Source organism: Arthrobacter sp. Alg241-R88, from assembly GCF_900537115.1.
In the GTDB taxonomy this organism is placed as follows: Bacteria; Actinomycetota; Actinomycetes; order Actinomycetales; family Micrococcaceae; genus Arthrobacter.
This window is the reverse complement of sequence record NZ_UNRG01000013.1, coordinates 1-57349: the sequence shown is the minus strand read 5'-3', so window position 1 is coordinate 57349 and position 57349 is coordinate 1. Positions and strand designations below refer to the sequence as shown.

Here is a 57349-nt window from a genome sequence, read left to right as displayed (position 1 = left end):
TCTACACCTCAGGCACGGTGGGCATCCTGTTCGGCACGCTCCTGGGCGCCGTGCTGAACATGGTGCTCAGCACGGAGGCCATGAACGCCTGGGGCTGGCGCATCCCCTTCCTGATCGGGGCGGTGCTGGGGCTGTACGCACTGATCATGCGGTCCCGGCTGCACGAGACCGAGGCCTTCGAAAGCGAGTCCGTGCGCGAAAAGCGGGCCCCGATCTGGCCGCAGATTGTCCGCCACCGCAAGCAGGCCATGCAGGTCATCGGCCTGACCGTGGGCCTCACGGTGATCTACTACATCTGGGGTGTGGTGGCACCGAGCTACGCCACCACCGCACTGAAGATCGACCGCGGCGAGGCCCTGTGGGCCGGCGTCATCGGCAACATCGTGTTCATCGCGGCGCTGCCCTTCTGGGGCAAACTCTCGGACCGCATTGGCCGCAAGAAGGTGCTGTGGTCCGGTGCCATTGGCTCTGCCGTGATGCACTTCCCCATGACCTGGCTGCTGAAGGACTCTGCGTGGCAGCTGGCCGTTGGCATGTCCGTGATGCTGATCTTCATCGCCGCGAGCGCCGCGATTGTGCCGGCCGTGTATGCCGAGCTCTTCCCCACCAGCATCCGCACCGTGGGCGTGGGTGTTCCGTACTCCATCTGCGTAGCGCTCTTCGGCGGCACCGCCCCCTACCTGCAGCAGTGGCTGGGCACCACCCTGCAGCTGCCGGACCTCTTCAACGTCTACGCCGTGCTGCTCCTGGCGGTCAGCGCCTTGTTCGTCTTCACCATCCCGGAGACGAAGGGCAAGGACCTGACGCACTAGCTCCCCCAAGTAAGTAGCAGTAAGTGTCGTTATGAACGCTCATAACGACACTTACTGCTACCCAGTTGGGTCACCGACGAAGCGGTTCCGTCCGGCCCGGTAGCCGAACACCGCCGCGAGCAGCCCCACGGCCAGGAAGAGGACGCCGGCGGCTGTGAAGGACCCGGTGGCCTGGTGAAGTTGGCCCACCATCAGGGTCCCCGTTGAACCGAGGCCGTAGCCCACGCCCTGCATCATCCCGGACAGGTGCGCTGCAGTGTGCCCGTCCCGGGTCCGCAGCATGATCATGGTCAGCGCCACCGCGGTGAGGCTCCCCTGGCCCAGCCCCAGCAGTCCTGCCCATACCCAGATCAGCCCGAGTGGCCCGAAAATGCTCAGCGCGAAGCCACCGCCGGTCATCAGGGCCACCACGGTGTTGATTGCCCGCTGGTCCCGGAACCTCGCCGCAAGCGCCGGGGCGAAGAGCGAGCCGAGCATTTGCAGCACTATGCACGCCGACACGATCAACCCGGCCGTTGCCCCGTCCACTCCCCGTTCCCGCAGGATGGGTGCCAGCCAGGCGAAGACGCTGAAGGACATCATGGCTTGGAGCACCATAAAAATGGTGACCTGCCACGCGACCGCCGAGCGCCAGACGTTCACCCCTTCCTTTACCGCCTGGTGCCGGACGGGGTGCTGCCGTACCGCCAGCGGCAGGAACAGGAAAAGGACGACGGCGGCGGGCAGCGCCCAGAACCACAGCGCCAGGGTCCACTCCCCCGTCGCCGCGTAGACGGGGTAGGTAAAGCCTGCTCCCAAAGCGGCCGACGCGCAGATGGCCGTGGTGTAGAGCCCGCCCATGAGGCCCAGGCGGTGCGGGAAGTCCCGCTTGACCAGCCCTGGGAGCAGCACATTGCACAGGGCGATGGCGGCACCGCAGGCGGCTGTCCCGGCAAGGAGGGCGGGCAGGTGCACTGGTCCCGGCAGGTCCCCGGTTGGAGGCCACGGCAGCGCGGCCGGGCGCAGCAGAAGCCCGGACGTCAGCACCGCCATGGCGCCGAGGAGCACGCGCTCGGCACCGAACCGGCGGGCCAGCACCGGGGCCAGGGGCGCAAACAGGCCCAGCAGCGTCACGGGGACAGTGGTCAGCACAACAACCGCCCACCCGGGCAGTGCGGCCTGCGACGTCACCTCGGGAAGCACCGCCGAGAAACTGGAGAAAACCGTTCTCAGGTTCAGGCCGATCAGAACCAGGCACAGGCCCAGGTAGACCAGGCCCCTCCGGCTTCCCACCAGGGTGGGTTCCGCCGCCGGCAACTCATCAATCTCGGCGTCCACCAGGTTGTCGGGTTTCATCGGGGGCTTGGCGGGCCGGTCCTTCTTCGCCGCAGCACTCGTCGCTTCCGTCACCTGCCCATTCTTACAGGAGGGCTGGGTCCGAGTTATCCACATAAGGCGGGGGACGCCTACTGCCGCCGCAGGTGTGAACCATAGGTTTGGAAGCATGAACAGCGCCCAACCGCCCGGCTCCGGAGGAGACTAATGGGCACTCCGCCGCCAAATGAGCCTCAAGCGGCAAATGAGCCAACCCAACCCGAAACACCCGTTGCAGCGGAAGCCCAGGAAGCCCGGATAGACCGTTATAAGCACAAAGCAACAGCCAGCGTGTTATTGGCCGTCCTGGCCCTTGTCAGCATGATCGTTACTGCTCCGTTGGCGATGTTTGCCATGCTTGCCACTTACCCTTCCACCGGGCCATCCGAGATGCCCTGGGTGGCACCTTTGGTGTTCTTCAGCCTTCCCCTCGTGTTTGCTTTGCCCTCCCTGGTGTTGGCAATTTCCGTCCTCAGGAACTCCCCGGATACTTCGCCAAACCGGTCATCGGCGGCACTCGCCCTATGCCTCGCGGGACTGGTCTTCGTCCTGGCTATGGGGCCTGCACTGGATCAATTGGGGAATTCATAATGGGGGCTGTCCGGCCGCCGGTATTCTGGAAGGGATGAGTGAATCCCCAGAAACCCCCCAGCCGGAGCATGTCCCGCGGACGGTGACCCCAGGAACCCAAGCCTCCTACGGCACGTACGGCGGCCGGCCCGTCAGCTTTGTTCGCCGCGGCACACGCCTGCAGGGACGCCGGCAGGCAGCCTGGGAACTCCATGCCGAGCGGTGGGCCGTGAACGTCCCCCGGCACGTAGCCAACACGTCGGTCCACCCGGACTACACCTTCGACGCGGAGGCGGAATTCGGCCGTAAAGCACCCCTCATCGTCGAGATCGGCTCGGGCCTGGGCGACGCTATCTGCCACGCCGCTGAGCAGAACCCGGACACCGATTTCCTCGCTGTGGAGGTCTACACTCCCGGGCTGGCCAACACCATCATCAAGATCAACAGCCGGGGACTGAGCAATGTCCGGGTTGTCGAGGCCAACGCGCCCGAGGTGCTGGCCACCATGCTCCCGGAGGGTTCCGTCAGTGAATTGTGGGTCTTCTTTCCCGATCCCTGGCACAAATCCCGCCACCACAAACGGCGCCTGATCCAACCCGAATTCGCGGACCTTGCTGCCCGTGCCCTGAAGAAGGGCGGGCTGTGGCGCATTGCCACTGACTGGTCCAACTATGCGGTCCATGTCCGCGATGTCCTGGCGGACTCGAAGGACTTTGAGAACCTGCACACAGGCGAGCGCCGCGGACCGGAAAGTCCGCTGACCCAGGTGTGGCAGTCCGGCGTGGAATCAGTGGTGGGCGGTGCCCCCGTCCGTGAAGGCCGTGCCCCGGTCAGCACGGAACACACCGGCCCCAACGAAGGTGTGGACGAAACGGGCGGCTGGGCCCCCAGGTTTGAGGGAAGGATCCGGACCAGCTTTGAAGGCAAGGCCCACGAGGCCGGGCGGCTCATTTTTGATCTCTGCTACCGCCGCCGTTAGTTCCAGCGAGGGCACACCCGGCCGCCGACCTCCGGTCCTCATCAGCCCACGCTGATGGAGGCCACAATCTCCGTGAGCATGCTGAGCCTCGGCTCCAGGTCAGGGCTGACGTAGGGCCAAATGACTACCAGGCCGATGAACCGGCCGCGTTCCCACACGCCCACGGTCGCTGCCACTTTCCCCTCCCCCTCGGCGTCGTCGTAGCCCACTACCACGGCGTAGGCGGACTTGTCTGGCAGGTTCAATTCACCTTCGGTGAGAAGGGTGCCTCCCTTCTCCTCCAGGTAGAAGCCGGACATCAGGTGCGCCCAGCCGTTGGCCTGCGCGGCGCCCTGCACGGAGGTGTCGTCCTTGATGACGGTGACAAGGACCCCACCGAGCAGTCCGTACTGTTCAGTGTTGGGGCCGGCCGTGGAGTCTTCCAGGACCTGGGTGTGCTCGGGGAAGTCGGCTGTGAACCCCAGCGCGGATTCGATGTGGACTGACATTCTCTTGCTCCTTCAGCGGGTGTGTCGTAGCTGGGCTGGGTGCGGGGGCCGGACGTTGGCCGGCGCGATTACAGCCGCTCGAGCCTGGTGTCGTTGGGGACCTTGTAGTACGTGGAGACGTTCGTGGTGGCCTGGCTCTCGGTTTTGACCTCCACCTCGCCCACCTTCACGTCAACCCCGGCCTCATTGGACGCGGTCACCACATTGTTGACCTGGACAGTGGCAGAACCGGCTTCGTACAGCCTGGCGGCATCGCGTGCTGCGCCGTATTCGTTTCCGAGCGCGACATGCCGCAAGTAGCTGTCGATCAGCGGCTTGTTCTCCGCTGAGTAATCCACGTCGATCTTGACAGTACCTTGGGTTCCCACCGTCACTGTGGACTCGAGCTTCGCGGCCTTCACGTCCGTACCCGCCGTGACTCCCTGCGCCACCGTTCCATCCATGGACACTGACACGGATTCGATGTTGCTGTCTTTGTCCATGTTCAGCTGCAGTCCGCCGTTGCCGGAAGCCTCGAAAACGCGGCCGTCCAGGTTGAGCTTGCCTTGGGCGGAAACCTCGCCGCTGGCTGTTGAGGTGCCGTCCGTCAGGTTCCGCTCGTAGGCCAGGTCCAGCCTGGCCGAACCTGTTGCGGCTCCAGTTTCCCCGTCGGCCTCCAGCGACAACGTTCCCTTGGCCTTGTCCGTCTGCCCGGTGGAGCCGTTGGCACCGGCGGCTTCGTTGATGGTTTCCAGGATGTAACCGGGCGGATTGCCTGCCACATCCTTGATCTCACCCACGCTGTCCGGCGGCAGGTCCCGGTACATCTGCTCGCGGGCTGCCATGGCTTCTTCCACGCTGCCGAAGGTGTATTCGCGGGACACCTGCCCATTGAGGGTCACGCCGGCGGTTCCGGTGGTGTCGTTGACGCCCAGCCCCATGTTTCCGTACACCTTCATGGTGGCGGTGCCATCGGCATTCTCCACCACTTCGGTGCCCACTTCGGCACCGCCATGCACCCAGGCCACCCGGGCCTCGATCGATGCCTTGCCTGTTTCGGAGTAGACGGGGATGTCCGCCCTTGCCAGGTCCTGGAGATGTTCCTTGGCCTGCTCCTGCGCGGATTTGGGGATGCCGCCGTCCATGCGCATGAGGTCCTCGGCGAACGGACCGTCGCCGTCTTCGCCCTCGATCAGGTATTTCCGGTCGGCTGCAGAGAGGCTGTCCCACCACGTGGCCTGTTCTTCCGGGCTGGCGTCGAGCATCCGTTCCAGGCCGGCTTCCAACTCCCGGCGGTGCCCGGCCGCGGCCACGGCGGCAGTGGCCTGTTCCGTCAGCCAGTCCTGGGCCTGCTCAGCAAACGATTCAACCCGGTCCCAGACGCCGGTGCCGGCACCGGCCGATGACGAGGAGGAGGACTTCTCCTGCTCCTCCGCGTGCTGCAGCAGGATCCTGGAGTTCTCACGCAGGCTGGACACAACCTTCTCCAGCCCGGGGCGGTGGCTTCCGCTCCACTCCTGACGGAAACGTTCGCCGTCCGTGCCTTTCCAGGGAGCCGCCTGGATCTGGTTATGCAGCGAACTCGCCCGGGTGCTCAACAACAATGCAGCCTGGTCAGCCGCCTTCGCCAGAGCCCGCAACTGGCTGACATCAGCGCCGTAAAAAGTCATGGTTCGTCCCCCGGAGAAGTTCGCGCCGATGTTCGGTCGCTGACCATATAGTTCCACGGCGGCGGGAACTTCGGCGATGGGCATCCCTCCCCATCCGGCAGCGGCGGCACTGGCACCGCATTCCTGAAAGCCCGCACAATCCACCTCCTAATCCACATAGTCCTGGGGGATCACTGGCCCGGACCATCAGCGCGTGGCACGATTGCCCTTACGCGGGGGTACGCACCATCCGCTCCTGTGCAAAGGGAACAGCCATCAAAAAAGAATTGCGACAGGCCGCAGATGCGGCAGAGAACGTCACCAACTCGCACACCCTGGAGATGATGGCGAGGGCGGGGTTTGCGGCGAGCGGCATCCTGCATCTCTTAGTAGGTGCAATCGCAATCCGGCTGGCCATGGGCGGTACGGGCAACGCCGACTTCAGCGGTGCCGTGGCCGAACTCGCCACCCAGCCTGCCGGACCTTTCCTGTTGTGGGCGAGCTTCGCCGCCTGCGCTGCCCTTGCACTGTGGCAGACCAGCGATGCCATCTTCGACTACAACCAGTTGCCCACAAAGGAAAAGGCCGGAAAGAAGGCAAAGGCAGCGGCGCAGGCAGTCGTTTTCGCCGGGCTTGCCCTGACACTGATGTCCTTCGCCATGGGAACCGGTTCGGGCGGGGACAACCAGCAGGCGGCAAGCGACCTTACCGCTTCCGTGATGAAGGCACCGGGCGGCGTAGCGCTGTTGGTCCTGCTGGGCGTGGGCATTGCCGTGACCGGCGTGGTGTACGGCATCCGCGGCCTTCGGAAATCGTTCGAAAAGCATCTGACAATGCCCTCGTCCCCCACCGCACGGACGGCGGTCACGGTGCTGGGCGTAACAGGATACGTGGCGAAGGGCATTGTGCTGTTGCTGGCCGGGCTGCTCATCGCCATAGCCACCCTGCAGGCGCACCCTGAGGAGTCCACCGGCCTGGATGGAGGGCTTCGTGCACTCCGCGACCAGCCCTTCGGGGTGTACCTCCTGGCAGCTGTGGGTGCCGGGCTCATCTGCTACGGCGCCTACATGATCGTCCGGGCACGCCTCGCGAAGATGACCCGATAGTGGGCGGCCGCAGCTGATGAAGTTGCCAGCTGGGATTGGAGCGCCCGGGCATATACCAGACGCTATGGCACGGTAATTACCGCGACGGCCTGCTGGGTACCGTCCCGCAGTTCCACACTCGAAATGCTGGCCAGCTGGATGGGCGTTGCTCCGGTGACCCTGACCCTGCCGCTCGGCGTCGCCGTCCAAGCGCACGCGCGGTCCTCGCCGCCCGCCCGGTCCCGGACCCACAGGGACAATGTCCCGTCGGCAGGGAGACTGCTGCCGTTCACAGCCAACTCGGTTCCCCAGGTCTTCCGGGCCAGGTCGATGCTGAACTGCAGGCCATCTCCGGACTGCACGGAGTAGCTCGCGTCCGGTTGCGCCGGCCGGTTCAGGACCGGACCCACCCCCAGTCCCACGGCGAGGCATGCTGCGGCGACCGCCCCCACCAGGGCCGCCCACCGCCGTCGTACCTTCCGACGGCGGCGCGACAGTTCCGAAAGGAGGGGCACCGGGGCCCCGGCTGCCCGGGCGGGTGGCGCGCCCGGTCCTGCCGGCACCATGGTGAGCGCAACGGCGTCCGGCACCGGGAGGGCGTCCAGTAACGCAGGCACTTTCTCCAGCCGGCCGAGCTCGTCCCTACATCTCGCGCAGCCCTGAAGGTGCGACGCAAAAATCTTCAGGTCCTCGGCGTCCAGCCCGCCCAACAGGTAGGCTCCCAGCAAGTGGTGCTGCTCGGAAGCGCTCACCGTTCCACCCCCATTTCGTCCAGGATGGTCCGCAACGCCCGCACTGCGTAGTACGCACGGGACTTCACCGTTCCGGTCGGCACGTTCAACTGCACCGCTGCCTCATTCACGGTGAAACGGCGGTAGTGCAATGCCACCAGCACGTCCCGGTGTTCCGAGCTGAGGCGGAGCAGCGCTTCCTCGATCAGCACCCTGTTCAGCAGCTCGTCCACGCGTTCCACTGCCTCGGCAGAATTGGCAAGGCCGTCGTCCAGCGTCTCGGCCGGGCGGCGCTGCGCCCGCCGGTAGTTGTCGATCATGATGTTCCTGGCCGTCCGGAAAAGATAGCTGCGAAGGCTCCCGGTGACCTCCGGTGCGTGCTGCCATACACGGAGCACGGTTTCCTGGACCACGTCCTCAGCCAGTTGCGGGTCACGGGAGGCGCTGAGCACAAAGCGGCGGAGGGCCTGGCCGTGCTCACGGTAGATGGACTCAACAACATCCTCGTCCAGCGGCATATCAGGACCTCCCGGCCTTCAGCATGGTTCGCCACCGTGTGCTTCCGGCTGATACGACGTCCGCAGCCGGAATTTGGTTCAGTTGAACCATTCTTCACCCGGAGGCGTCTTAGTCGTTAGCGTCCGGCATCGACGCCGGGCACGAACCAAGGAGCAAACCTATGAAAAAGCAACTGGGAACAGGCCTCACTATCCTCGCCCTGACGGCGGCCCTCGCAGGGTGCGCCGGCGGCGGCGGTACCACCCCTGCAGCCAGCAGCCCGGCTGTCACGGCGGGCTCACCCAACGCCTCTGCAACGGCCCCCGCTGCCTCTGTTTCTCCGCCCGCCGCAACGTCCACAGCAACGGCCGCCGGTGTCGACCTCAAGATTGCGTCTTCCAGCCTGGGCGACATTGTGGTCGATGGCAAGGGGATGAGCGTCTACTACTACACCAAGGATGTCAAAGACTCCGGTACCAGCACCTGCACCGGGGGATGCCTGACCGCGTGGCCGCCGCTCCTCACCACTTCGGACGAGCCCAAAGTCGAAGGGGTAACCGGGGCCGTGGGCACCATTACTACGCCGGAAGGTGCCAAGCAAGTGACCCTAAACGGCCTGCCGTTGTACTACTTCGCCAAGGACACGAAGGCCGGTGACATCCTCGGCCAGGGCGTCAACGACGTCTGGTACCTGGCCGATCCGGCCGGCGAAATGATCAAAACCGCGGCCAAATAATGACCCTACGGGGGCGGTGAGCCGGGTGCCGGTTCGTCACGGGAGCGGAACTGCCGGCAGGGTGGCGGGCAGTGGAACCTGTGGCGGCACCGGCACTTCCGGCGACCCGCCCAGCCCGTCGGCAATGTGCTCCGGTACAGCCGCGGGCAGGGTCTCTGAAGCGGGGACTTCCCCGGGTTTTCCCGGGGAAGTTGGCTGGCTTACAGCGGTCTCCGGCGCAACTGGACCGTCCGACGGCGGGGCGGTCGGTTGCGTCGCTGCGGCCGGGTCTGCCGGTATCGATGTTGGGCCACCGGGTGCGGTGCCGGCAGGTGCGGTACCCGCCGGGGACTCTGGCACAGGCGCCGCGGGCTGATCGGCCTGGTGGCGTGCAGGTGCGCCGCCGGAACCGGTGATGAAGGAAGTGACAGCCTGGTTGAGCTGGGCGAACGACTCCCGGATGGACTGGTCTGATGCCGCGGCAACTGCGCCGCCGGCGCTCAGGGACACCGCCACGGACAGGGCCGTCAAGGTGACCCGGCGCTTAGCCCTGCGGCGGGCAGCGAGTTCGTCAGCGGGGGCTGCAGCAATCGCGTCGTCGGCGACTTCCGGGTCAGCACCAAGCCCTGCGTTGGCTCCGGCCATCAGGGCCAGCAGCTCGGCAGAAGGCTCCGGCGCATCAGAGGCCAGGGCCTGAAGCTCGAGAAGGACGGGGCGGAGCTGGGTGTCGCCGTCCAGGTCTGCCTCCAACAGCAGCTGGTCGACGGACCCGCCGCGGGATCCTGCAGTGTCACTCATGGTTTGCCTGGTTTCTTTTGAGCGTCTGTGCCTTGAGATTTTGAAGGGCCCGGCGCTGGAGCTGCTTGATTGCCCCTTCGCTCTTGCCCATGATGCCGGCCACCTGTTCGATGGACAGGTCAGCCACCACGCGAAGGGCAAGCACTTCCTGGTGTTCGTCGCTGAGCCCGTCCAGCAGGGCGGCAGCCGCGCCGTTCAGCTCCACCGCACAGTGCTCTGCGGAGGGGGTGCTCCGGCTGTCCTCCAGCGGATCGTAAGGAGTCAGCTGGGGCCTGCGTTCCAGCCGCCGGTAGTGGTCCACCATGCGGGCGTGGGCAATGGAGAAGATGAGCGACTTGGCCCCCTGCAGCCCGCCGGTGAGGCCGCTGATCTGCGGGAAGAATGCCAGGAACACGTCCTGGGTTACCGCTTCGGGATCGTCCACGCCGCGTGCCTTGAGGTATCCCAGCACCGGTCCCGCGAAGGACCGGTAGGCAACGCCGAACACCGCAGCCGGGTCGGTTCCGGCTGCGTCGTCGAATATGTCGATCTCTTCTTGGGCCAAAGTGTCTAGCACCGGCGGCTCCTCCATCCCGGAGCAAGGCAACGCCCATCCCGGTTTTACGGTGCGGTCTGCGGGTCCTGCGCTTACTTTCCCGCTGCCTTTCGGCAGGTTATTCCGGGTTTCATTCCGGACCGGCCTCCCCAAGGGCCGTCAGTGTTCCTGAAACGGCAGTTCCTGAAATCGAGTACCGCCGTACTGCGGGAGACGGACCGTGCGCCGTTTCCCGCAGTACACACTAGCCAACGCCGCTTAGCGGACCGAAACTGAGGGTGCGTCCACAGCTGCGCTGCCGCCGTCGACGGAGGCAGCAGGAACCTCGGGAACTGCAGGCACGGCCGGAACTGCCGGCGCGCCGTCGACACCCGGAACAGCCGGGACCGCCGGAACAGCCGGAACCTCGGGACGCTCAACCTCAACAGCGGCGGAACCATCGGTTGCGGCGCCCGCCTCTGTGGCAGCGTCAGCCTGCGCTGCGACGTCGGTGCAGAAGCTTTCGATGTTCGCTTCACCCTGTGCTGCGATGGCCAGCGAGGAGAAGCCTTCGGAAGAGGCGTTCAGGCCACCGTTGGTGAACGCGGTGCACAGGCCAAGGGCCGCGGCGCCGGCTGCGTCAACTGCAGTGCCGGCTGCGGCGGACACGGAAGCCTGGGCTGCGACGTTATCGGCGGAAACCGCGGCATCTCCTGTGGCTTCTGCTTCTGCGTCAGCGGAAGCGTTGGCAGTGGCATCGGCGGCGGCGTCAGCGGTTGCCTGCGCGTCAGAGGCGGCTTCTGCTGCCAGCTGGGGAGCCGGGGCGCCGAAGAGATTGTGGGCGGTCTGCTGTGATTCGGCCGGAAGGACGCCGGAAACGGCAGCGGCGCCGGTTCCGCCGACGGCAATGGTGCCGGCTGCCAGTACTCCGGCGGCAACTTTGCTGGTGGCGAGAACGGTGAACAACGACATAAGACACTCCAAAACCTAGACAACTTATTCGATTCAGGTCCGCCGGGCGGACCCATCACCTGCTACATCGCAGGGACAGGCGGAAAGGTTACGGGCGTCCGGAATCTTTTTTCGGGGCGGTGTCAGCAGCCAGCAGGGCAGCAGCCGGCGGGCAGCAGCCGGCGAGGTCTAGGGACGGCGCTACGATCGATGCATGCCCACGATCCCGGAGTCCCAGAAGAAGGCCAGCACCTGGCAGTCGATGGTGGACAGCAACAAAGCCCTTCTTAAGCGGAAGACCGGCGAAGACACCGCGTACTGGGCTGGGAAGGCCCGCGCCGCCGGTATCCGGAACGACGGCGAACTCCGCACCTGGATGCGCGACAGCTTTGGGGTGACCGGGTACGCCCAATATGCGGTGTCCTGGGAGATGTTCGGTTACCCCGAATTTATGCTGCGTGACGCCGATGAACTGATCAACGGGCAGTATGCCAACCACCCGCACCTGAGGCCCATCGCGGACGCCCTCCTGGCATGGGCGTCCGCAACCGACGGTGTGGAGATCCAGATGCGGAAGGGGTACGTGTCCCTCCACAGTGCTCGGCGGAAGTTCGCGCAGGTCACCCGGACCACCAACACTGCCGTGGACGTAACCCTCCGGCTCGACGCCCCTGCGGAGAGCCGGATCGAAACCGTCAAGATCCGGGCCGATGACCCTTTCACCCGCAGGGTGCGCCTCACCTCAGTCGACCAGGTGGACGATGAACTTTTGGGCATCCTGGCCGTGGCCCTGAAGCAGAACAGCTGACCGAGCAGAACAGCTAACCGTGCAGAACAGGTAACCAGGACGCAGAACAGCCGACGGGGCTGCCCTGCGTCTGCTTAGCAACCCGCCAACCAGACCAGCGTGAGCTACGGGACCACGACGGCGGACACGCCACCGTCCTGGACTGTCACCTCGAAGACAGTGGTGGACCCGCCCGGTGACGGCACAGCGACCCGGCGCGTGCCGTCCTGGGCTGCGAAGGCCTGGAACTGCATGTCCTGCGCCCAGTCATAGTCCGGCCGGTCGGACACCGTACCGATGGGCAGCACCGCGCCTTCCCGGACCCAGGTTGCCGCTTCCATGACCGAGTACTCCTTGCGATGCCACCGGGGGCCCGCCAGCTGCTCGCCGGTTTCCAGATGGGTCCACGTCCCTTCGGGCAGGTAGAAGGACACTGTGCCGGAGGGGTCCATCACAGGTGCCACCAGGAGGTCGGGGCCCAGCATGTACTGCCGGTCAAGATGTGCGCAGCCCGGGTCCTCCGGGAATTCCATAAACAACGGCCGCATCAGGGGAATGCCCTCTGCATACGCTTCTTCGGCCGCCATCTGCAGGTAAGGCATCAGCCGCATCTTCTGCTCGGTGAAGTGCCGAAGGACGTCCACTGACTCTTCGTCCACGAGCCACGGGACGCGGTAGGAGTTGGAGCCGTGCAGCCGTGAGTGCGAGGACAGCAGCCCGAACGCGATCCAGCGCTTGAAGATTTCCGGTTCAGGCGTACCTTCAAAACCGCCGATGTCATGGCTCCAGAACGAGAAGCCCGACGCCGCCAGTGACAACCCGCCGCGCAGCGATTCAGCCATCGCCGCGAAGGTGGACTCGCAGTCTCCGCCCCAGTGCACCGGCATGGTTTGGCCGCCTGCTGTGGCTGAACGGGCAAAGACCACGGCTTCGCCCTCACCCAGCTCCTTCGAGAGCAGGTCAAAGACCGTCCTGTTGTACAGCTGCGCGTAGTAGTTGTGCATCCTTGCCGGATCGGAGCCATCATGCCACACCACATCAGTGGGGATGCGCTCGCCGAAATCGGTCTTGAATGAATCGACGCCCTGCCCCAGCAGGCCGCGGAGTTTTTCCTGGTACCAGAGCACGGCGTCGGGGTTGGTGAAGTCCACCAGCCCCATCCCTGCCTGCCACATGTCCCACTGCCAGACAGAACCGTCCGGACGCTTGACCAGGAAGCCGCGTTCCAGGCCTTCCCGGAACAGGTGCGAGCGCTGGGCGATGTACGGGTTGATCCAGACGCAGACCTTGAGCCCGCGGTCGTGCAGGCGGGCGAGCATGCCCTCCGGGTCCGGGAACGTGGCGGGGTCCCACACAAAATCGCTCCAATGGAAGGACCGCATCCAGTGGCAGTCGAAGTGGAAGACGGAGAGCGGAAGGTTCCGCTCTTCCATGCCGTCGATGAAGGAGTTGACGGTCTTCTCGTCGTAGTCGGTGGTGAACGATGTGGACAGCCAGAGCCCGTAGGACCATGCCGGGATCCGGGCGGGCCGGCCGGTCAGCTCCGTGTACCGGCGGATGATTTCCTTGGGTGTGGGCCCGTGGATGATGAAGTACTGCAGCTTCTGGCCTTCCACGCTGAACTGCGTACGGGAAACCACTTCCGAGCCCACCTCGAAGGAAACCTTCTCCGGGTGGTTGACGAACACGCCGTACCCGTCATTCGTAAGGAAGAACGGAACGTTCTTGTACGCGAGGTCGCTGGAGGTGCCGCCGTCCTCGTTCCAGATGTCCACCGCCTGGCCGTTCTTCACGAAGGCGCCGAAGCGCTCGCCGAGGCCGTAGACGTTGGTGCCCACCCCGAGGCTGAGCTGTTCGTGCACAAAGGTCCGCCCGCCGTCGTCCGTGATGACGCCGACGCTGCGCGGAGTGGAGCTGGTCAGCAGCCTGCCGTTCCCGAGGAAGTCGACTCCCCAGTCGCCGGAAGTGCTGATCCGGGCCGTCAGCCCCCCGGAGGTGATGCTTGCGGTACGGCCGCCGTCCTGGCTGAACTCCGCGGCGGATCCTGCCCGGTTCACGTCAAAATGCGGGCCGTTGTCCAGGCCGCCCTGGAAGTGTTCGATGGTTACCCCAATGACGTCCGGCATCGGGGCGTCGAAGGTGACCGTCAGCTGGGGAAGGTTAAGTGCGTCGCCGCGGGAGGTGATGCGTTTGGTAGGCGCGTAGACGGTCATCGTCCCGCCGTCCACCACTACCTCCGATACGTCGCGGGGGTGCAGCGCGGAAAAGCCCTTGCGGTACAGCCAGTATCCGTCGGTGAATTTCATGGGGTCTCAGTTTCCATTCTCAGTGTGGTCAAAGCTGTTCTTGAGGACCAGGGCGCCGTACGGCTCCAGGGTTATGTCAGGTCCGTGGCTGTCCCCGGAGAGCAAGTCCACCGACTGCTCTTTGAGGCGTACCGTCCGCGGTTCCGGGCTGTGGTTCAGCAGGAAGTGGTAGCCGCCGCGGGTGGCGAGTTCGACGTCGTCGGGCAGGTCCGCGGCGACGGGCACGGTCAGTCCCGCTTCCGCCACCGCCGCCCCAACGATGTTTCCCAGCGCTGCAGCGGGCAGGTCGCAGCCGATGTACCAGGCGGTCCCTTGGCCGTGGCTGTTGCGGACTGCTGCCGGCTTCCCGGCAAGCGGGCCTGACGCGAAGGTGGCCACCGCGGCAGCGCTGGAACTGTGGAGGCGCAGGTCCTCCGACCAGACGGCGGCTTCGAGGTTGTCCGGCAGTCCTGCGTTGGCCTCCGGGCCCATGGGTCCGGGCTGCGCAAATTCAAGTCCCACGCTGCCGGCCAGCGGGCGCCATTCTTCCCCCGTGACCCCCAGCATGCCGGCCAGCACTGCAGGGAACCGTCCCTGGCGGAGGTGTCCGTTGGTGTCGGCCAATCCGCTGAAGGGGCCCACCACTGCAGTTCCTCCCCCGTGCACCCAGCCGGTCAGTGCAGCAGCATGTTCTTCGGTGAGGAGGAAGAGGCTGGGGACAAGCACCAGGTCGAAGCGGTCCAGGGCGGCAGCGGGATGCACCACTTCCACCGACAATCCGCGCCTTAGCAACGGCCGGTAGTAGGCCTGGAGCTGGTCCAGCACGCCCAGCCTGTCGCTGGGGCAGTCCGGGGACTCGGCAGCCCACCAGCTGTTCCAGTCGAACAACACGGCAATGCGGGAGGGTGAGGGGGTTCCGGCGAGGAGCCGGAGATCCTGAAGCTCGGACCCGAGAGCCGAGACTTCCCGGAACACGCGGGTGTCCTCCCCCGCCAGGGGTACCACTGCGGAATGGAAGCGCTCGGCACCAAAGGCGGACTGGCGGAACTGGAAGAAACAGATTCCGTCCGAGCCGCGGGCCAGCGCAGACAGGGAGTCCACCCGCAGCGCGCCGGGTTCCTTGGCGCTGTTGTGCGGGCGCCAGTTTACGGCCGACGCCGCTGATTCCATCAGGAGCCATGGCTTGCCACCGGCCAGTCCCCGGCAGAGATCGTGGGTGAGCGCGCCCAGTTCCCAGGTTTGAGGTTGGGCCGGGTCCGTGTACCAGTTGTTGCCGATCAGGTCCGTCTCGCCTGCGAAGCTGAAGTAGTCCGCGCCGCGGAAGAAGCCCATGAGGTTCGTGGTGACCGGGACGTCGGGAGAGTGCTGGCGGATGATATCGCGCTCAGCGGTGAACAGCTTGAGTAGCGAATCCGAGGTGAAACGCTTGAAGTCCAGGACTTGGGTGGGGTTATGCAGGTAGGGCGCTGTGCGGGGCGGCAGGATCTCCTCCCAGCTGCTGTACCCCTGGCTCCAGAACGTTGTGCCCCAGGCGGAATTGAGGTTGTCCAGGGAACCATGGCGGCGCAGCAGCCAGCCCCGGAACGCACCGGCCGTTTCGTCGTCGTAGCTGACCTGCCCGAGCTCGTTGCCCACGTGCCACATCACGACGGCGGGATGCTTGCCGTAGCGCTCCGCCAGCGCGGCCGTAACCTGCAGCGCAGCGCTGCGGTACACCGCTGACGACGGCGAGAACTGGTTGCGTGAGCCGTACCAGAGAGTAGTTCCCGAGGCGTCGGTGGGGAGCGTGCTGGGGAAGCGGTGTCCCAGCCACGGCGGGGGCGATGCGGTGGGCGTTGCGAGGCAAACATTGATGTTGCCTTCGTGCAGGAGCGCCAGGATCCGGTCCAGCCAGCCGAAGTCCCACCTGCCTTCGGATGGCTGCAGCCTTGCCCAGCTGAACACGCCCAGGGTGACGAGGTTAATCCCCGCTTGCTGCATCAGGCGGATGTCCTCCGGCCAGCTTTCTTCCGGCCATTGTTCGGGGTTGTAGTCGGCGCCGAACAACAACCCTGCCTGCTGGGTCACGGAGTTCAGCCCGTGGCTGCGAAGATGCATTGAATTCCTTGGTTAAATGGGGGTATGGGTAATCGAAAGGCTTCAACTGCGGCGACGATCAGCGATGTGGCCAAAGAAGCCGGAGTTTCAACAAGTACGGTGTCCTACGTGATGAGCGGGAACCGTCCCATATCGAAAGAAACCCGCGATATCGTCGAAGCGGCAATGCGCCGACTGAAGTACAGCCCGCGGTCCAGTGCCCGTGCACTGGCCTCCAGCCGGTCCAATGTGCTGGGCCTTGTGGTGCCGCTCCGGGCTGACGTGAACGTCGGAGTGGTCATGCAGTTCGTCACGGCCGTGGTGACCACTGCCCGTTCCTTCAACCAGGACGTCCTGCTGCTGACCCAGGATGACGCCGGCAGCATAGAGCGGGTGACGTCCCAGTCCATGGTGGACGGCCTGCTCATGATGGACATCGAAGCCCGCGATCCCCGCATTCCGGTATTGGCCAGGCTGCAGAAACCGGCGGTGCTGATCGGCATGCCGGATGATCCGCGCGGCCTTAGTTGCGTGGACTTCGATTTTTCCGGGGCGTCCCGCACTGCCGTACGCCACCTGGCTGAGCTGGGGCACCGGGGCATTGCGTTCATCGGGTCTCCGCCGGCTTCGCTGCGCCGCCACGCTACCTATGCCGACCGCGCCCTGCGTGGATTCGAGGAGGCCTGCCGCGCGCTGGAGGTTCATCATGTAGCCGTAGCGTGCGAGGCCAACTCGCCTGACCTGGCAAGGGCCCTGGACAAGGTCTTCGCCGGCCCCGGGCCCATTACTGCTCTTCTGGTGCACAACGAGGGATTGCTGCCGATCCTGCGTGAGAACCTGGCCGTCCACGGCTTTTCCGTCCCCGAGGACATCTCCGTGGCGGTGATTGCGCCGGCAGATGTGGCAAAGGCTGCCGTCCGCCCCTGGACCTTTGTGCCCATCCCCGCGATGGACATCGGCCGTGCCGCGGTGGAGATGGTGATGGACCGGCTGAGCCTGGAAAAACCAGCCGAACTCCGGCTCATCGCCCCCACACTGACGGCTGGAGAAACCACCGCCGCGGCTCGATGACGTGAGTTGAAGGGCCGGCGCGGACTGGCCCCTCATCCCTTGACCGCCCCGATCATCACGCCCTTGGTGAAGTGCTTTTGCACGAAGGGGTACACGATCAGGATGGGCACCATGGCCAGCACGATGACGGCCATCTGCAGGGCAGGGCCAGCAGCGGCCCCCGTGCCCACGTCCACCTGGCCCGGAACCGAGACGCCCTGGAGCACGTAGGACCGGAGCACCACCTGCAGCGGGTTCATGGCGCTGTCGTTGATGTAGAGGACGGCGTTGAAGAAGGCGTTCCAGTAGCCAACGCCGTAGAAGAGTGCGATCACGGCGGTAACCGCCTTGGACATGGGCAGCACAATCTGGGTCAGGGTGCGCCATTCACTGGCACCGTCGATCCTTGCGCTGTCCAGGATTCCCCTGTCGATACCCATAAAGAAGCCGCGCAGGATGATGATGTTGAACACCGAGATGCAGCTGGGCAGGATCAGCGCCCAATACGTATTGATCAGCCCCAGCCCCGAGACCAGCAGATAGGAGGGGATGATCCCTGCGCTGAAGAACATGGTGATCAGCAGCGTGAACAGGATGGGTGTGTGCGCAAAGGACCCCGGCCGGGACAACCCGTAGGCGCAAAGGATGGAAACCACCATGCTCAGGGCGGTTCCGGTGGCCGTGACTCCCACACTGACCAGCACCGCGCGGGTGACCACACCTCCACTGAGGATCTGCTGGTACGCGGCGAAAGAGATTTCTCCCGGGACCAGGACCAGTCCCCCGGCCTGGGTGATGGTGGCCTGGGAGGAGATGCTCGTCAGGACGATTGTGTACAGCGGCCCCAGGACAGCCAGAACGACGACGGCCAGGACAATAAACTTCCCTGCCTTCGCCGCTGCCCCCGGTTCTTCGTCCCAGACGGGGCGTTCTGGTTTCAGCCGCGGCGGCTTGGATTGTTTGGAGGGTTTGGAGGTGCTGGTGGAGGGTTTGGAGGTGCTGGTGGAGGGCCCGGCCTTGCTGATTATTGTGCTCATTTGGAATAGACACCGCTCTCACCGAAGATATGGGCAACTTTGTTGGCTGTCAGGATCAGGGCCAGGCTCACCAGGCCTTTGATCAGGCCGGCCGCAGCGGCGTAGCTCCAGTCGCCGTTTTGGACGCCGGTGTAGTACACAAAGGTGTCCAGGACCTCGGAGGCTTCCGCGCCTACTGCATCGCGCTGGAGGATCATTTGCTCAAAACCCACGGTCAGGGAATCCCCCAGCCGCAGGATCAGCAGCAGCACGATGACGCTGCGCAGGCCGGGCAGGGTGACGTGCCACATGCGCTTCCAGCGGCCCGCTCCGTCCACCGCCGCAGCTTCGTACTGGGCGGGATCGATGGCGCTCAGGGCAGCGAGGAAGACGATAATGCCCCAGCCTGCGTCCTTCCAGACTGCCTGGGAGGTGAGCAGGAACAGGAAGGTGTCCGGGTTGGTCATGATGTCCATCGCTTGCCAGCCGTTGGCCCGCAATGACTGGTTGAGCAGTCCGGCGCCGCCGAAGATCTGCTGGAAGACGGACACCACCAGCACCCAGGAAAAGAAGTGCGGGAGGTACACCACGGCCTGTACCGCCGCCCTCAACCGGGGATTCACCAGGGAGTTCAACAGCATGGCCAGGGCGATGGGGATCGGAAAGAAGAACACCAGCTGGAACGCTGTGATCACCAGGGTGTTCTTCACGGCATGCCAGAAGTCGGCGTCCGCCAGCACCCTGGCGAAGTTGTCCGTGCCCACCCACGGGCTGTCGGGAATGCCGACGTAGGGCGAGTAATCCTGGAACGCCACCACATTGCCCAGCATGGGGAGGTAGGCAAAAACGCCCAGCAGGATGACCGCAGGCAATGCCATCAATACCAGCGAGCGGTCCCGCTTGAAACGCAACCGAAGGTTGCCCTTTGCGCGCGGCGGCACGGCGGCGGCACCTCCAACAGCCCGCCTGGCAACACGGGAGCTACGCCCCGTCGTCGTGCCCGGTGGCAGGGCCTCAGCGGTACGTGTCCCACCCCCATCCTGCGATGGCGCGGAAGCCTTGTGCTCTATTCCGGTGATCATGCGTGCCACGTCCTAGGCCAGGAACCCGGCGTAGAAGTCCCGGAGTTCGTCTCCGCCCTTGCTCTTCCAGGACGCGAGCTCGCTGTCGAGGTCCTTCAGGCTCTTGCGTCCGCGGATGATGTCCTTGGCCAGGTCATCAAACGGCTTGGACAGGGAGCCGAACTTGGCCGGCTCCTGGATCTGCATGCCGAAGAACACGTCCTCCACCACGTTGGGTGCCTGCCGCGCCTCCCAATCAGACTGCGACTTCACCAGCCCGGGGTACTGGACCATGGAGTTGACGATCGGAGGGCTGACGAGGAACGCGTAGGTGCTGGTGACCTCCTCGGTCCCCTTGGTGGTGGCCTTCGGAATGCCCTGGGCATCACGGGTGAAGTGCACTCCTTCAACGCCGTTGTTGATCAGGACGTTCTCCTCTGTGCCAAACGGGGCGGCCATGAAGTTGGCCAGTGCCAGCATTTCCTCCACCTTCGCCGGGTCTGCCTTCTTGATGAAACTGAAAATGGCGGCAGGCTGGGCGCGGAAGAGGGTGGGCTTGCCGCCGTCGGGAGCGAAATAGTCCATGGGCTGCATATTGAACTTCGGGTTGGAGGGCAGGACCCGGGCCAGGGCTTCATGCCAGGATCCCGTTCCGTCAGACGCCATAAGGGAGGCGCCGGACTCGAAACGCTGCTTGGACTGCTGGGAGTTGCCTGCCACGGCGTCGGGGTGGACGGAACCGTCGGCGAACAGCTTGGCCGTCCACTCAAGGGCGGCCCGGTATTCGTCCGTTTCGACTTTGTTCTGGAGCTTGCCGTCCACCATCTTCCACTTGGGCACCACGCCGTGCATGATCTGGGCGCCGTTCCAGACGTCTTCGGATCCCCAGCGGTTCTTGGACTCGTCCGTCAGCTCCTTGGCGAGCTTGCGGTATTCGTCCGCGGACTTCGGCGGTTCCACGCCCAGTTCCCCGAAGAGGTCCGCCCGGTAGAAGATGGCGTCCGAGATCAACGCGCCGGGATACGGGAGCCCGTAGAGGCCGCCTTCGAAGCAGCCCATCTTCCAGGCGGCAGTAGGGATGTTAGCCAGGTTGGGATATTTGTTGACCTTATCCCCGGCGATGAACTCCGAAAGATCCTGGAACACACCCGCGGCGGCCTGCCCAAAGCGCGGGGGGAGGTTCCAGCTGGGGATAACCATCCAGTCCGGCACGTCCTTGGGCGAGGCCAGCACTGTCTGGACCTTATCCGCGTAGGCGTTGCCGTCGTTGGCCTGGAAGTTAATGGTGGCGCCCAGCTTTTCGTTGACAGCCTGGTAGTAGCTGTTCTGCGGCAGGGCAGGCGGAACAGCCCACCAGGCCGGCGTCATGGCCGTGTAGGTTCCACCGCTTCCCGGTGTGCCGGTGACCGACTTGACCAGGGAGGAAGGGATGCTGGTGAAACCGGGGGTGGAGCCGTTGATCGGAGGGATATCGGGCTTCACCAGCTCGAGCGGCTTGTAGGCAGGAACCAGCTTGGCCACCGCTTCCGCCAGTCCTCCCGAGTTGGTGGCCTGTGGTGCTGCAGTACCTGGCGAGCAAGCAGTCAACCCCGCCGGCGCCGCGGCCAGGAACACGGCGCCGCTGAGGATTCCGAGGAAGGACCGGCGGTTCACCGCTGCGGATGATGCTTCATCCAGCAGTCCGGCGGCGGTTTTACGGGGTTTGCCCCTCCCGGGGCCTACGTGGGAAATGAGCATGACAGCACTCCTTCGTGTTAAGTCAATGACGGCGGGATTCAACGAATTCATCGAATCGGTTCGACTTCGATTAGCGTAGGGCACTCGCAGTAAATCCCGCAAGGCCGAAATGTGTTGCGCCTCACATCCTGGGGTGCAACACTGGGTCTCGCCTGCTTTGTATAAGCGATTCGATAAGCCAGCCGATTGGACTCCAGTGCCGCATTCCGCTCAGCCTGCCACCCTCAACGTTGATGCCTTAGGGCCCGGCCAGGAGCAGGACGCCGGCCTGCCCGCCCGGATCCTGGCCAGCTTGTCCCTGGAGCAGAAGGTGGCCATGCTGCACCAGCACGCGCCGGCTGTCCCGGAGCTGGGACTGGCGTCTTTCCATACCGGTGCAGAGGCTGCGCACGGAGTTGCGTGGCTGGGCCCGGCCACGGTCTTTCCCCAGCCGGTGGGCATGGCCGCCACCTGGGATGCTGACCTGATTGAACGGCTCGGCGAGGCAACAGGCCGCGAACTTCGCGGCAAGAAGGCGGAAGATTCCTCCGTGGGCCTGAACGTGTGGGCGCCGGTGGTGAATCCGCTCCGGCATCCGTTGTGGGGGCGGAACGAGGAGGGCTTTTCGGAGGACCCGCACCTGACGGCGGAGCTGGCCGGCGCCTATTGCCGCGGGTTGAAGGGCAAGGACCCGCACACGTGGCTGACGGTTCCCACGCTCAAGCACTTCCTCGGTTACAACAATGAGTTCGACAGGAACGTCACCTCCAGCAACCTCAGCCCGCGGGTGCTTCATGAATATGAGCTCCCCGCTTACCGCTCCCCCATCGAAGAGGGGGTGGCCGGGGCGGTGATGCTGTCCTACAACCTGGTCAACGGCAGGCCGGCCCACGTTTCGGACCTGGTGCAGTCGCAGCTTCGGCAGTGGCGTAACGGGGACTCCCTGGCCATCGTTACGGACGCCGGCGCTCCCGGCTCGCTCTTCCGCGCCGAGAAGTACTTCGACGGCGGCCCGGCAGCTTACGCGGCCGCGCTGAAGGCAGGGGTGGACAGCTTCACGGACGACGGCGATAACCCCGCACCGTCCATCGCCTACCTTACTGAGGCGCTCGAGCAGGGCCTGATCAGCGAGGCTGACGTGGACCGGGCTGTCCTGCGGCTCCTCACCCTCAGGGCCAGGACTGGTGAATTTGCGTCCCACCCCTACGCCTCGATCGGGCCCGAAGAAATCGGCGCGGCGGCGCACGTTCAGTTGGCACGGGAAGCGGCTGCAAAGTCCGTGGTGCTGCTGCGCAACGATGCCGGCGCCGGCATCCTGCCGCTGGGCGACGCCCCCGGCACCATCGCCGTCATCGGAAGCCTCGGATCGCGCGTCCTCAGTGACTGGTACAGCGGAACCCTGCAGGACGCCGTCAGCATCGCTGAAGGACTCACCCGCCGCTACGGCGGGACGGACGGGGCCGGCGTCGTTGCTGAAGAAGGTGCCGACATCGTTGCCTTGCGAAGCGTCAGGACGGGCGGGTACCTGGGTGGCGGCCCGGGCGAGGTGCTCACCGCCGCCGCCACCGCACCCGGCCTGGCGGAATCGTTTACCTTGAAGGACTGGGGAGCCGGCGAGGTAACCCTCCAGTCAATGCTGACCGGCAAATTCGTGACGGACACGGGCGACGGTTACCTTCGGGCGGTGGCAGACCGGGTTGGCGGCTGGGTGGTGCAGGAGACCTTCCGGCTGGACCGCGCTGCTGACGGCACCGCCGCCCTGCAGCATGTTGGGACCGGAAAGTGGCTTCGGGTTGAGTCAGGGACCACCAGCGCCGCCCTGGTTCCGGACGCCGCCACGGCTGAACGGTTTGTGCTCCGGACGCTCAAGTCCGGACACGAGGCCGCCCGGCAAGCCGCCGCCGAAGCGCATACCGCCGTGGTGGTTGTTGGCAATGATCCGCACCTCGGCGGCAGGGAAACGCTGGACCGCAGCACGCTGGACCTGCCGCTGGCCGAACAGGAACTTGTCCGTGTTGTGCGTGAGGCGAACCCGCGAACAGTGCTCCTGATGGTGTCCTCCTACCCCTACGCCCTGGGCCCATTGGCTGACACCCCCGGCATCGTCTGGAGCAGCCATGGCGGGCAGGAGCTGGGCGGCGGTGTGGCCGACGTCCTCAGTGGCGACGCCGAACCGACCGGGCGCCTGGCGCAGACCTGGTTTGCGCGGGATGCAGACCAGCCGGACATCCTGGACTACGACATCATCACCTCACGCTCCACCTACCTGTACAGCCGTGCCGAACCCCTGTTCCCGCTGGGCCACGGCCTGACGTACGGCGATGTGCGGTACGGGTCCGTTGCCCTCCGCGAGATGCCTGGCGGAGGAACCACCGGCGCAGACCTGGCCGAACTAACGGTGGAATTGCGCAACGAGGGAAGCCGGCCGGCGTTCGAGCTGGTACAGGTCTACGCATCCGCCCCCGGCCACCGCTTCGAATTCCCGCGCCGCCTGCTGGTGGGCCATCAGCGGGTGGAGGTGCCCCCCGGCGGAACAGCAACGGCCACAATCGCTGTTCCCCTGGACCGCCTGGCAACCTACAGCCCGGTGGAGGAGCGGATGCTGGTGGAGCCCGGCGCCTACCAGCTGCTGGTGGGTTCCTCGGCAGAGAACCTTCCCCTGGCAGTGGCGCTGGCAGTGCCCGGAACACCAGGCCGCGGCCGCAGCACCGGCCGTTGGTTCCGTTCGGAAAACTTCGACTCCTGCGGCAATGTTGCCTTGGTTCCCGAGACCCGGCTGGCGGGCACTGCCGTTAGCCCCGCAGACGCCGCCCGCCCCGCCTGGGTGACCTACCGCTTCTGGAGTGCAGCGGAGCCGCTAAGGGAGAACGTTGTGCTGGCCGACGTCGTCTCCTGCAGCCCGGCCACACCGGGCGCCGGCTGCGTGCTCCGGGTCCAGGTGCCGGGACCCGCCGACACCTGGAACACGATCGGCACCGCCCGTGTTTCGCCCGGTTTCAGCGGCGAGCTTCAGGTCCCGCTGACTTCCGGTACTTCACCGTTTTATGAAACACGCACGTTCCGGCTGGTTCTGGAAGGCGCCGTCACGGTCAGCCGGCTACAGCTGCGATAGCGCCTTTAAGCCCCGACCATCTCGGCGTCGGCTTCCTCAAGGTCCGCGTCCTCGAACTCCACGGCTGCGACGATTTCCTGCGTATCGGGGTTGATCATAAAGGCCTCATCGTCCTCCTCGACCATCAGGAAGTCGCCGTGGTCGGTGGAGAAGTGCCAGGCCAGGGTCTTCTCGCCGCCATGGACATAGTTGGGGTCGCCCATGGTGATCTTGACCAGCTCATACCCTGCGATGCTGCAGAGCTCGCGGATGATGATCTCGAAGTCCGGGGCGTCTTCCAGGGCCTCGGCGTCAGCCTGCGCCTGGCGCTCCGGCAGGTCCGGGATCTGCGCCACAAGCCGCTCAATGTGAGCGCCGACTTCCTCGTCGTCCAGCACCAGGAGATCGGCCTGGCCCCGCAGCCAGGCGGCGTTGAGGGAAGTGATGTTCTCCCGCTCGAGCAGCTCCTCAAACTCGCCGTCGAGCTCCTCCATCCGGAGGACGCCGTCGGGCCTTTCCCCTGACCCATCCAGGCCGCCGTCGAGGTAGTGCTCTTCGTCTTCCTCGGACAGGTTGTCGTACGCCGCCACCGTACGGTTGAACAGGTCAAGGTGGGCGGCGGCACCCATCCCTGCCATGGCCTCGCGGATCAGTGTGTCCGTTGCGGCCCGGTCGACGGCGGTGAAGACGTACTGCGCGAAGCCGCCCTCCAGCGCCTGCGTGAGGTAGAAGTCCACATAGTAGCCGCGGACAGCTACGGGTGACATCTCTTCGGCGCGGAGCAGGGCGGCGTGCATGGCGTCCACAATGCTGACGTTGGCCTCCACGACATCCTCGTCGCTGGATTCGATGCTGCTGCTGGTCAGGACGACGGGCTGCTGGCTGGTGATCATGGCAATCCTCACGGCTGTTGGCGGGTGGTGCTCGTACGCTTTTCACGCTACGTGCGCGGTCCCTTCACAGGGTTGAGGGGGAAGTGAACGTCCGGCGAAGTTTGTGGGCCGCAACCTGGACGCGTTCCTTGCGCGACGAATGGGCTCCCCCAAAATTCCCGTCAGCAATCTATTGACCCGCCGCCAGCACCGTGAAACCATGATGAGCAGTTGTGATACCGGTATCAACACGTATCAACCGCAACTACCACAAAGACGAAAGGACAGCCCGTGCTCGGCTTCAAAGAAGAGGAATTCCTCGCCCAGACCCGCAGCGCACTTGCGCTGCAGGGACACATCGAACAGTTCGTGGACTCCATCCAGGAGCGGGGTTTTGACAACCTCTTCCTCATCGGCGCCGGTGGCACCTACGCCGCCATGCTGCCCTACGAACACTTCATCCGCTCCCGGTCCACCCTTCCCGTTCGCGCAGCAATCGGGAAGGAGTTGATGCTGACCGGCGACCCGGCATTCGGGCCCGGATCCATCGCCGTTTTTGCTTCGGTCTCCGGAACAACGGAGGACATCATCGAGGCGATCGAATTCGCCAAAGCCAAAGGGGCCTACACCGTTGGCTTTACCGGCTTCGGGGACAGTCCTTTTGCCAAGGCGTTGGATGTCACCCTGGTCACCGAACCGAAGACCTGGCCGTTCGACATCCCCCTGCTGCTCCTGTCCACCCGCCTTTTGGATGCACGGGGAGAGTTTGAGGGGTACGAAGAGTTTGCGGCTGAGCTCCAGACCGTTCCCGAAGTCCTCCTTGAGGTGGCACGCCAGGCAGAACCGGTGGCGGAAGCGTTTGCAGAACGAAACAAGGAGGCGGACTACCACTTCCTCGTCGGCGCGGGCAATCTCTGGGGCTTCACCTATTTGTACTCAATGTGCATCCTCGAGGAAATGCAGTGGTTGCGCACAACGCGTGTCCACGGCGCCGAGTTTTTCCACGGCTCCCTCGAACTTATCGAGGAGGACACCAGCCTGATGCTTTTCCTGGGTGAAGACGAAAGCCGCCCGCTGATGGAACGCGTGGTCAAGTTCGCCGAGAACTACAACAAGAACACCACGATCCTCGACACCAAGGACTACGAGCTGGCGGGAATCAGCGCACGGTTCCGGGGCCTTCTGGCACCTTTGGTTCTGGACACCGTGGCGGACCGGATCAGCAAGCACCTGGAACGGGTCCGCAACCACTCGCTGGACCTGCGCCGGTACTACCGGGTCGTTGAATACTGACAGACTCCGATGGCCGCGCCCCGGCCCGGGGCGCGGCAGCTTCACCCGGCCACAAGCCGGGGACACCGCCGTCAAGACAGGATGAGCATGAAAGTAATAGGGTTCGGGGACAACATCGTGGACCGCTTCCTGGACCGGGGAGTGATGTACCCGGGCGGAAACTGCGTGAACTTTGCGGTCCTGGCACGCCGACTGGGCCTGGAGTCCGCCTATGTGGGTGTCTTCGGTTCCGATCCGCTGGGCGCCTTTGTCCGTTCCGCCATAGAAGCGGAAGGAGTGGATGTCAGCAGGTGCCAGACCCGCGAAGGCCCCAACGGCGTCACGGAAATCAAGGTTATCGACGGCGACCGGGTCTTCCTGGGCTGGAACGAAGGCGGTGTCACCACCAGCCAACCCTTCACACTCGGTCCTGAACATCGGAGCTACCTGGCCTCAGCAGCCCTTGTCCATTCGAGCGTCTACTCCGCCTCCGAAGACCAGCTCCCGTCAGTGCGGGCGGCCGGCCCCTTGGTCAGCTTTGACTACTCCTGGGAACCGGAGCGCAGGACTGACAGCTACCTGCGGCGTACCGCCCCCTTCGTGGACATGGCCCTGCTGTCGCTGGGAGACGCACCATTGAGGGCCGTTGAACATGAGCTTGCGCGCGTCAAGGCGGCGGGCGCTTCGCTCGCGGTTGCCACCAGGGGGGCCGCTGGCGCGGTACTGTACGACGGCGAGCGGTTCCTTACACAGGGAGCCGCGCCAACGGACGCGCAAAGGTTCGCCGATACCATGGGCTGCGGGGACGCGTTCGTCACCGGATTAGTCGTCAGACTCTTGCAGTCGGGCTGGGCACGGGACTCCGCGCCAACTGCAGATTCGCTGCGCCCCGCCCTCGCTTTTGCCGCGGAATCGGCAGCGGAACAGTGCTACGTTGAAGCTGCATTCGGGCACGGCCGTCCCGTCGCTGCAGCAACTAGGATCTGAACCAGAGCTTTGTCCTCATAGGAACCGCCCCAGGGCGATTCCAAGACCAGAAGGGAACCGGATGTCGCCGGACCATCAGCACGGGGGCGCTCCGACCATCTCGGAAGTTGCCGTTGCCGCTGGGGTGGGCAGGGCCACCGTCGCCCGTACCCTGGGCAACTATGGGTCCGTCAGCGATGCCACGCGGGCAAAGGTCCTGTTGGCTGCCGAACGGTTGGGCTATCAGGCCAATACGCTGGCGCGCAGCATGAGCACCGGCATCACCAAAACGCTGGGAATTGTTCTCGCGGACGTGGCGAACCCCTTCTTTTCGGGGGTCCTCAGGGGCATCTCGGAAACGGCAAAACAGGCCGGTTACGATGCCATCATCCTGAGCACCGACGAGAAGCTGGACCTGGAGCGCGACGCCATCAGGGTCCTGCTGGCCAAACAGGTTGATGGCCTTGTGGTCGCTTCGGCGGCCGGAAGGAACGACGACGTCTCGCACCTATCCACCGCGATGGAACGTGGAATACCGGTGGTCCTCATTGACCGCCTGGTGGACGGCCTGGATACCGACTCGGTGGTCATCGACAACCGGGAAGCCGCCCGCTCCGCCGTCGCGTCCTTGATTGCAAACGGCCACCAGCGGATTGCCTTCGCCTGGGGCCCGGTGACACTCAGCCCTGCAACAGACCTGCAGCAGATGCACAGCATCCTTGACGAGGCACTCTGGAGTGACGGCGAACGACTTCGCGGTTACCTGGATGCCCTGGAAGAGGCCGGAATACCGTTCGATACCGCCCTGGTAACCCACGTCCTGAAAAATGAACGACAGGCAACCAGGGCCATCGGCGGGATGCTCGCCCTTGCGGATCCCCCCACTGCCATCTTCACGACGGAAACCGAGGCAACGGTGGGCGCCCTCCATGCACTACGGACGCACAACCGCCGGATCCTCAAGGACGTGTCCCTGATCGGCTTCGATGACAGCCCTTGGGCCGCAGTCATGGAACCACCCCTGACCATGATCCAGCAGCCCATGCGCGAACTTGGCGCCGCGGCAGCACAACAGCTCCTCGTCCGGATCGAGGGCGATTCCTCCGCACCGAGGAAGCACGTCCTGCCCTCCACACTCATTGCGCGCTCCTCCGACGGCCCTGCGCCTTCACGTGCAGCCGAATAAACCGCCGGCAACTATTTCTTCCTGAAACCCTTCCCCCGGGCCCACAATCGTGATTCACTGTGGTACCGGTATCACAATTCCCAAAAACGCACACTTGGCGCAGGTGCCATCCAACGGAGGGCAGCACTCTTCGTCCTGTGGACCTCGGCTATTCAGCCATCCGAGCGAAAGTAGAAACGATGCGGAAAAGCACGCACATATTGACAGCCCTGCTTGCGGGAACAGCCCTCGCTCTTACCGGCTGCGCCGGCGGAAGCGAGCCTGTTGCTCAGTTGGATCTGCAGAAAGAACCCGAATATTCCGGGACCCTGAGTATCCTCACCAAATTCGGCGGCGACCCCCTGGAACCATACTTCGAGGACCTGGCCGAGGAGTACACAAAACTCCACCCTGATGTCTCCTTCGAACTCATCCAGGAGACTGACCAGAGCATCAAGGACAAAACCAAGACCCTCACAGCATCCCAGGCCCTGCCGGACATCTACTTCACCTGGGCGGGGAACTGGGCAAACAACTTCATCGACGGCGGCCTCGCAGCGGACCTGACGCCGGTCATCGCCCCTGGCACTGATTGGGGAAGCACCTTCGGCGAATCTTCACTCAAAGCCTTTGAAAGAGACGGCAAGTTCTTTGCGGTTCCCTTGTACAACAACGGAAAATTCATGGGCTACAACCAGAAGGTTTTCAAGGAGCTGGGCCTTAACCCGCCGTCCACCTTCGAGGAACTGATTTCCTCCTGCTCCGTGCTCAAGGATGCCGGCTATGAACCTATTGCCTTTGGCAATAAGGACGGCTGGCCGGGCCTGCACTACCTCCAGCAGTTGTTCGCCTATGAGGTGCCTACCGAGGAACTGGAAGCGGACTTCGACCCCAAGACGGCGAAGCTCGAGAACCAGGGCTACATCCGGGCCATGGAGCAGTTCACCGAGCTGATCAACGAATGCACCGGCAGCGGAAAAGACTCGAACGGCGTCCTCTACACCACGGCACAGCAGGCCCTGGCTACGGGTACCGCCGGTATGTACTACCAGGAAGTCCTCGAATTCGACACAACGGCGTCGGAGGGATCCCAGCTCAAGAACGACGGCCTGGGCATCTTCAAGCTGCCTGCCTCAGCCGCGGCGAAGGGCGACACAAAGGCAATCGAGGGTTCTCCGGAGGGATACCTGATCAACCCCAAGTCCGAGAACGCGGCGCTGGCAGTCGACTTCATGAAGTTCGCCACAAGTAAGGAGAATGCCACGAAACTTTCGTCACCGCCCTATGGTCAGCCCAGTGCGGTCAAGGGCGTGGTCTCGGAACACAACTCCACCGGACCGGTGGTCGAAGGCATCAAGCAGGTGAATGACGCCTCCGAAGCCATCATCTGGCTTGACTCAGTTACCGTTCCGGATGTGGCCGATGCCTGGCTGGCAGGCGGCGAGGCCCTTGTTGCGGGAACCCAATCCCCGCAACAAGTCCTTGACGCCGTGCGTTCCGCTTCCAGCGCAGCCAAGTAGCAGACCTGCCATGACAGTTTCGAACGCGATCCGGAGGCCCGCGCCTTCGGCCTCCGGATCCGACGCCAAAGGTCTCCCCAAAGGCCGGCAAGCGGACAGGAGCAGGGCCAGCCGGTGGCGCAACATGGTGTGGGTTCTGCCCGCGGTTTTGCTGCTCTGTGTCTTCTGCTACCTGCCCCTCGTGCAGAATTTGGGCTTCAGCCTCCTGAAATGGGACATCTACAGCGGACGGCAGACCTTCATTGGTGCCGATAACTACCTCAAGATGTTCAATGACCCGATCTTCTGGAAGTCACTCCTCAACAACACCCTTTATGCCGGAATTTCAATCGTCTTCCAGGTGTTCGGAGCGCTGGTTCTGGCAGCCCTCGTGGAGGGGCTGCCCAGTCCGCGCTGGCGCGGTGCCCTGCGGGCGATCTACTTCGTTCCCTCGGCAATATCCCTTACGGTGGCCGGGCTCCTGTTCTATTTCATCTACGAGCCGCGTATGGGCATCCTGAACGCAGCGCTGGAAACCCTGGGGCTGGGAAACTTCGCACAAGCCTGGCTCGGCCAGGAAAATACGGCAATCTTCGGCATCATCGCCATGAGCCAGTGGCAGGGCTTCGGCTACTGCACCCTGCTCTTCGCAGTGGCGCTGCAACGTATTCCCTCCGAGCTTTTCGAAGCGGCGTCCATCGACGGCGTTGGCCCCGTCCGCAGGTTCTTCTTTATTTCCCTGCCCCTTGTCCGCGAGATGAGCAGCCTGATGATGATCGTTACGGTCTCGGGGGCGTTCCAGGTTTTCAACGAGGTGATGGTCATGACCACAGGCGGCCCCAACAATTCCAGCCAGGTCCTTGGCACCTGGCTCTACCGCAGCGGTTTTGTCCGCAACGATTTTGGTTATGCCGCGGCCATCGCCACGGCTGTTTTCGTCATCACGCTGGTCCTCGCGGTACTCCAGCTCCGGCTGGCCAAGCGCAGGAGGGTGGAATGGTGACGCGCACTTCAGTACTGATGATCCTGGGACGGGTTTTTGTCCAGGCCTTCCTGGTGGCCTTGGCCATCGTTGTGATCTACCCCCTGCTGTGGATGCTGCTGAACGGTGTGAAGTCGAATTCGGAACTGTTCGCCAATCCGTTTGCGCTGCCGGAAACCTGGCGGTGGGAAAACTACGTGACCGCCTGGAACCGGGGTGTTGGCGATTACCTCACCACGAGCGTCCTCGTCACCGTTGCGTCCACCGCCGCCACCGTGCTGATCAGTGCCTGGGCAGCGTACGGTTTGACCAGGGTCAAGATTCCGTTCAACCGGACCATCCTGATTCTGATCCTGGCCGGTTTGATGCTGGCGCCAACCGTGGCCCTGATTCCCCTCGTGAAGATGTTCCAGGCGCTGGGTCTCTACAACAGCTTCTGGGCGCTGTTGATTCTTTACACCGCCTTCCGCGTTCCCTTCACCACTTTCCTGATCCGTGCCTACATGCTGGATTTGCCCCTCGAGGTAGACGAGGCCGCAGCAGTGGATGGTGCCTCGAAGGCACGGGCGTTCTGGCAGGTCATCCTGCCGATGTGCCGGCCAATCATCATCTCTACGATCCTGCTGAACGTTCTCTTCACCTGGAACGAATACCTTTTCGCCATGATTTTCACGAGCGGCGGCACGCTGCAGACGCTGCCGGTGGGACTTACCAACCTCATGGCCAAACACGGCACGGACTACCCCGTGGTCTTCGCAGGAATGGCCATCGCCGCCGTGCCGGTGATTGTGCTCTTCTTTGCGGGTCAGCGGTATTTCATCCGCGGCCTGGCTGACGGTGTGGGGAAGTAGCAATGGGCAACCTGGGCGCGGACCAGATTTGCGGTTCCAATTTTGCCTACCAGCACCACACTCTTGAGCGTTGCCTTAACGACATGGTGGAACTGGGACGCGCGAAGATGGAGCTGTGGGGCATAGCGCCCCACCTGTACATCCCGGACGCAGGCAAGCACGACGTCAGGAATGTTCTGCAGCTGCTCCGTGAGCGTGAGCTTTCGGTGGCATGCATAACGCCTGAACAGGTGGCCTACCCGGTCAACATCGCGTCAGGCGAGACCTGGCTGCGGGAGGCAAGTGTGCAGCTTTTCCTCCGCGCAGCCGAGATTTGCAGTGACCTGGAATCCCCCCTGCTGTTCCTCACCTCCGGCCGCGGCTACGAGGATGAGCCGTTGGAGCCAGCCTGGGAACGGAGCGTCCTTGCCCTGCAGTCGATCACTGAACGGGCCTCAGAACTGGGCGTTTCCTGCGTCCTGGAACCGCTGCAGCGGGTGGAGTCGAACCTGGTCACCGATGTGTCGTCGCTGAAGCGCATGCTGGACGACGTCGGACATCGTGACCTCGGTGTTGTCATTGACACCGTCGCATTGGCAGTGGCAGGAGATGCGATCAGTGATTACGGCAGGTCCTTTGGCGGGAAGGTGCGCCACGTACACCTGATAGACGGCTCCCCCGCCGGTCACATGGCGTGGGGAGACGGCAATCTGGACCTGCCAGCAATCCTGCGGGGATTAGGGCAGCTGGAGTACAAGGAATCAATTACCTTCGAACTTTTCGGCGACGGCTCGTACTCCATCGATCCGCGGGCCGCCTTCCAGAAGTGCCTGAACGCGTGGGAGGACAGCATCGCGCAGCGTTTGGACGTTTCCGCTAGTTGACCGGAATGCCACCCCTGTTGGGCGGCGAGCCGATAGATCCCCGCCTCACCAGGGTTGCGGAAAATTCAGGTATGGCAACCGGCGCCTTCCTGCCCTGGATCTGGCGAATGAGGGCTTCGGCGGCTGCCACGCCCATCTCATAGACGGGCTGGGCAATGACCGTCAGAGGAGGGGTAGTGAGGCGGGTCCAGGCAAAGTCGTCATACATCAGGAACGAGACATCGTCCGGGATCGAAAGCCCCAGGTCCTGGATTGCCTCCACCACGCTGAGTCCGATAAGCCCGTCAGACGCAATGATCGCGGTGGCAGGATGGGGCTGCTGCAGCAGTTCCCGGGTGATCTTCTTGATTGACTCCGGGCTGCCGGCGTTGAGGCGGACCAAGTCCTCGGGCTGGGGAAGCCCCGCTTCGTCAAAGGCGCGCTTCATGCCGTCCCGGCGATCGGAAATCTGTGAGGATTCCAAGGGCAATCCGGCGAAATAGGGCTCATCCGTTCGGATAGTGGAAATGAAGGCAATCCGGCTGTGCCCTTCCTGGATGAGGTAGCTGGTGGATTCATAGGAGATCCCTTCCATCTCCACCGCCACCGTGTCCACCACCAGCCCCGGTGCCTTGCGGTCCAGGAGCACCAAGGGCCGCCCTGACTTGTGAACGCCTTCCAGGTGTCTGGTATCAACCGACGACGCCGGAGCGATAATCAGACCGTCGACGCGCTTGTCCAGCAGAACCTTCACGGCGTCGACTTCGGCCGCGGTGTCCTCATCGGTGTTGACCAGGATGACGTTGAAGCCGCTTTTCTTGGCGGTGTCGGTGATGCCCCTGGTGGCGAGGCCAAAGTGGGGATTTTCGATGTCGCCCACCACCACGCCGATGGTGTTGGATTTTCCGGTGTTCATGCTTCGCGCAAGCTCGTTGGGCCGGTAGTTCAGCTCTTCCGCCGCAGCCAGCACGCGCTCCCTCACATCGTCACTGACAGCGCCGTAGTTGCCCAGTGCACGTGCCGCCTGGGCTTTGGATACCTGTGCGGCCTTGGCGACGTCGGCGACTGTGACGTCGCGCCGCCGTGAAGCGTCATTACTCATGTCGGCCTTTCTTACCGGGCGCTTGACGCCCTTTTGTGGCTTGGGTTACATTCTTATCAATCGGTGTGAGTCCGGTCTCAATCGTAGGGACTGAGACCGGACTCAGCAAGAGGCACCGGCAAAGCACCACCACCACGGCGGATCTTGATCCCCCATCTCCCGCTTCTCTCGATTGGAAAACTCGCTGTGTTTACTCGAAAGACTTTCCGCCCCGCAACGCTCGTTGCCGCTGCCGTCGCCGCGGTCGTGGCGCTGTCCGGCTGCGGAGCCTCCACTCCTGCTTCATCCTCGTCCGCAGACAACCCGTACGGCCTGATTGAGCCCGGCTCCATCCGTGTCGCCAGCCTGGGCGACTCCAAGCCGTACACCTTCACGGACGCCCAGGGTAAGTTCACGGGCTTCGACGTCGAACTCTTTACGGACGTAGCCCGCCGGGCCGGTGTAGACAACGTGGTCTTCACCGGACAGGACTTCTCCGGCCTGCTTGCCGCCGTAGCCAACGGGCAGTTCGACGCGGGTGTCGCCGCCATCGGCATCACGGACAAGCGCAAGGAAACCGTTGATTTCTCCGACGGTTACCTGGCCGGATACCTGACCATCATCACCACCAAGACGTCCGGCATCAGCGATCCGGAAGGTCTCTCCGGCAAGCGCCTGGGCGTTGTCCAGGGCACGCTGCAGGAAGCTTACGCTGTCAAGAACTTCACCTCCGCAAACCTGGTGCGCTTCCCCGACAACAACACTGCAGTCTCGGCCGTCAACAGCGGTGCTGTCGACGCACACTTCCTGGACTACGAGGCCGCCAAGTCATACCAGGAACAGTTCGGGCTGGTGAGCGCTGCGGACATCCCGTCCTTCGACGCTCCGGCCGGCTTCGCCATCGCCAAGGGCAAGACCGAGTTCAAGGAGGCCCTGAACAAGGGCCTGGCTGAAGCCATGGAGGACGGCACCTGGAAGAAGCTCTACGAAAAGTGGTTCCCGGGCTCCCCAATGCCCGAGCAGTACCTTCCCAAGGCTGAACAAACCTCCAGCCCGGCACCCAGCAAGTAACCCTCCCAAGGTTGCGGGGGCGGCCCGCCACCGGATCACCGCCGGCAGCGCCGCCCCCGTTCCACCAGCTAACAACGTCTGAGAGCAACCATGGACTGGCTCAACACCATCATCCGCACGTTCTTCGACTTCGGTGCAATGGCCGAAGTCCTGCCCCAGCTTCTGGCTGTGGGCCTCCTGAACACCCTCATCATCTCCGTCGCGGCAACTATTATCGGCGTCGTGCTCGGCATGATCGTCGCCGTTATGGGGATCTCACCGTCCCGGTGGCTGCGTATCCCGGCCCGCATCTACACAGACCTGTTCCGGGGCCTGCCTGCCATCCTGACCATCCTGCTGATTGGCCAGGGGTTCGCCCGGCTGAGCCAGTCCATCTTCGGCCCCTCGCCCTACCCGTTGGGGATTATCGCCTTGAGCCTGATCGCCAGCGCCTACATCGGCGAGATCTTCCGCGCCGGCATCCAAAGCGTGGACAAGGGCCAGGGCGAGGCCTGCCGCGCCCTCGGGATGAGCTACGGCAAATCCATGGCACTCGTCGTCATTCCCCAAGGCATCCGCCGCGTCCTGCCGGCACTCGTGAACCAGTTCATCGCCATCGTCAAGGACTCCTCGCTCGTCTACTTCCTCGGACTGCTGGTCAGCGAACGTGAACTCTTCCGCGTCGGCCAGGACGCCGCAGTCCTCTCCGGAAACCTCTCCCCGCTGGTCATGGCCGGCATCTTCTACCTCATCATCACCGTGCCGCTCACGCACTTGGTGAACTACTTCGACAGCCGCTTCCGGACAGGAAAGCGCCGGCCCACGGCTCCGTCAAGCGGCCTGAATGAAGTCAAGGAACTCGACGCGGCCTCGCCGCTCACTACCGGGAGCAACACATGATCACCAGCACCAGCGCCAACCCCACCGCTGACATCCAGACCTTTCACGGATCCAGCCTGGAACTGCAGAACCTGACCATGGCGTACGGGGACATCGAGGTCCTCCGCAACGTCAGCCTCACGGTGGCGCCGGGCACCACCACCTGCATCATCGGGCCCTCCGGTTCGGGCAAGTCCACCCTGCTTCGGGGCGTGAACCGCCTGCATGAGCCCAAAAGCGGCGACGTGCTCCTGGCGGGCGAGAGCGCACTGAAGGTCAATCCCGATATTCTGCGCAGCCGGATCGGGATGGTGTTCCAGCACTTCAACCTCTTCCCGGACCACACTGCCCTGGAAAACGTGGCCCTCGCCCTCTGGAGCGTCAAGAAAATGTCCAAGGCAGAGGCACGGGAGCGCGCAAGCCGCCGCCTGGCAGAAGTGGGCCTCGCCGAACGCGCCGACCACCGGCCCCGGGACCTTTCCGGCGGACAGCAACAGCGCGTCGCCATCGCCCGGGCCCTCGCCATGGAACCGGAGGTCATGCTCTTCGACGAGGCCACCAGCGCCCTGGACCCCGAACTCGTCAAGGGCGTCCTGACCCTCATGGCATCCCTTGCCAAGCGGGGTATGACCATGGTGGTGGTGACGCACGAAATGGGCTTCGCCCGGAAAGTCGCCGACCAGGTCGTCTTTATGGATGAAGGCGAAGTGGTTGAAGCGGGCACGCCGGCGGACATCTTCGACAACCCCAAGAGTGAACGCCTCCAGCGCTTCCTCTCGGAGGTCCTGTGATGGCAGCGGGGAGCGCGCCCATCCGTACCGCCGTCGTCGGTTTTGGGGTTTCCGGACGTGTCTTCCATGCACCCCTGATCGAGGCGGACCCTTCGTATTCACTCGATGTGATAGTTACCGCCGACCCGGAACGTGCCGCCGCAGCGGCGGCCCGCTACCCGAACGCGCGGGTTGTCCCCACGGCCGAGGCCCTTTTCGCGCTCGCCGCGGACCTTGACCTGGTGGTATTGGGAACGCCTCCGGCCACCCATTTCGGGATGGCTTCGACGGCGATCGCCCACAAGCTTCATGTTGTGGTGGACAAGCCATTCGTCACCACGTCAGCCCACGGCGAGGAGCTTTTGGCCGCCGCGGCCGAGGCCGGCGTGCATCTGACGGTCTTCCAGAACCGCCGGTGGGACGCCGATTTCCTCACCCTCAAGAAGCTCCTGGATGCGGGTGCGTTGGGCGAGGTCCGGACCTTCGAATCACGGTTCGAGTGGTGGCGCCCTGAAGGTTTCGGGAATTGGCGCGACTCTGCCACCACGGCGGAGGGCGGCGGCATCCTCCACGACCTGGGCGCCCACCTCATTGACCAGGCCATCCAGCTCTTTGGGCCGGTGGCACGCAGCTACGGCGAAACAGCCGGGAAGAGCGAAGAGCAGTCAGCACCGGAACAGGATGCCTTTGTGTCCCTGCTGCATGATTCGGGCGTGCGCTCCCGGCTCTGGATGAACGGTGCAGCCGCACTGACGGGTCCCAGGTTCCATGTGCTCGGCTCGTCCGCCGGCTACACAAAGTGGGGACTGGACGGCCAGGAACCCGCGCTCGACGCCGGGGTCCTCCCCGGCGACCCCGGCTACGGAGTCGAACCCCAGGACTCTTGGGGGGTCCTGGGAGTGGATGGTGCAACAAGCGCCGTTCCCGCCAAGCGGGGTGCCTATCCCCAGTTCTACCGGCTCCTCGCCGATACCCTCCTGCGCGGCGCACCGGTCCCGGTTGACCCGGCAGACGCCGTCGAAGTCTTGAAAGTCATTGAAGAAGTCCATGCCCTCGCCTGACGCACCCCGTCACGGCACATCGTTGTACACAGGAAAGCGAGTCCCCATGTCCTCCACCAGCCCCGCCAGGAAAGTTGCCGTCATCGGCGGCGGAATCCTTGGTGTTTCCACTGCCGTTAACCTCCTGCGCGCAGGCGCTTCGGTAGTCCTCCTGACCGAAAGCGGCTTGACCAGCGAGGCCTCAGGCCGGTCGCTCTCGTGGCTGAATTCCGCGGGTGAACGCTCCACGCCCTACCACCAGCTGCGCATGGCAGGAGTGGACAGGTACCGGACACTGTTCGCCTCGGACCCCTCCCGCGAGTGGCTCCAGTTCGGCGGCGGCCTGATGTGGAACCCGGCGGGCCAGGCTGACGCCACGGCTGCCCGCCACCAGTATGAGCTGGATAAGGGCTACGATTCCAAGCTGCTGGCACCGGCGGAGATCGCATCGGTGGCTCCCGGGGTTGATGCCTCGGCCGTTCCTGAGAACGCGATTTTCAACCCCGGCGAAGGCTGGGTAAGCCTGCCGGACCTGGTGGAATTCCTGATGGCGGAGTTCCACGAACTCGGCGGTGAACTGGTCCTCAACGCAGGAAAAGCCTCAGTGGTGGTTGAAGGCGGACGCGCTGTCGGCGTTCAGGCCGCTTCGGGTGCTGCGCATGATGCCGACGCCGTCCTGGTGGCTTGCGGCGCTGCGACCCCTTCAGTGGTGGCCCCCCTGGGAGTGGACATTCCCAACGGTTCACCGGTATCGATGCTGGTCATCACGAAGCCCACGGACCACGGCCTGGCGCCCGTGCTGAACACGCCGCGGGCCGCTGTCCGGCCAAACCCCGGAAACACCCTTGCCCTTGACCACGACTGGTACGAGGAGAGCATCACCGAACACGCTGACGGGACCTTCAGCGTCCCTGATGACGTGGTGCAGGAACTTGCCGACGAGGCTTCCAAGCTCATCGCAGGCAACCCGGAGCTCAAGCCGGCGTCGTGGAAGATCGGCTACAAACCCATTCCGGGCGACGGCGAGCCTGTCTTCGGCGAACTCGAAAAAGTCCCCGGCTGCTTTGTCGCCTTCACCCACTCGGGGGCAACCCTCGGGCTGATTGCCGGCGAGCTCCTGGCCGGGGAAATCCTCACCGGAGCGCGGCACCCGATGCTGGAGACGTTCCGGCCGGAGCGGTTCTCCTAGTCCCGCAACTGCTGCCTGCGCGAAGTTCGTGAAGCACTGGCCGTGGCCGTGCTGCTGTTCTGTACAGCGGCACCCCACGGCCTTTGCTGTTCCACCCTGTTGTTTGTCCGGCCATGCCTTCCGCCCGCAAAGAAACGGCGGCACGCCCTCCCCCGCGGGCGAACTAAGATGGATCAGATAACCAACCACCGGCCCCGGCCCCGCCGTGGCCTGCTGAAAGTAGCGCGCACCATGCCATCCCAACCGGACGAGAGTGCGGCACTGGCAATACAGACCCCCGCCATTAACGACCGTTCCCTGGCGGCCGGGCTCGCTTATGCCATGGGAAGCCGCGTCTCCGGTATTTCGTTCGACGCCGCCACCGGGCTCATGCTGGGCAAGGTCCGCGGCGGTGCCGACCTGCCCTATTCCACCACTGCCAAGCTGGTCCGCAAGGGGGGCGGCTGGAGCTGCACCGTGGGCGTGTGCAGCTGCCCGGTCCGGAAGGACTGCAAGCACGTGGCGGCACTGCTCTTCGCGGCGGAGGACAACCCGGCCACCCGCGTCCAGCTGCTTTCACCGGCCACCGCCACCCAGGTTTCGCGCGAACCATCCGCCGCCGTTTCTGACTGGGAACGTGCCCTCAGCCCGCTCATCTCGCAGCCCGGTGCCGCTCCGTCCAGCAACGGCATCCCCCTGGCCCTCCAGTTCGAGATCGAGGAACCGGCGCCGCACTTCTCCTACACAGGCCGCCGGGATCCGCTCCGGAGTGTCCGCCAGCTCAAGGCGCGCCCGGTGATCATGGGGGCCAAGGGCAAATGGATCCGCGGAGACGTCTCCTGGAACACGCTCAGCTACCTGAATTTCCGGCGTGAGTGCAATGAGTCACATGGGGAGTGGATGCAGGAGTTCCTGGCCGCCCACTCCGCCTCGGCCAGCCGCATGCACAACTCCTCCGGGCTCTGGCTGGGGCTGAACACCTACTCCGGGAAGAACCTCTGGAGCCTGCTGGCCGACGCCAGGAAGATCGGACTGGCACTGGTCCACTCGCGCGGCACGGAGCCGGTCCGGCTCGCGGAGTCCCCCGCCGCCGTCGGGCTTAACCTGGGCAGGTACGGCGCTGCTGCGGACAGGGACGGTACCGACGGCGGGCTGGAGCTTGCGCCCACCGTCACCGTTGAGGGCGTTGAGGTGGATCCGGCGTCGATTGGAACCATCGGCCGGCCGGCGCATGGAATTTTTGTCACCACGGGAGAGGCTGCTCTGCCCGGAGTTCCGGACCCTGACGGCACCATCACGCTGGCGCCACTGGAAAGCGGCCTGAGCGAGGAACTGCTGTCGTTCGTGACGGCGGGCAGCACCCTCCACATTCCGGCCAAGGACGAATCGCGCTTCCTCACCGGCTTCTACCCCAAGCTGAAGCAGACGGCCCGGGTCACGGCCCGCGACGAGTCCGTTGAGCTGCCCACCCTGGCCGTCCCCACACTCTCCCTGCTGGCGAACTACGGTGCTGACCACCGAGTGCGGCTGCACTGGGAATGGCACTACAAAACGGGAAACCTGGTCACGGCCCAACCGCTGTGGCGGCACCCCGGCGACCATGGCTACCGCGACGACACCGCCGAAGCCCGGATCCTCGAAGGCATCGGCCAACCATGGGACGGGGTGCCCGCCCTGGGGGAATCCGCCACCGGCGGCTGGGGCACTCCCCGGCTCACGGCGTCCGTGGAGCTGAAGGGCCTGGACACGCTCGCGTTCACTGAGGAAGTGCTGCCCCGCCTGCGCCAGGCCCCCGATGTCGACGTCGACACCGTGGGCGACATCGCCGACTACCGCGAGGCTGAGGAAGCGCCGGTGGTTTCCATCTCCACCAAAGCCACGGAACAGCGCGACTGGTTCGACCTCGGCATCCAGATCACCCTCGAGGGCCAGCCGGTTTCATTCGCCGCGGTTTTCTCAGCACTCGCCGCGGGACAAACCAAGATGCTGCTGCCCAGCGGCGCCTACTTCTCCCTGGACCTGCCCGAACTGCACCAGCTGCGGGCCCTGATCGAAGAGGCCCGCTCCCTGCAGGACAACAAAGACGCGCCCCTCCAAATCAGCCGGTTCCAGGCAGGACTGTGGGACGAGCTGGCCCAGCTGGGAATCGTTGACGAACAGGCGGCCGCCTGGCGCTCGGCGGTGGGCGGCTTGCTGGAGGGCGGCGTGGACGGCCTGCCGCTGCCCGCCACCCTGAACGCCGAGCTTCGCCCCTACCAGCTGGAGGGCTTCAACTGGCTCACCTTCCTATACAGGCACAGCCTGGGCGGGATCCTTGCGGACGACATGGGCCTCGGCAAGACGGTGCAGGCCCTCGCCCTGATGTGCGCGGCGAAGGAGCTGGCTCTTGCCGGTGCTGGAAGCAGCAACGCGTCCGACGGCGCCGGCAGCGCTGGTGATAACTCCGCCGAGGCCGTCGCAGCCGCAAGCCAGCCCGACGCCGTCGCTCCCTTCTTGGTGGTTGCCCCCACCAGCGTGGTGGGCAACTGGGCCCTGGAAGCAGCGCGGTTCGCTCCCGGGTTGAAGGTCCAGGCGGTCGGTGAGACGTTCGCCAAGAGCGGGCAGGACGTGGCTGCGGCATTGGCCGGGGCCGACATCGTAATCACCTCCTACGCCCTGTTCCGCATCGACTACGACGCCTACGCCTCATGCGAATGGTCCGGCCTGGTGCTGGATGAGGCGCAGTTCGTAAAGAACCACCAGTCCAAGGCGTACCAGTGCGCCCGCAAACTGCCGGCGGCCTTCAAGCTCGCCATCACCGGCACCCCGCTGGAAAACAACCTCATGGAATTCTGGGCGCTTACCTCAATCGTCGCCCCGGGGCTGTTTTCCAGTCCCAAGCGTTTCGCCGAGTACTACCAGAAGCCGGTGGAGAAAAACGGCGACAAGGGGCAACTGGACAAGCTCCGCCGTCGGGTCCGCCCGCTGATGATGCGGCGCACCAAGGACCAGGTCATCAAGGACCTGCCGCCGAAGCAGGAGCAGATCCTGGAAGTGGTGCTGAACCCGCGCCACCAAAAGGTGTACCAGACCCACCTGCAGCGCGAACGGCAGAAGATCCTGGGGCTCATCGAGGACGTCAACAAGAACCGCTTCACCATCTTCCAGTCGCTGACCCTGCTGCGGCAGCTCAGCCTTGACGCCTCGCTTGTGGATCCCGCGCTTTCGTCAGTCCGCTCAAGCAAGCTGGACGTGCTGTTTGAGCAGCTTGAGGACCTGGTGGCGGAAGGCCACCGGGCCCTGATCTTCAGCCAGTTCACCGGGTTCCTGGGAAAGGTCCGGGAGCGGCTGGACGAGGAGAAGATCGAGTACTGCTACCTCGACGGCGGCACCCGCAACCGTGCCGACGTTGTCAGCGAGTTCAAGAACGGCACGGCGCCCGTATTCCTGATTTCGCTGAAGGCCGGCGGGTTTGGGTTGAACCTCACCGAGGCCGACTATGTGTTCCTGCTGGACCCCTGGTGGAACCCGGCGTCCGAGGCGCAGGCGGTGGACCGGACCCACCGGATCGGGCAGGCCCGAAACGTGATGGTTTACCGGCTTGTCGCCAAGGACACCATCGAGGAGAAGGTCATGGCGCTCAAGGCCCGGAAGTCGCAACTGTTCGCCGACGTGATGGAAGGGGACGCCCTGGCCGGCGGCGCCATCACGGCCGAAGACCTGGCAGGGCTGTTCCAGGAGTAGCGCAAGGTCTTTTCAGACACGTGCGCTTCATCCGCCTATGCTGGACACAACCAAAAGTTACAACGTTGGAGAAGCGCGTGTCGCGACAGCAAATAAATGCCCTCACTCCCCTGCGCCCGGACGCCTTCATTGCTCCCTACCGCGACCCCGTCTGGGACGGGCCCACCGACCCGATCCTGGTGCCGGACCACCTCACCGGCGAGTGGGTGCTGTTCTACACCCAGCGGCGTGCCACGGCGCCGGGGCTGACCGGAGTCGAGTGGGTCCACGGCACAGCCATCGGCGTTGCGCGGTCCTCCGACGGCGGACGGAACTGGACGTACCAAGGCACCGCGGACGGACTGGTGCCGCCGGAAACGGAACAGCCCGCTACTCTCTGGGCTCCCGACGTCGTAAGAATTGGCGGCCAGTGGATCATGTACCTGACCGTGCTCGGCGGGGTACGGACGGACTGGACCGGCACCGCGTCCATCGTCCAGTTTGCCAGCCACAATCTCGTGACGTGGGAGTACCTCGGCGCAGTCGATTTGGATTCCCCGCGGGTCATCGATGCCGCCGTGGCGCTCTGCGGGGATGGCCGTTACCGCCTCTGGTACAAGGACGAAGCCCGCGGCTCCAACACGTACAGCGCGGTCAGCGACACACCGCAGGACCCGTCGTCGTGGGTTCTTGAAGGACTCACCATCCCCGGCCGCCCGCATGAAGGGCCCAAGGTCTTCCAGCTCGAGGGGACCTACTGGATGATCGTGGACGAATGGCGGGGCCAGGCGGTCTACCGTTCGGAGGACGCCGCCGGCGGCTGGGTCCGGCAGGAACACCTGGGCGGGCTCATCCTGACGCGACCGGAGCACGTGGACGGCAGGCCCGTCGTCGGACGCCATGCTGACGTGGTTCCGCTCGCAGCCCGGGAAGACGGCAAGGAACGCGCCCTGCTGGTCTACTTCACCCACCCGCATTGGGGCGGCGAAGACATCGACACCATGGCACCCGACCCCAGGACCCGACTCAGCCACGTCCGGGCGGCGGTCTTGGAAGTCCGCGACGGCAACCTGGTCTGCAACGAGCCCTGATCACGAACCCGAACCCCGCGCGGCAAGGAAGACAAAGGGCCAAACCCTGGAACTATAAGCCGGCTGCTGCCGGCACCGGTCCAAGGTTTGGCCCTCTGCCTGACGCGTACTCCGGGCGCCCCCGCCCGGACTTCTCACGTACCCGTCAGGTCCGCTGCGGCGAGCCGAGCTCCACCGGATCTTCATCCGTCAGGTAGGCCAGTTCGGAGTGGGCGGCGAGGTCGATGCCCCGCATCTCGTCCTCGGRATGGATGCGCAAGCCAATGGTCTTGTCCAGGATCTTCGCCAGGATCCAGGTGACGCCGAAGGAGTAAGCCAGCACCGTGACGGTGGCGAGGGCCTGGACACCGAGGAGTTCGACGCCGCCGCCATAGAACAGTCCGTTGACGGCGTTGGGTGCGGCGTCGGTAGCAAACAGGCCGATGAGCAACGTGCCCAGGATGCCGCCCACCAGGTGGACGCCTACGACGTCGAGCGAATCGTCATAGCCCAAGCGGAACTTCAGCTCGATGGCGAGGGAGCAGACGGCCCCGGCGATTGCGCCGATGGCCACCGCGCCGAGGGGGCTCACGGCACCACAGGCCGGGGTGATGGCAACCAGTGCGGAGATCAGGCCGGACGCTGCACCCATGCTGGTGGCTGCGCCGCGGCGGAGTCGCTCGACGAGTGCCCAGGCAAGAAGGCCTGCCGAAGCAGCAACAGCTGTGTTAAGGAAAACCACGGACGCCGACTGGCCGGCGGAAAGTGCGGAGCCGGCGTTGAACCCGAACCAGCCCACCCACAGCAGTCCGGCGCCGATGAGCACCAGCGGACGGCTGTGCGGCTTCGCGTGTTCCACCTTGGGCCAGCCTGAGCTTTTGCCCAGGACGAGTGCCAGAGCCAGGGCAGCTGCGCCGGCGTTCATGTGCACGGCGGTTCCGCCGGCGAAGTCGATGGCCTTGATGCCGCTGGCGATCCAGCCGCCGGTGACGCTGCCATCAGCGGAGGAGAAGGCGAACACCCAGTGCGCGATGGGGAAATAGACAATAGTGGCCCAGATGCCGGCGAACAGCATCCACGCACCGAACTTCATCCGCCCGGCTGCGGCTCCGGCAACCAAGGCTGTGGTGACGCAGGCGAAGAACAGCTGGAACGCGGCGAACAGGACCACCGGGATGGAAGCACCCTCGTCCGCCGGGAGCAGCTGCGCCATACCCGGGAATTCGGTGACGTCTCCGATGAGCCCCAGGCCGCCTACCGAATTTCCGAAGGCCATCGAGTATCCGAAGAGTGCCCACAGGACGGCCACCAGGCTGGCGCCGCCGAAGCACATCATCATCATGTTAAGAATGCGGCGCGACCCCACCATGCCCCCATAAAACAGGGCCAAGGCGGGGATCATCATGCAGACCAGTGCGGAACTGGCCAGAATCCAAGCGACATTTCCCGAATCCATGGGAAACCCCTTTCGTGATGCGAGGAGAGAACGCCAAATCGCCCGTTGGAGCCACTCCGGAGGAGGGACGCGGAGTCAGTACCACGTTCATCGGAGGGCAGCTATTGCCGTCTGGTTCCAACTGTATGGCGGCCGTTTCGGGGTGGGTTTCCGGTGTGTTAAATGATGGTTTCAGTCATTCACGCGCGAGTTTCAGGCGTCACGCTGATCGCAGACGACCCCCGGGCATGCGGGGGCAAGGGCCGGCAGGGCTACTTGGCAGAGACGGCCAGGAACCTGATAGGCAGGTCGAGCAGCTCCAGCGGACCGTGCGGGCCCTCACCGTCCAACAGCAGCGAATCCCCCGGCTCCATGGCGTACTCGTAGGCGCCGTGGCCGTACACCATCTTCCCGGAAAGCATGTAGATGAATTCCGTTCCCGGGTGCTGGAACAGGGGAAAAACATCGGAGGCGTCGGTAAGCGTCACCAGGGTGGGTTCGAGCGCGTCCGTACGTCCCTTGAGCGTACCCAGGACCCGGTATTCGTGGCCGTGCTGCGTGCCGCTTCGGACGGTCAGGCTCCCCTGGCCGCTTTTGGTGAAGGTGGCGTCCCGGTCCGTGTCAGCACCACGGAACAGCGCGGTCACGGGAATCTTGAGGCCGTCCGCCAGCCGCTGCAGCGTGGTCAGCGAACAGGAGGTGGTGGCCGTTTCGATCCTTGAGATCATGGCCTTGGACAGGCCCGTGCGGGCAGCAAGCTCCGCCGAGGACAGACCATTGGCGGTGCGGTAGTGCCGGACCTGCCGGGCAATGACCTGCTCCAATTTCCCCGGGGCGGCTGCATCGTCCGGGGACTCACCGGCGCCGGTTCCGGCTCCCAGGGGCTTCCCGACGGCGGCGCCCGCCCCGGCAGCATCGGCGGCGGTGTCCGCGGCGTCGGTTCCGTCCGGGGCGTGATTGGTCATAGGAGCCATCATAGGTGCGCCTCGCCCGGCCGCCTCAGGCCGTCCGCCCCGTGCAGCGTCGACGCCGTAGCCAAGGTTCCGGCGCCTGCCTACAGTTTTTGGTAGGACATGGGAGTGAAAGGAAGACCCGTGCGGACCGTAACCTATGGTGCAGCATGCAGCCTGGACGGATTCATCGCCGGTAGCGATGGCGCCCTCGACTGGCTCCATTTCAGCCGCGACGTCGAGGACGTGATGGGCGCGTACTGGTCTACCGTGGACGCCGTGCTGATGGGCCGGAAGACCTGGGAATTTGCGGCGGCCCAAGGCATGGGTGCGGAGTCAGGCGGCGACCCAGGCCAGGGCATCCCCTCGGCAAGTAGCGACGGCAGCGGCATCCCGGCTGTTGCCACCTACCTCTTCTCCCGCACGCTGACGGAACCCCAGCCCGGAGTGGAACTCGTCTCTTCCGACGCGGCCGGCTTCGTCAAGCATCTGAAGGATCAGCCGGGCAAGGGCATCTGCGTGATGGGCGGTGGGGAACTTGCCGGCTCGCTCTTCGATGCTGGCCTGATAGATGAGATCAGCCTCAACGTGCACCCGGTGCTGCTCGGTTCAGGCGTGCCGTTTTTCCAGCAAACGCGCCGCCTTGCGCTCGAACTGGCAGAAGCACGCACCATCGCCGGCGGCTGCGTCCTGATGACGTACCGGGTGCGGAACTAAAGCCAAGAGTCACGCGCCCTATCCGACGACGCGCGCGTTGCCCAGCAGCCCTGCCAGCGAGTCCGCGAGCGCGACGGCTCCCGCCTCCGCGTCCCAGTCCTCCACCAGCTCATCGGGCGAGTGCGAGACGCCGGTGGGGTTGCGGACAAACAGCATCGCGGTGGGGATCTGCGAGCTGAGGACTCCGGCGTCGTGCCCTGCCCCGGTGTCCAGGACCGGCGCATCCGGCAGAAGGGCCTGGAGCCGGTCCCGCAAACCGCCGTCGAAATGCACCGTGGAGCTCAGCGACTCGGCCGTCAGGCTGGCCGTGCACCCCTCTTCGGCTGCCATCAGCTGGGCGTTCAGCCCGATAGCCTCCACCAGCGCGGCAGTGACGGAGTCGTCCGGGTGCCTGACGTCGATCCACAAGTCCACCCGGGAGGCGATCACGTTGGTCCCCCCGGGTACCGGCTGCAGCCGGCCCACGGTGGCCCTGGCGTCACGGTATTTCCGGGCTGTGTCGCGGATGTTGACCATGATTTTGCCCGCGGCGATCATCGGGTCCTTACGGTGCTTCATAAGGGTGGTGCCGGCGTGGTTTCCCTCGCCGGCAATGGTCAATTTCCAGCGGCCGTGGCCCAGGATCGATGACCCGATGGCCACCGGCTGGTGCAGGTCGATCAGTCCCCGGCCCTGCTCAACGTGCAGTTCCACGAAGAGACCGAGCTGCTGGAGGGTTGTGTAGTCCGCGCCGATCAGCCGGGGGTCCTGGCCGTTCGCCGCCGCGACGTCGGCGTAGGTGTTGCCGTCCGGGTCCTTGAGCCGGCGCGCTTTGTCCGGGTCAAGCTCCCCGGTGAGAAGGCGGGAACCGAGGCACGCGACGCCGAACCGTGAGCCTTCTTCTTCGGGGAAGACGGCAATGGCCAGGGGTCGCCGCGGCCGGAACCGGCGGGCTTTGAGGATGTCGACGGCGACCAGGGCCGATGCTACTCCCAGCGGCCCGTCGTACTCACCGCCGCCAGGCACGGAATCGAGGTGGCTTCCGGTAACCACGGCGTCCTTCCGGGTACCGGCGGTGGTGTCCCACCAGGCCCAGATAATCCCGTTGTGGTCAGTATGGACGTCCAGCCCCCGCCGTCCGGCCTGCTCGACAAACCAGCTGCGCAGTTCGGTTTCCGCGCCGGAGAACACCGGGCGTGAGTAGCCTCCGCGGGTCCTGTCCCGTCCGACGTCGGAAATTTCCCTCAGGAGGTTGCTCACCGAGGTGGCGGCGGGTTCCGTGGCGGAGGGGACAGCAGGGGTTTCCTGGAGCGGCAGGGTGGCGGGAGGCAGCGAAACGGTCACGAAGTTCCTTAGGTGGTTTTGGTGCGGAGGGTGCGTGCTCAGCGGCCGCCGGCAGGCACCGTCGCAGAGCGGAAGCGATCCGGGACGCTGCCGGTGCCGGTGGCCAGGCCTGCAGCCCACTGCCCGATGAGCGGCGCGAATTTGGCGCCGTGCCCGGAGCAGGGCGACAGGACGGTGAGGTTGTCGATGCGGTCGATGATGAAGTCCTCATGGGGGGTGTTGGTGAACAGGCACGTCGTCTCGGCGTAGGGTTCCGGGTCCAGTCCGGGGAGGTAACGCTGCACGTAGTCCACCACCCGACGGCGGTTGGCCGGGTCCACTTCTCCGGTCTGCTTCCCCGCGGAAGGGATGAGCCCGCCGCCGTTGTACTCCGCTACCTTCTGGCCCGCAAAGCCCGCATCCCGTCCGCCAGGAAGCCCGTAGGCCTGGATGTCTGCAGCTTTATGAATGAAGGTGGGCCACTGGCCAGCACTTTCAGGATCCCGGTACCGGAAGTGGAACGCCTGCTCCTGCCGGACGGTAATCTCCGGAAGCCCGGCCACGAAGCCCGACGGAAGGGACAGCTGCCCCAGCAGCCCGGGCAGCCAGCCGCCCGCGCTGATGACCACGTTGCCGGCGTCGACCATTTGCCCTGTGCTGGAGTGCAGCCGGTAACCTGCGCCTTGGCGTTCCACCCTGCCCAGCTGCCAGCCCGTCAGCAACCGGGCGCCCCTTCCGACGGCGAGGGACACCATCGCGTTGACGGCACTTTCGGCGTCGATGACGCCTGCACCGGGATGCCACAGAACCTCGGTGTCGAAGGCGATCTGCGGCCAGCGCTTCCGGGCTTCGGAGGCGGACAGGAGTTCGTGCTCTACGCCTTCGCCGGCCAGGACCGAGGCCAGCAGCCGCGGATTGCGCTCCGGACCGTAGTCCACGGAACCGGCAGGGGTGATCAGTTTTGTTCCCGTATCCACGGTGAGCCCGTCCCACAGCTCTTTGGATTCCAGGACTGCCCGGGTGTAGAAGGGGTCGGGGTAGGCGTAGCGGAAGATCCGGGCGGAGCCGTGGGAACTGGCGTCGTGGCTGGCGGGGACGTTGCGTTCAAGGATGGTGACCTGGTGGCCGCGGGCCGCGAGCTGCCAGGCGGTGGCGGCGCCGGCCAGTCCGGCGCCCACCACCACATAGTCGGAAAAATCAGGCATTTGTGGATCCGTCCTACATGCCGGGGATCCACGAGGTGCCGGCCAGCGGCACCCGTGCCATGGCTGACGCTTCGATGGTCAGCGCAACCAGGTCCTCCGGCTCCAGGTTGTGCAGGTGCGACTTTCCGCAGGCCCGGGCGATGGTCTGGGCCTCCATCGTCAGGACGCGGAGGTAGTTCGCCAGGCGCTTGCCGGCCGCTACCGGGTCCAGCCGTGAGGAGAGCTCCGGGTCCTGGGTGGTGATACCGGCGGGGTCGCGTCCGTCCTGGAAGTCGTCATAGAACCCGGCGGCGGAGCCAAGCGCCGAGTATTCGGCCGCGTAGCGGGGATCGTTGTCGCCCAGGGCGATCAGCGCGGCGGTGCCGATGGCGACGGCGTCCGCGCCGAGGGCCATGGCCTTGGCGACGTCGGCCCCGGTGCGGATGCCGCCGGAGACGATGAGCTGGACCTTGCGGTGGACGCCGAGTTCCTGCAGGGCCTGGACGGCCTGCGGGATCGCGGCGAGGGTGGGGATGCCGACGTTTTCGATGAACACCTGTTGCGTGGCGGCGGTTCCGCCCTGCATGCCGTCCACCACCACCACGTCAGCGCCGGACTTCACGGCCAGTGCCGTGTCGTAGTACGGGCGGGAGGCGCCGATCTTGACGTAGATGGGGGTCTTCCAGTCGGTGATTTCGCGGAGTTCCCCGATCTTGATTTCCAGGTCGTCCGGGCCGGTCCAGTCGGGGTGCCGGCTGGCGGAGCGCTGGTCGATGCCCACCGGCAGGGTCCGCATTCCGGCGACGCGTTCGGTGATTTTCTGGCCCAGGAGCATGCCGCCGCCGCCCGGTTTGGCGCCCTGGCCCAGCACGATTTCGATGGCGTCGGCCTTGCGCAGGTCGTCCGGGTTCATGCCGTAGCGCGAGGGCAGGTACTGGTACACCAGGTGCTTGGACTGCCCGCGCTCCTCAGGCGTCATGCCGCCGTCGCCCGTGGTGGTGGAGGTGCCCACCTCGGACGCGCCGCGGCCCAGGGCCTCCTTGGCGTTGGCGGACAGGGCGCCGAAGCTCATGCCGGCGATGGTCACCGGGGTTTGCAGGTGCAGCGGCTTGCTGGCGTGCCGGTCACCGAGGACCACGTCGGTGTCGCACTTTTCGCGGTAGCCCTCCAGCGGGTAGCGGGACATGGAGGCGCCGAGGAAGAGCAGGTCGTCAAAGTGCGGGACTTTGCGCTTGGCGCCCCAGCCGCGGATGTCGTAGACGCCGGTGGCGGCGGCGCGCTGGATGTCGGCGATGGTGGCGCGGTCGAAGGTGGCGGATTCGCGCAGACCCAATTCGGCGATGTTTTGCGGTTGGGCGTTGTAAGCGGGCGCTGCAGCAGGAACGGAGGTGATGGTCATGGTGGGCTCCTAGTACGACGTCGAGTTGTCGACGTGGAAGTGGTAGAGGTTCCGGGCTGAGCCGTAGCGCTTGAAGTCGGCGGGATTGTCGGTGCGTCCGGCGGCGGCCAGCAGCTCCGCGAGTTCGGCCAGGTGTTCTTCCTTCAGCGGTTTTTCGATGCAGTCGGCGCCGAGCGAGGCGACGGTGCCCTTGACGTAGATCCGCGCCTCGTAGATGGAGTCGCCGAGTGCGTCACCGGCGTCGCCGCAGACCACCAGGCGGCCGGCTTGGGCCATAAAGGCGGACATGTGGCCGATGTTTCCGCCCACCACGATGTCCACGCCTTTCATCGAGATGCCGCAGCGGGCCCCGGCGTTGCCGTCGATGACCACCAGGCCGCCGTGCCCGGTGGCCGCGGCTGATTGGGAGGCGTCTCCCGTGACGTGGACCCTGCCGGACATGATGTTCTCGGCCAGTCCGACGCCGGCATTGCCGTTGATAGTGACGTCGCCTTTTTGGTGCATCCCGGCTGCGTAGTAGCCGGCGTGGCCTTCGATGGTCACCTGGATGTCCGCATTGATGCCGACGGCCAGGCTGTGCTTGCCGCCTGGGTTTATAACAGCCCAGGACTCCCCGTCAACGGCGTTGTGGACGGCCTGGTTGAGTTCGCGGACCGGGCTGGCGGCGAGGTCGAGGACTGTTGGGTCCGCGGCAGCGGCTGCGGTGCCAATTGTCGGGGAGAACGTTTCGGGGGCTGTCAGAGTGACCATGTGTAGACCTTTCCGGGTTCCGGTTCGAAGATGCGGGCGTTGTTGATGCCGGGCAGGCCGGCCAGGGCACGGTATTCGGAGGCCATGGCCACGTAATCGTCCGTTTCGGCGATGATGGCCGGCTTGCAGGCGATGGGGTCCCGGACCACGGCCATGCTGTCCGCGGTGGTGACCACCAAGGTGTAGAAACCGTCGAGCACCTTGCCCAGGTTCACCAGGGCTTCCTCGAGGGTGTCGCCCTGCTTCAGCCGCGAGGCGACGTAGCGGGCGCCCACTTCGGTGTCGTTTTCGGAATCGAACATCACGCCTTCGCGCAAGAGGCCCCGCCGCACGGTGGCGTGGTTGGAAAAGGAGCCGTTGTGGACCAGGCACAGGTCGTCGGCCACCGAGAAGGGATGTGATCCACCAGCGGTGACTGCGGATTCGGTGGCCATCCGGGTGTGGGACAGTCCCTGGCTTCCGGCCATTGCCTCGAGGCCGTGATCGGCGGCGATCTCCATCGGATGGCCCACGCTCTTCATCACGGCAACATGCTCGCCGCGGCCGATGATGGTGGCGGCCGGGAGGGTTTCGGTGACGGCCTTCACCAGAAGGTCCGTCCCGACGGCGGCGCCCACCAGGGTGGTATCGCCCACCACCTGAACGGTGGCGGCGGAGTCCGCTGGAAGCATTGCCGAGACGCCTGCGGTGATGGCCGTCGTCGTTATGCCCTGGTCCCTGCCCAAAAGGCTAAGCGTCGACGTTCCTTCCTTGACCAGGCCTGGGGTGTTGTAAACGGCGAGGCCGGCCGAGTCCGGTCCGCGGTCCACGATCTGGCAAAGCATCGAGGACAGCAGGCTGCCCATCCGGGGGTGCAGCGAGGGGTTGCGCAGCTGCAGCGCGGCGATTCCGCACATGGTGGTCCTTTGCTTGGTATGGGGGTTGGAGGTAGTGGTCAGGTAGAAACTGGGTCAGATGGACGTCAGGCTAAATGGAGGTCAAATACGTGCGGATTTCCCAGTCGCTGACCTGGTTGTGCCAGCTCAGGAATTCCTCTTCCTTGGCGTCCGCGTAGTACTTGCCGATTTCTGCATCCCCGCTGAGGCTGGCCAGGATCACCGGGTCCTTCCGCAGCGCTTCCACTGCATGGAGCAGGGTGGCCGGAAGCAAGTGGGCATCCGGCTTGGACTCCCCCGGACCCGACGGCAACCCGGGGTCGAGCGATTTCTCCACACCGTCCAGCCCCGCAGCGACGGCAGTGGCGATGGCCAGGTACGGGTTTGCAGAACCATCGCCGGAGCGCAGCTCAATCCGCTTGTTGTCCGGCACCCGGATCATGTGGGTGCGGTCGTTCCCGCCGAAGGAGGCCTTCCGCGGAGACCACGTGGCGCCCGAGGAGCTGGTGGTGGCGCCCGTCCGCTTGTAGGAGTTGACGGTGGGTGCCAGGAACGCCTGCAGGGCAGGGGCGTGGTCGAGGATGCCGGCAATGAATGCATAGGCGAGCCCGGACAGCCCAAGGCCCCGGCCGTCGTCGTCCGCCTTATTCCCGTCAGCCGGGAACAGCGCCTCGGCACCGGACCACAGGGACAGGTGGAGGTGCAGGCCGGTGCCGGTCCGGTCGGTGAAGGGCTTCGGCATAAAAGTGGCGGTCATGCCGCGCTGTTCGGCCAGGATGTTCAGGATGTAGCGGAGGGTGACCACCCGGTCCGCCGTGGTGAGCGCATCCGCGTAGTTGAAGTTCTGCTCGAACTGGCCGGCGGCGTCCTCGTGGTCGTTGGCGTAGTTGCCCCAGCCCAGGCCGTTCATGGCATCGGAAATGGAGGTGAGGTGCTCATACATGCGGGTGACGCCGCGGGCGTCGTAGCAGGGGCGGGGTGAATCGTCCCGGTCATCGGCGGTACTCAACGTCCCGTCGTCGTTCTTCTTCACCAGGAAGTACTCAACTTCCGCTCCCACCTTGGCCTGCATGCCCTTCTCTGCCAGGCAGGCCAGGGTGTTTCTCAGGACCACGCGCGGGGCGTAGGGCCAGGGCTTGCCGTCGACGTGCGGGTCGCAGTGGATGATGGCCAGCCCCTCCTTGATAAAGGGAACCGGCGTGAAGGACGCGAGGTCCGGCACCGCGATCAGGTCCGAGTCCTGCGGCTTCTGTCCCATCAGGCCAGCTGCGTAACCGGCGAAGCCCATGGCACCGCTTTCCAGCTCGTCCGCGGCCTCCACCGGGACCAGCTTCGCGCACGGCTTCCCGGTCATGTCCACAAAGGTGGCCAGGAGGAAGCGGACGTCGTGGGCTTGTGCAATGTCCCGCAGGGTGATCGTGGGGCTTTCGGGCCGGGGAACAGCTTGCTGGTCATGGGCCACTGCCTGGGTGGTTACAGCAGGGGTTGCGACACTCGTCATCGGAACGTTCCTGTTCGGTCAGTGTTAGCTAGTAGTAAACCTTGTTGCACCAGAGTAGCCAAACGCACATTTCAGGCGTCGTGCCGGCATGTTAATTGGAGGTTTCGTGGGTGCCTGAGACCGCCCTGGCTGGGCTCGATGATCGCCCCGGCAACCCACGTGGTGCTGCGACGGCCGTCTTGGATGCCGTTTGAAGCCGCAGCTCCAAGTCCCGTAAGTGTCAGGGAGCTATGCTGTTGAAAACCCACCACAGCAACTGAAAACCCAGCGCAGCAACGTACGGCAGTGGCAGCTTCGAATCTCTCCCCCGCCTCCAAGAGATAAGGAAGATCAGTGAACAACGACCAGTCGCCAGGACAGCACGCCGCTCCCCCGGAGAAGGAGCCCGTAGAGGACCTGAGGGTCGGCGTCGTCGGCATTGGCTGGGCCGGTCAGCAGCACCTCAAGGCCTACGATGCGCTGGCAGGCGTCCGCATCGTGTCCTTTGCGGGGATGGAGCAGGACCTCCGCGACTCCCTGCAGGCTGAATACTCCATTCCCAATGCCTTCGCGGAGTGGGAAGAGATGCTGGAGCATGGCGGCCTGGACGCGGTCAGCGTGGCAGTGCCTACTTTCCTGCACGCCCCCATCGCTGTGGCCGCCCTGGAACGCGGCATACACGTACTGAGCGAGAAGCCGATCGCGCGCAACGCCGCCGAAGGCCAGTCCATGGTGGACGCGGCGCGCAAGGCAGGACGCGTCCTGGACGTCGCCTTCAACCACCGCCGCCGCGGCGACATCCAGGCGCTGAAAGGTGTGATCGACGACGGCGGGCTGGGCCGGCCGTACTACGCCAAAGCATCCTGGCTGCGCCGCTCCGGCATCCCGACGCTGGGCAGTTGGTTCACCAATCCTGAGCTTGCAGGCGGCGGACCGCTGGCAGACATCGGCGTCCACGCGCTGGACTACGCACTGCATCTTCTCGGCGAGCCCAAAGTGGTGGCGGTCTCCGCCGCCACCCACTCGGAGCTGGGCCCGCAGGGGCGCGGCGGCGGCAGCGCATATTCAGCACTGGCCTCCAGCCACGCCTTTGAGGTGGAAGACTTCGCGTCCGCATTCCTCCGCCTTGAAGGGGGCGGGACCCTGCTGATCGAGGCGAGCTGGGCCACCTACCGGGAAACGGACGACCTCCTGGACTTCACGGTCTACGGGACGGACGGCGGCGCCGAACTGAAGGTGCAGGGCGCACCATTTCCACCGGTGGGCCAGCTTCGGGTGTTCACCGAAAGGGACGGCGAGAGCGCGGATTACGTGCCGCCGGTATTGCCGGGCCGGGCGCATGACGGGGTTGTGGAAGATTTCGTGACGGCGGTGCGCGGCGGCAAGGATGTATGGGGCGAGCACGACGGATCCCTGGCCCTTTACCGGGCACAAATCATCGACGCGTGCTATCAGTCCGCGCGGGAGCAAAAGGAGGTTCGTCTCTAATGAACGGCAAACTGAGGATCCGGGTCTGGAACGAGGGCGTCCACGAAGCCATCAACGAGCCGTCCCACATCGGGGAGATCTACCCTGACGGCATCCACGGCGCCATCGCCGCAGGGCTCCGCTCCTACTATCCCGAGGCAGAGATTACGACGGCGGTCCTGGCCACCGACGATGAACACGGCCTTGACGAGGAGGTTCTTGCGGAGACGGACGTCCTGCTCTGGTGGGGGCACATGGCTCATCACGAGGTGAGCGACGCCGTCGTCGAGCGCGTCCACCGCCACGTCCTGGGCGGGATGGGCCTGATCGTCCTCCATTCGGGGCACTTCGCGAAGGTCTTCACCAAGCTGCTGGGCACCAGCTGCTCGCTTGCGTGGCGGAACGACGGCGAGCGCGAGCTGGTGTGGACCGTGAAGCCGTCGCACCCCATTGCCGAAGGCGTGGACAGTCCCATCGTTATCCCCGAGCAGGAGATGTACGGGGAACTGTTCGACATCCCGGACCCGGACGACCTGATCTTCATCAGCTCTTTCGCCGGCGGCGAGGTATTCCGTTCCGGCGTCACCTTCACCCGGGGCAAGGGCCGCATCTTCTACTTCAGCCCCGGTGACCAGGAGTACCCCGTGTACCACCACCCGCAGATCCAGCGGGTCCTGGCCAACGGCGTTATGTGGGCCGCCCAGCCCGGTCTGCACCGCGCCGCCCCGGAAGTGACCAACCCTGCCCGGGAGTGGTTCAGCGGGACGTAGCGCCTGCCCAACTAGGTAGCCTTTGTGTCCCTTGCGGGGCGCCCGTTCCGGGCTGAAAATGTGCGTGTGGTCGCCTGTCGAAGCCGTGGTTCTTTGGTTCCTTGAGGCCGTTAGGTAGCCAGGTGTTGGGGATCATGACGTGAGCCCTTTACTGTTTCCGTTGTTGAGAACGAGGACTAGATTTTCCTTTCCCTCGTGATTCCCCAGGCGGCCGCTGTTATGTTCGGCGGGCGCGTTCGGGAGGAGATGACGGAGTCCATGCTGGCTGAGTCCCAAGATGAGGAAGAGATTATTGCCAGGGTCGCTGCACTGGATATCGGCAAGGCCGAGCTGGTGTGCTGCGTTCGGATTCCCGCAGAGGGAAACCGGAAGAAACGCTTGCAGGAAGTGAGCACGCACTCGACCATGACACGTTCGCTGGGAGAGCTGGCGAACCGTCTGGTCGGGCTTGGTATCGAGCGGGTGGTGATGGAGGCGACCGGCGACTATTGGAAGCCGGTGTTCTATCTCCTCGAGGCCCACGGGCTTCAGCCGTGGCTGGTGAACGCCCGGGATGTCAGGCACCTTCCCGGACGGCCCAAGACCGACGTGCTGGATGCGGTCTGGTTGTGCAAGGTCGCTGAACGGCAGATGCTCCGGCCCAGCTTCGTCCCGCCCGTGGAGATTCGCCGGCTGCGGGACCTGACCCGCTACCGGATCGATCTGGTCGGGGAACGCACCGCGGAGAAGAACCGGGTCGAGAAACTCCTCGAGGACGCCTGCATCAAACTTTCGGTCGTCGCGTCGGATATCTTCGGGGTGTCCGGGCGGGACATGATGGCTGCGTTGATCGCGGGTGAACGCGACCCGAAAGTCCTTGCCCAGTTGGCCCGGTCGGTCATGCGGAACAAAATCAGCGACCTTGAGGAGGCCTTCACCGGCCGCTTCGATGACCATCACCGTTTCCTGCTCGCCCGGATGCTGGCACGGATCGACGGCATCGACGCCGATATTGCTGCACTCGATGAGCAGATCGAGGTGCAGTTGGCCCCTTTCGCCGCGGCGGCGGAACGCCTGGATGACATCCCGGGCATCGGCCCTGTAGCCGCCGCCATCATCATCGCCGAAATCGGGGTCGACATGTCACAGTTTCCGACCGCCGGGCACCTGTGTTCCTGGGCCAAGTTCTGCCCGGGGATCAGCTCCTCCGCCGGGAAAACCAAGGGCAACGGTTCCAGCGGACACGGCAACCGCTACCTCGCCCGTGCACTGGGCGAGGCTGCCGTTATCGCCGGCAGGACCAACACCTTCCTGGGCGAACGCTACCGACGGATCGCCAGACGCCGCGGGAAAAAGCGTGCAATTGTCGCCGTCGGACGATCCATCCTGGTCGCCACCTGGCACATCCTCCAAGACCCCGACACCAGGTTCCAGGATCTGGGCCACGACTACGTCCATGCCCGCACCAACCCGGACGCCAGGAAGCACAACCACATCCGCCAACTCGAAGCCCTCGGCTACACCGTGACCCTCACCCCGGTAGCCTGACAACCACACATACTCGCATAASCCCAAACGTGTCCCGAACGATCAACCACCCCCAACCAACAAACACACGCCACCCCACT

At 64.9% G+C, this 57349-nt stretch carries 48 protein-coding genes (1 of these 48 cut by a window edge); 25 read left to right on the top strand and 23 right to left on the bottom strand.

Annotated elements, in window-relative coordinates; translation table 11 throughout:
- Nucleotides 1-812 carry the 3' portion of an MFS transporter gene (locus tag G6R19_RS19000; RefSeq protein ID WP_163167877.1) on the top strand. The gene continues 478 nt to the left of window position 1, outside the view, so 812 of the gene's 1290 nt are visible here — the last part of the coding sequence; its start codon lies off the left edge, out of view; the stop codon is at nucleotides 810-812.
- Between the two features lie 57 nt (nucleotides 813-869).
- Here the strand turns inward: G6R19_RS19000 and G6R19_RS18995 are convergent, their stop codons facing one another.
- Entirely contained in the window at nucleotides 870-2147 is a 1278-nt protein-coding gene (locus tag G6R19_RS18995) for an MFS transporter (RefSeq protein WP_163167906.1), read from the bottom strand.
- A 643-nt stretch (nucleotides 2148-2790) separates the two neighbouring features.
- Between G6R19_RS18995 and trmB the strand changes: the two genes are divergently transcribed.
- The gene (gene trmB / locus G6R19_RS18990) at nucleotides 2791-3714 is read left to right on the top strand and encodes a tRNA (guanosine(46)-N7)-methyltransferase TrmB (RefSeq protein WP_163167875.1); all 924 of its coding nucleotides are present in this window, start codon (nucleotides 2791-2793) and stop codon (nucleotides 3712-3714) included.
- Nucleotides 3715-3755: 41 nt separating this feature from the next.
- Here trmB and G6R19_RS18985 read toward each other — a convergent pair whose 3' ends face one another.
- Nucleotides 3756-4202 (bottom strand): hypothetical protein, encoded by a 447-nt coding sequence (locus G6R19_RS18985; protein ID WP_163167873.1) that lies wholly within the window; start codon nucleotides 4200-4202, stop codon nucleotides 3756-3758.
- 68 nt (nucleotides 4203-4270) lie between these two features.
- Nucleotides 4271-5851, bottom strand: a complete 1581-nt coding sequence (locus G6R19_RS18980; RefSeq protein ID WP_163167904.1) for a hypothetical protein — start codon at nucleotides 5849-5851, stop codon at nucleotides 4271-4273.
- Nucleotides 5852-6117: 266 nt separating this feature from the next.
- Here G6R19_RS18980 and G6R19_RS18975 point away from each other — a divergent pair, with 266 nt between their 5' ends.
- On the top strand, nucleotides 6118-6936 hold the full coding sequence (locus tag G6R19_RS18975) for a DUF1206 domain-containing protein (protein ID WP_163167871.1): 819 nt from the start codon (nucleotides 6118-6120) through the stop codon (nucleotides 6934-6936).
- A gap of 62 nt (nucleotides 6937-6998) precedes the next feature.
- On the opposite strand, the gene G6R19_RS18970 is transcribed toward G6R19_RS18975, so the two are convergent.
- On the bottom strand, nucleotides 6999-7667 hold the full coding sequence (locus G6R19_RS18970) for a zf-HC2 domain-containing protein (RefSeq protein ID WP_163167870.1): 669 nt from the start codon (nucleotides 7665-7667) through the stop codon (nucleotides 6999-7001).
- Nucleotides 7664-8164 carry a sigma-70 family RNA polymerase sigma factor gene (locus G6R19_RS18965; RefSeq protein ID WP_163167868.1) on the bottom strand — a complete coding sequence of 167 codons (501 nt, stop codon included), beginning with the start codon at nucleotides 8162-8164 and terminating at the stop codon, nucleotides 7664-7666. The genes G6R19_RS18970 and G6R19_RS18965 overlap by 4 nt, the downstream gene beginning before the upstream one ends.
- Nucleotides 8165-8325: 161 nt before the next feature.
- On the opposite strand from G6R19_RS18965, the gene G6R19_RS18960 reads away from it, so the two are divergent.
- On the top strand, nucleotides 8326-8880 hold the full coding sequence (locus tag G6R19_RS18960) for a hypothetical protein (RefSeq protein WP_163167866.1): 555 nt from the start codon (nucleotides 8326-8328) through the stop codon (nucleotides 8878-8880).
- 36 nt (nucleotides 8881-8916) lie between these two features.
- Here G6R19_RS18960 and G6R19_RS18955 read toward each other — a convergent pair whose 3' ends face one another.
- The 3 genes from G6R19_RS18955 to G6R19_RS18945 all read right to left on the bottom strand — a co-directional run bounded on the left by G6R19_RS18955 (nucleotide 8917) and on the right by G6R19_RS18945 (nucleotide 11143).
- Entirely contained in the window at nucleotides 8917-9657 is a 741-nt protein-coding gene (locus G6R19_RS18955; RefSeq protein WP_163167864.1) for a hypothetical protein, read from the bottom strand.
- Nucleotides 9650-10228 carry a sigma-70 family RNA polymerase sigma factor gene (locus G6R19_RS18950; RefSeq protein WP_163167862.1) on the bottom strand — a complete coding sequence of 193 codons (579 nt, stop codon included), beginning with the start codon at nucleotides 10226-10228 and terminating at the stop codon, nucleotides 9650-9652. The genes G6R19_RS18955 and G6R19_RS18950 overlap by 8 nt, the downstream gene beginning before the upstream one ends.
- A 222-nt stretch (nucleotides 10229-10450) precedes the next feature.
- Complete coding sequence (locus tag G6R19_RS18945) at nucleotides 10451-11143, bottom strand: protein tyrosine phosphatase (RefSeq protein ID WP_163167860.1); 693 nt, start codon at nucleotides 11141-11143, stop codon at nucleotides 10451-10453.
- Nucleotides 11144-11336: 193 nt separating this feature from the next.
- On the opposite strand from G6R19_RS18945, the gene G6R19_RS18940 reads away from it, so the two are divergent.
- On the top strand, nucleotides 11337-11930 hold the full coding sequence (locus tag G6R19_RS18940; RefSeq protein ID WP_163167858.1) for a DUF5655 domain-containing protein: 594 nt from the start codon (nucleotides 11337-11339) through the stop codon (nucleotides 11928-11930).
- A gap of 104 nt (nucleotides 11931-12034) precedes the next feature.
- Here the strand turns inward: G6R19_RS18940 and yicI are convergent, their stop codons facing one another.
- Nucleotides 12035-14215 carry an alpha-xylosidase gene (gene yicI / locus G6R19_RS18935; RefSeq protein WP_163167856.1) on the bottom strand — a complete coding sequence of 727 codons (2181 nt, stop codon included), beginning with the start codon at nucleotides 14213-14215 and terminating at the stop codon, nucleotides 12035-12037.
- A gap of 6 nt (nucleotides 14216-14221) precedes the next feature.
- Nucleotides 14222-16291: a beta-galactosidase gene (locus G6R19_RS18930; protein WP_163167854.1), complete on the bottom strand. Its 2070-nt coding sequence runs from the start codon at nucleotides 16289-16291 to the stop codon at nucleotides 14222-14224.
- A 24-nt stretch (nucleotides 16292-16315) separates the two neighbouring features.
- Here G6R19_RS18930 and G6R19_RS18925 point away from each other — a divergent pair, with 24 nt between their 5' ends.
- Nucleotides 16316-17341: a LacI family DNA-binding transcriptional regulator gene (locus G6R19_RS18925; protein WP_163167852.1), complete on the top strand. Its 1026-nt coding sequence runs from the start codon at nucleotides 16316-16318 to the stop codon at nucleotides 17339-17341.
- A gap of 32 nt (nucleotides 17342-17373) precedes the next feature.
- On the opposite strand, the gene G6R19_RS18920 is transcribed toward G6R19_RS18925, so the two are convergent.
- The 3 genes from G6R19_RS18920 to G6R19_RS18910 form a co-directional block, all read right to left on the bottom strand.
- Nucleotides 17374-18357: a carbohydrate ABC transporter permease gene (locus G6R19_RS18920; RefSeq protein WP_163167850.1), complete on the bottom strand. Its 984-nt coding sequence runs from the start codon at nucleotides 18355-18357 to the stop codon at nucleotides 17374-17376.
- The gene (locus tag G6R19_RS18915; RefSeq protein WP_240341972.1) at nucleotides 18354-19277 is read right to left on the bottom strand and encodes an ABC transporter permease subunit; all 924 of its coding nucleotides are present in this window, start codon (nucleotides 19275-19277) and stop codon (nucleotides 18354-18356) included. Before G6R19_RS18915 ends, G6R19_RS18920 begins: the two co-directional genes overlap by 4 nt.
- 153 nt (nucleotides 19278-19430) lie before the next feature.
- The gene (locus G6R19_RS18910) at nucleotides 19431-21134 is read right to left on the bottom strand and encodes an extracellular solute-binding protein (protein ID WP_163167846.1); all 1704 of its coding nucleotides are present in this window, start codon (nucleotides 21132-21134) and stop codon (nucleotides 19431-19433) included.
- A gap of 196 nt (nucleotides 21135-21330) precedes the next feature.
- Here G6R19_RS18910 and G6R19_RS18905 point away from each other — a divergent pair, with 196 nt between their 5' ends.
- Nucleotides 21331-24225 (top strand): glycoside hydrolase family 3 protein, encoded by a 2895-nt coding sequence (locus G6R19_RS18905; RefSeq protein ID WP_163167844.1) that lies wholly within the window; start codon nucleotides 21331-21333, stop codon nucleotides 24223-24225.
- Nucleotides 24226-24230: 5 nt separating this feature from the next.
- On the opposite strand, the gene G6R19_RS18900 is transcribed toward G6R19_RS18905, so the two are convergent.
- On the bottom strand, nucleotides 24231-25097 hold the full coding sequence (locus tag G6R19_RS18900; protein ID WP_163167842.1) for a hypothetical protein: 867 nt from the start codon (nucleotides 25095-25097) through the stop codon (nucleotides 24231-24233).
- A 270-nt stretch (nucleotides 25098-25367) separates the two neighbouring features.
- Here G6R19_RS18900 and G6R19_RS18895 point away from each other — a divergent pair, with 270 nt between their 5' ends.
- The 7 genes from G6R19_RS18895 (at nucleotide 25368) to G6R19_RS18865 (ending at nucleotide 32674) form a co-directional block, all read left to right on the top strand.
- Nucleotides 25368-26369 carry an SIS domain-containing protein gene (locus G6R19_RS18895; RefSeq protein WP_163167840.1) on the top strand — a complete coding sequence of 334 codons (1002 nt, stop codon included), beginning with the start codon at nucleotides 25368-25370 and terminating at the stop codon, nucleotides 26367-26369.
- A gap of 87 nt (nucleotides 26370-26456) precedes the next feature.
- Nucleotides 26457-27335 carry a PfkB family carbohydrate kinase gene (locus G6R19_RS18890; RefSeq protein WP_163167838.1) on the top strand — a complete coding sequence of 293 codons (879 nt, stop codon included), beginning with the start codon at nucleotides 26457-26459 and terminating at the stop codon, nucleotides 27333-27335.
- Between the two features lie 61 nt (nucleotides 27336-27396).
- Nucleotides 27397-28500, top strand: a complete 1104-nt coding sequence (locus G6R19_RS18885; protein ID WP_163167836.1) for a LacI family DNA-binding transcriptional regulator — start codon at nucleotides 27397-27399, stop codon at nucleotides 28498-28500.
- A gap of 179 nt (nucleotides 28501-28679) precedes the next feature.
- A complete protein-coding gene (locus G6R19_RS18880) occupies nucleotides 28680-29999 on the top strand; it encodes an extracellular solute-binding protein (RefSeq protein ID WP_163167834.1) in 1320 nt (439 codons plus the stop codon).
- Nucleotides 30000-30009: 10 nt separating this feature from the next.
- On the top strand, nucleotides 30010-30981 hold the full coding sequence (locus tag G6R19_RS18875) for a sugar ABC transporter permease (RefSeq protein WP_163167832.1): 972 nt from the start codon (nucleotides 30010-30012) through the stop codon (nucleotides 30979-30981).
- Nucleotides 30975-31811: a carbohydrate ABC transporter permease gene (locus G6R19_RS18870; protein WP_163167831.1), complete on the top strand. Its 837-nt coding sequence runs from the start codon at nucleotides 30975-30977 to the stop codon at nucleotides 31809-31811. Before G6R19_RS18875 ends, G6R19_RS18870 begins: the two co-directional genes overlap by 7 nt.
- 2 nt (nucleotides 31812-31813) lie before the next feature.
- Nucleotides 31814-32674, top strand: coding sequence for a TIM barrel protein (locus tag G6R19_RS18865; RefSeq protein WP_163167829.1), 861 nt, complete (start codon nucleotides 31814-31816; stop codon nucleotides 32672-32674).
- On the opposite strand, the gene G6R19_RS18860 is transcribed toward G6R19_RS18865, so the two are convergent.
- Nucleotides 32667-33755: a LacI family DNA-binding transcriptional regulator gene (locus G6R19_RS18860; protein WP_163167827.1), complete on the bottom strand. Its 1089-nt coding sequence runs from the start codon at nucleotides 33753-33755 to the stop codon at nucleotides 32667-32669. The two genes, G6R19_RS18865 and G6R19_RS18860, sit on opposite strands and share 8 nt — an antisense overlap.
- 186 nt (nucleotides 33756-33941) lie before the next feature.
- Between G6R19_RS18860 and G6R19_RS18855 the strand changes: the two genes are divergently transcribed.
- From G6R19_RS18855 to G6R19_RS18825, 7 genes are all read left to right on the top strand, one after another.
- Nucleotides 33942-34805, top strand: coding sequence for an ABC transporter substrate-binding protein (locus G6R19_RS18855; RefSeq protein ID WP_163167825.1), 864 nt, complete (start codon nucleotides 33942-33944; stop codon nucleotides 34803-34805).
- Between the two features lie 90 nt (nucleotides 34806-34895).
- Nucleotides 34896-35684, top strand: coding sequence for an amino acid ABC transporter permease (locus tag G6R19_RS18850; RefSeq protein ID WP_163167823.1), 789 nt, complete (start codon nucleotides 34896-34898; stop codon nucleotides 35682-35684).
- Nucleotides 35681-36454, top strand: a complete 774-nt coding sequence (locus G6R19_RS18845; protein ID WP_163167821.1) for an amino acid ABC transporter ATP-binding protein — start codon at nucleotides 35681-35683, stop codon at nucleotides 36452-36454. Before G6R19_RS18850 ends, G6R19_RS18845 begins: the two co-directional genes overlap by 4 nt.
- Nucleotides 36454-37494: a Gfo/Idh/MocA family oxidoreductase gene (locus tag G6R19_RS18840; protein ID WP_163167819.1), complete on the top strand. Its 1041-nt coding sequence runs from the start codon at nucleotides 36454-36456 to the stop codon at nucleotides 37492-37494. Before G6R19_RS18845 ends, G6R19_RS18840 begins: the two co-directional genes overlap by 1 nt.
- A gap of 46 nt (nucleotides 37495-37540) precedes the next feature.
- Entirely contained in the window at nucleotides 37541-38662 is a 1122-nt protein-coding gene (locus tag G6R19_RS18835) for an FAD-binding oxidoreductase (RefSeq protein ID WP_163167817.1), read from the top strand.
- A 231-nt stretch (nucleotides 38663-38893) separates the two neighbouring features.
- Nucleotides 38894-42364, top strand: coding sequence for a DEAD/DEAH box helicase (locus G6R19_RS18830; RefSeq protein ID WP_163167815.1), 3471 nt, complete (start codon nucleotides 38894-38896; stop codon nucleotides 42362-42364).
- A gap of 77 nt (nucleotides 42365-42441) precedes the next feature.
- Nucleotides 42442-43434, top strand: a complete 993-nt coding sequence (locus G6R19_RS18825) for a family 43 glycosylhydrolase (RefSeq protein ID WP_240341971.1) — start codon at nucleotides 42442-42444, stop codon at nucleotides 43432-43434.
- A 145-nt stretch (nucleotides 43435-43579) separates the two neighbouring features.
- Here G6R19_RS18825 and G6R19_RS18820 read toward each other — a convergent pair whose 3' ends face one another.
- Both G6R19_RS18820 and G6R19_RS18815 read right to left on the bottom strand, forming a co-directional pair.
- Nucleotides 43580-44869: an ammonium transporter gene (locus G6R19_RS18820; protein ID WP_163167813.1), complete on the bottom strand. Its 1290-nt coding sequence runs from the start codon at nucleotides 44867-44869 to the stop codon at nucleotides 43580-43582.
- 251 nt (nucleotides 44870-45120) lie between these two features.
- Nucleotides 45121-45813 carry an XRE family transcriptional regulator gene (locus G6R19_RS18815; RefSeq protein ID WP_163167812.1) on the bottom strand — a complete coding sequence of 231 codons (693 nt, stop codon included), beginning with the start codon at nucleotides 45811-45813 and terminating at the stop codon, nucleotides 45121-45123.
- Between the two features lie 129 nt (nucleotides 45814-45942).
- Between G6R19_RS18815 and G6R19_RS18810 the strand changes: the two genes are divergently transcribed.
- Entirely contained in the window at nucleotides 45943-46515 is a 573-nt protein-coding gene (locus G6R19_RS18810) for a dihydrofolate reductase family protein (protein WP_163167811.1), read from the top strand.
- A gap of 18 nt (nucleotides 46516-46533) precedes the next feature.
- Here the strand turns inward: G6R19_RS18810 and G6R19_RS18805 are convergent, their stop codons facing one another.
- The 6 genes from G6R19_RS18805 to glnT form a co-directional block, all read right to left on the bottom strand.
- Nucleotides 46534-47811: an allantoate amidohydrolase gene (locus tag G6R19_RS18805; RefSeq protein WP_163167902.1), complete on the bottom strand. Its 1278-nt coding sequence runs from the start codon at nucleotides 47809-47811 to the stop codon at nucleotides 46534-46536.
- A gap of 65 nt (nucleotides 47812-47876) precedes the next feature.
- On the bottom strand, nucleotides 47877-49022 hold the full coding sequence (locus G6R19_RS18800; RefSeq protein ID WP_163167810.1) for an FAD-dependent oxidoreductase: 1146 nt from the start codon (nucleotides 49020-49022) through the stop codon (nucleotides 47877-47879).
- A 13-nt stretch (nucleotides 49023-49035) separates the two neighbouring features.
- Nucleotides 49036-50400: an FMN-binding glutamate synthase family protein gene (locus G6R19_RS18795; RefSeq protein WP_163167809.1), complete on the bottom strand. Its 1365-nt coding sequence runs from the start codon at nucleotides 50398-50400 to the stop codon at nucleotides 49036-49038.
- 9 nt (nucleotides 50401-50409) lie between these two features.
- A complete protein-coding gene (locus tag G6R19_RS18790) occupies nucleotides 50410-51150 on the bottom strand; it encodes a protein glxC (protein ID WP_163167807.1) in 741 nt (246 codons plus the stop codon).
- The gene (locus G6R19_RS18785; protein WP_163167805.1) at nucleotides 51138-52046 is read right to left on the bottom strand and encodes a glutamine amidotransferase; all 909 of its coding nucleotides are present in this window, start codon (nucleotides 52044-52046) and stop codon (nucleotides 51138-51140) included. Before G6R19_RS18785 ends, G6R19_RS18790 begins: the two co-directional genes overlap by 13 nt.
- 70 nt (nucleotides 52047-52116) lie before the next feature.
- Nucleotides 52117-53526 (bottom strand): type III glutamate--ammonia ligase, encoded by a 1410-nt coding sequence (glnT, locus tag G6R19_RS18780; RefSeq protein ID WP_205484627.1) that lies wholly within the window; start codon nucleotides 53524-53526, stop codon nucleotides 52117-52119.
- A 333-nt stretch (nucleotides 53527-53859) separates the two neighbouring features.
- On the opposite strand from glnT, the gene G6R19_RS18775 reads away from it, so the two are divergent.
- The 3 genes from G6R19_RS18775 to G6R19_RS18765 all read left to right on the top strand — a co-directional run bounded on the left by G6R19_RS18775 (nucleotide 53860) and on the right by G6R19_RS18765 (nucleotide 57269).
- Complete coding sequence (locus G6R19_RS18775) at nucleotides 53860-54993, top strand: Gfo/Idh/MocA family oxidoreductase (protein ID WP_240341970.1); 1134 nt, start codon at nucleotides 53860-53862, stop codon at nucleotides 54991-54993.
- Nucleotides 54993-55742 carry a ThuA domain-containing protein gene (locus G6R19_RS18770; RefSeq protein WP_163167803.1) on the top strand — a complete coding sequence of 250 codons (750 nt, stop codon included), beginning with the start codon at nucleotides 54993-54995 and terminating at the stop codon, nucleotides 55740-55742. The genes G6R19_RS18775 and G6R19_RS18770 overlap by 1 nt, the downstream gene beginning before the upstream one ends.
- Nucleotides 55743-55937: 195 nt before the next feature.
- On the top strand, nucleotides 55938-57269 hold the full coding sequence (locus G6R19_RS18765; RefSeq protein WP_240341718.1) for an IS110 family transposase: 1332 nt from the start codon (nucleotides 55938-55940) through the stop codon (nucleotides 57267-57269).
- Nucleotides 57270-57349: the final 80 nt, after the last annotated feature.

Excerpts from the sequence above, each read along its gene's own strand:
- G6R19_RS18795 (WP_163167809.1), bottom strand. The coding sequence starts at position 50,400 with ATGACCATCACCTCCGTTCCTGCTGCAGCGCCCGCTTACAACGCCCAA.
- G6R19_RS18930 (WP_163167854.1), bottom strand. The coding sequence starts at position 16,291 with ATGCATCTTCGCAGCCACGGGCTGAACTCCGTGACCCAGCAGGCAGGG.
- G6R19_RS18850 (WP_163167823.1), top strand. The coding sequence starts at position 34,896 with ATGGACTGGCTCAACACCATCATCCGCACGTTCTTCGACTTCGGTGCA.
- G6R19_RS18800 (WP_163167810.1), bottom strand. The coding sequence starts at position 49,022 with ATGCCTGATTTTTCCGACTATGTGGTGGTGGGCGCCGGACTGGCCGGC.
- G6R19_RS18870 (WP_163167831.1), top strand. The coding sequence starts at position 30,975 with ATGGTGACGCGCACTTCAGTACTGATGATCCTGGGACGGGTTTTTGTC.
- G6R19_RS18880 (WP_163167834.1), top strand. The coding sequence starts at position 28,680 with ATGCGGAAAAGCACGCACATATTGACAGCCCTGCTTGCGGGAACAGCC.
- G6R19_RS18925 (WP_163167852.1), top strand. The coding sequence starts at position 16,316 with ATGGGTAATCGAAAGGCTTCAACTGCGGCGACGATCAGCGATGTGGCC.
- G6R19_RS18840 (WP_163167819.1), top strand. The coding sequence starts at position 36,454 with ATGGCAGCGGGGAGCGCGCCCATCCGTACCGCCGTCGTCGGTTTTGGG.
- G6R19_RS18875 (WP_163167832.1), top strand. The coding sequence starts at position 30,010 with ATGACAGTTTCGAACGCGATCCGGAGGCCCGCGCCTTCGGCCTCCGGA.
- G6R19_RS18945 (WP_163167860.1), bottom strand. The coding sequence starts at position 11,143 with ATGTCGTTGTTCACCGTTCTCGCCACCAGCAAAGTTGCCGCCGGAGTA.
- G6R19_RS18790 (WP_163167807.1), bottom strand. The coding sequence starts at position 51,150 with ATGGTCACTCTGACAGCCCCCGAAACGTTCTCCCCGACAATTGGCACC.
- G6R19_RS18910 (WP_163167846.1), bottom strand. The coding sequence starts at position 21,134 with ATGCTCATTTCCCACGTAGGCCCCGGGAGGGGCAAACCCCGTAAAACC.
- G6R19_RS18985 (WP_163167873.1), bottom strand. The coding sequence starts at position 4,202 with ATGTCAGTCCACATCGAATCCGCGCTGGGGTTCACAGCCGACTTCCCC.
- G6R19_RS18960 (WP_163167866.1), top strand. The coding sequence starts at position 8,326 with ATGAAAAAGCAACTGGGAACAGGCCTCACTATCCTCGCCCTGACGGCG.
- G6R19_RS18890 (WP_163167838.1), top strand. The coding sequence starts at position 26,457 with ATGAAAGTAATAGGGTTCGGGGACAACATCGTGGACCGCTTCCTGGAC.
- G6R19_RS18885 (WP_163167836.1), top strand. The coding sequence starts at position 27,397 with ATGTCGCCGGACCATCAGCACGGGGGCGCTCCGACCATCTCGGAAGTT.
- G6R19_RS18980 (WP_163167904.1), bottom strand. The coding sequence starts at position 5,851 with ATGACTTTTTACGGCGCTGATGTCAGCCAGTTGCGGGCTCTGGCGAAG.
- glnT (WP_205484627.1), bottom strand. The coding sequence starts at position 53,526 with ATGACGAGTGTCGCAACCCCTGCTGTAACCACCCAGGCAGTGGCCCAT.
- G6R19_RS18965 (WP_163167868.1), bottom strand. The coding sequence starts at position 8,164 with ATGCCGCTGGACGAGGATGTTGTTGAGTCCATCTACCGTGAGCACGGC.
- yicI (WP_163167856.1), bottom strand. The coding sequence starts at position 14,215 with ATGAAATTCACCGACGGATACTGGCTGTACCGCAAGGGCTTTTCCGCG.
- G6R19_RS18815 (WP_163167812.1), bottom strand. The coding sequence starts at position 45,813 with ATGACCAATCACGCCCCGGACGGAACCGACGCCGCGGACACCGCCGCC.
- G6R19_RS18770 (WP_163167803.1), top strand. The coding sequence starts at position 54,993 with ATGAACGGCAAACTGAGGATCCGGGTCTGGAACGAGGGCGTCCACGAA.
- G6R19_RS18865 (WP_163167829.1), top strand. The coding sequence starts at position 31,814 with ATGGGCAACCTGGGCGCGGACCAGATTTGCGGTTCCAATTTTGCCTAC.
- G6R19_RS18830 (WP_163167815.1), top strand. The coding sequence starts at position 38,894 with ATGCCATCCCAACCGGACGAGAGTGCGGCACTGGCAATACAGACCCCC.
- G6R19_RS18835 (WP_163167817.1), top strand. The coding sequence starts at position 37,541 with ATGTCCTCCACCAGCCCCGCCAGGAAAGTTGCCGTCATCGGCGGCGGA.
- G6R19_RS18995 (WP_163167906.1), bottom strand. The coding sequence starts at position 2,147 with ATGAAACCCGACAACCTGGTGGACGCCGAGATTGATGAGTTGCCGGCG.
- G6R19_RS18845 (WP_163167821.1), top strand. The coding sequence starts at position 35,681 with ATGATCACCAGCACCAGCGCCAACCCCACCGCTGACATCCAGACCTTT.
- trmB (WP_163167875.1), top strand. The coding sequence starts at position 2,791 with ATGAGTGAATCCCCAGAAACCCCCCAGCCGGAGCATGTCCCGCGGACG.
- G6R19_RS18920 (WP_163167850.1), bottom strand. The coding sequence starts at position 18,357 with ATGAGCACAATAATCAGCAAGGCCGGGCCCTCCACCAGCACCTCCAAA.
- G6R19_RS18860 (WP_163167827.1), bottom strand. The coding sequence starts at position 33,755 with ATGAGTAATGACGCTTCACGGCGGCGCGACGTCACAGTCGCCGACGTC.
- G6R19_RS18940 (WP_163167858.1), top strand. The coding sequence starts at position 11,337 with ATGCCCACGATCCCGGAGTCCCAGAAGAAGGCCAGCACCTGGCAGTCG.
- G6R19_RS18785 (WP_163167805.1), bottom strand. The coding sequence starts at position 52,046 with ATGTGCGGAATCGCCGCGCTGCAGCTGCGCAACCCCTCGCTGCACCCC.
- G6R19_RS18900 (WP_163167842.1), bottom strand. The coding sequence starts at position 25,097 with ATGATCACCAGCCAGCAGCCCGTCGTCCTGACCAGCAGCAGCATCGAA.
- G6R19_RS18955 (WP_163167864.1), bottom strand. The coding sequence starts at position 9,657 with ATGAGTGACACTGCAGGATCCCGCGGCGGGTCCGTCGACCAGCTGCTG.
- G6R19_RS18950 (WP_163167862.1), bottom strand. The coding sequence starts at position 10,228 with ATGGAGGAGCCGCCGGTGCTAGACACTTTGGCCCAAGAAGAGATCGAC.